We start from the raw sequence: 50012 nt of genomic DNA, 5'->3' as shown, positions 1-50012 counted from the left end.
TTTTTACTTCTTTTTTCGCGTCCTTGGGGGGGGGGGGCGTTCCACTCCACCCCACCCCCCAGCAGGACCCGGTCGCGGGGCCCGGCGCGGGGGGCGCCGCCCCCCCCCCCCCGGCCCTACTGTGAGGAATCGTGTCGGAACGTCGAACCCAGATCCTGGAAGCCGCCGTCCGCGTCATCGCTCAGGACGGCGTGCGCGGACTGCGGATCGAAAAGCTCGCTGCCGCGGCCGAAGTGTCAACGGCGCTGATCTACTACCACTTCAAGGACCGCGCCGGCGTCCTGCGCGCTGCCCTGGAACACATCAACCACCGCGCCCAGTCCTACACCGACTCGACCGCCACCGACCCCCGCGCCCGCGTCGAACAGATGCTCCTGCAAGAACTCCAGGACGCCCCCGAAGTCCGCGAAATCAGCATCGCCTGGGGCGAACTACGCGCGAGCGCCGCCTTCGACCCCGACCTCCGCGCCCCCCTGCGCACCACCACCGAAGCCTGGAATTCCGACGTCGAAACCCTGATCCGCCAGGCCACGGACTCCGGCACTGTAGCCGCCACCGTCGACCCCACCGCCAGCGCCGAACGCCTCACGACCCTGGTCGAAGGCCTCAGCGAACGCTGGCACAGCGGCTCCCTCGACCTCGACCGCGCCCGCGAACTCCTCACCGGCGCAATCGAACTCGAACTCCCCACCAAACGAGGCGACTCCTAGAGGTGGCGGGGCTCCGGCTACGGCACGATCAGCTCCTCGCGTGCACTGGCTCCGCCACGTCGCTGGCGCGCGCCGCGCAGCCAGTGCATCATCCGGTACATCAGCTGCGTGGCGCCCGGCATGAAACCCGAGCCGTGGTGGAAGGACGCGTCCATCGTGCTGACAACGACCTCCGCGGGGAACGTGCCCGCGTCGTAGTACATCAGGGTGTTGCTGTGTCCGGGAATGGCCCGGTACGCGTTGCCCCAGGGATCGTCGGGTGCCGTTTTCCCCTGGTCCAGTTCCTCGAGCCGAACCAGTGGCACGGCGGTCTCGGGGTGGGTGAGCACGCCGTGATAGTGCCAGTGCACCGCATCGTCGGCGAGGCCGTCCCAGAACGGGTGCTCCCGATTGACCGAGCGCCGTCCGACGTCCTCGCCGATCCGCCATGCCCAGAAGTTCGTGCCGCGCAGCGTCTCGGTGGTGCCGGGCAGCCAGTCGCCGACGGTGTTCTCGCCGTCGATGTACATCCGCGCGCCGGGTGTGTCGAGGAAGCCGACGAGAATCGGTGCGATGCGCGCGAGCACACCCGGGTGCAGCCTGGCCGCGACATAGACGGCGTCGAATCCGTCGAGTCCGCCCGGCCGCAGATCGGGTGCGTACACGTCGGTCAGATCCATCGCGCGGACGGCCGGATCGCGCAGATCCGAGAGGTGGAAGAAGCTACCGGTGTGGACGAAGGCGACGCGGGTCATCGTGCCACCGCCAGCGCGCCCTCGAGGTGGGCGAGCGTGCGCTCGCCCACCTCGGCGGCGGAAGTGCCTGGACGGGTGAACGCCGCCATGTCGTTGCCGAGATGCAGGATCACCTCGCCTGCTCCGAGCGGGTAGGCCACGTCCACCGGGAGGCGACCCGGACCGATCCCGGTGATCACGACGGTGTCCGCAGGCAGATCGACGAGATAGGCGTGCGAATAGAACCCCGCTACGCCGATGCGCTCGAGATCGGCGAACGAGTGCGTTCCGGGCACGCCGGTGTTGAAGAGCACGTCGCGGCGGTCGACGCCATCCCAGATCGGATGCGATCCCGTCTCGGTGAGCCACAGGTCGCGCGTCGTGTGGAAGTCGAGCTTGCGATGCTTCGGCATGCCATCGATGAACCGCTCCATCGGGTGTCCGTTGACGAGGATGCGCCCGCCCGCGCGCACCCAGGCCGACAGCCGATCGGCCCGTGCGGCGAGGAAGCGCTGATCGCAGGCACCGCTGACCGCGATACCCGCGAAGGCGTCGAGGTCGATCCCGTCGAGGTCGTACACGTCGCGGACGGCGACGCGAGGCGTGTCCTCCGCCCGTGCGGGACGTTGGACGAGTTGCAGGATCGGCGGCATCGAGACTCCTTGACCGGAGGCGGAAACGGAATAATTATGGTGAGGCTAACCTAAGACCAGAGCGGTCCACTCGGCGACCTCACAGCGCTGAAATCGGAGATGTGTACCCGATTTCCCCTTCATATTAGGTGAGGCTATCCTATGCTCCACCCGGGGCGTCCGAAGCTCTCCAGCCTCCCGCGCCACGTCTTGACTCCCGAATAGAGGCTCCATGACCAACCGTCCGAACCGCGCCTTGCCGACCGTCAGCGCGGCGATCGCCCTGGCTGTCGCCCTGAGCGCCTGTAGCGCAGATTCCAGCGACGCGAGCGCCGGCCCGAGCGGACCCGACACCGCAAGCGAACTCACCATCGCGCTGGACAAGGACTCCGGGCCCATCAACCTGTTCGCGGGGGCGAGCGATCAGCTCATCGAACTCGTCTACGACAAGCTGCTGGCGCCGTCGCCCTACGTCGACGACCCGCAGCCGTGGCTCGCCACCCAGGTTCGGCACATCGACCCGACCACCTGGGAAGCCGATCTGCGCACCGACGTCACCTGGCAGGACGGTGAGAAGTTCACACCGGCCGACGTCGTGTTCTCCTTCGAGTACATGCACAAGGCGCCTACCGGCCGCTACACACACCACGTCAACGACACCCCGTACGTCGATCGCGTGGCCCAGATCGACGCTGACACAGTGCGTTTCGAATGCCGTGACGCCTGCCCGTCGCTCGCCCGCGTCACCCTCGCGGATCTGCCGATCGTCGCCGAACACATCTGGGCCGGGGTCGACCCGACCAAGGCGAAAACCGTGCAGACGCTGCCGATCGGAACCGGGCCGTACCAGCTGACGGCCTACAGCCCCACCTCGGGATACACCTTCAGCGCGAACAAGAACTACTTCGCCGGAAAACCCACGGTCGATACCCTCACCATGCCGGTCATCACCGACCAGTCGGCGACGTTCACCGCCTTGCAGTCGGGCGAGATCGATGCCACCACCCGCACGGTCAGCCCCGAACTCGTCGCGCAGTTCGAGCAGTCGAAGAGCCTCGACTCGATCACGACACAGGCACTGAGCTTCCCCGAGATCAAAATGAACTTCGGCAAGGCGCCGCTGAATCAGCCGGAGTTCCGTCGCGCGCTCTCCGACGCCATCGACAAAGAGCAGATGCTCGACGTCGTCGCACTCGGCCAGGGACGCGCTGCTACCCAGGGCTACCCGCACCCCGACGCCCCGTTCGCGAACGCGAAGAACTCCACGCCGACCGACCGGAACGCGAGTGTCAGCGCGCTCGACAAGCTCGGCTACCGCGACACCGATAACAACGGCGTGCGTGAGATCGACGGCACACCGCTCACCCTCACCATGTTGGTGAATTCGGCTCTGCCGCAAGATGTTCGGGCCGCGGAACTGGCCGCCGAGGACCTCGGCAAGGTTGGCATCGAAGTCCAGCTGGAGGGGATGGACGCCGCGGCGCTCGCGGCACGCTCCACCGCGAAGACCTACGACCTCGCCGTGAGCTCGATCGGCGCGCACGGTGTCGCCGACCCCGACCAGTTCATCATGTCGCACCGCTCCGGGTACCTCTGGGCAACGAACGCCGCATGGCCCGAGTGGGACCAGAAGTACACCCAGTGGCTGGCACAAACCACCCATGAGAACCGCATCGCCGTGATGCAGGATTTGCAGACGATCCACAACGCGGCACCGACGACCGTGCCGCTGTTCTACCCGGAAGAGCATTGGGCCGTCTCGCACACCTACGGCGGCTGGATCGAGAGCCCCGGCTACGGCATCGTCCACAAGTGGTCGTTCCTCCCGGCAGACGTCGTGACCGCCGCGCACTCGAGCACGGTCAAGGCGATCGTCGAGCTCACCGGCACCGCACCGGCCACCGCGGTCACCGCACCACCGGCCTCGAAAGAGCACGGGCACTGACGACCTCAGGCCACCGGCCGTCACCACGGCTGGTGGCCTGCGCTCATCGAGAGGACACCGTAGATGAAGAGGCCGGACAGATCGTGGCCCTCGCGGCTCGGCCAGTACGCCGTGGTGCTGTGGGTGGCTGTCACCCTCAACTTCGCACTACCGCGGCTGGCACCGGGCGACCCCGCGCTGGTCATGTTCACCGGAGAGGGTGACCCCTCCCCCGAGGAACTCGCCGAACTCGGCGAACTGTACGGATTGAACGATCCTGTCCTCGTACAGTATCGGCGGTTCTGGACCGACCTGCTGCACGGCGACCTCGGCCTCTCCACCGGCCACAACCGGCCCGTGACCGACATCCTCATGGAACGGCTGCCGTGGTCACTGACGCTGGTCGTGCTCGGCCTCGTCGGTGCCGTCCTGGTAGGAACCCTGCTCGGGGCGTGGTCGGCGTGGCGGCGCGAGGCCGGTCGTCCCGGGCAGGACAAGGGCATGCTCGTCGGCGTGCTGACCGTCGACTCGATGCCGGGATTCTGGGTCGGCATGCTGCTGATCGCGGTGTTCTCCGCACAACTCGGTTGGCTGCCGTCGTACGCGTCGGCGCAACTGCCCGACGGGACGTTCGCCTGGTTGGCCGAATCCGGCCGCCGAATCATCATGCCGCTGTTGACGATGATGATCACCACGATCGGCACCTACTACATGCTCGCCCGAGCATCGATGACCTCTGTGCTCGGCGAACCCTTCATCCGCCTCGCCCGCGCCAAAGGTCTCCCCGAACGTCGCGTCGCCACCCGGCACGCGCTGCGCACCACACTGCTGCCCATCGCGACCAATGCCGCGATGGCGGCCGGGGCTCTCGTCTCCGGTGCCGTCGTGGTCGAGACCGTGTTCTCCTACCCCGGGCTCGGGAAGGTCATCGCCGACGCGGTCAGCGCGCGCGACTATCCGCTGCTACAGGGCGCGTTCCTGCTCGCCACGGTCGGCGTGATCCTGGCGAATATCCTCGCCGATCTGCTCTACCCGCTACTCGATCCGCGCGTGCGGCACGCCCGACAGGTGGTTGCCGCATGACGCGCTTTCTGGCCGGTTGGCGATCCCTGTCGGTGACGAGTCGCCTCGGTATCAGCATCGTGCTCACGCTGTGCGTCGTCGCGATCTTCGCCCCATGGTTCGCGCCATACGATCCCGACGAGCGTGTCACGCGGCCGTTCGCGGCGCCATCGCTCTCGCATCCGCTCGGTGCCGACGATGTCGGGCACGACCTCCTCAGTACCCTCATCTTCGGCGCGCGCCCCTCGCTGCTCGTGGGCATCATCGCCGCGATCGTGGCGACCCTGATCGGCATGCTCATCGGCATTACGTCGGGTTACCTGCGCGGGACCGTCGATACCGTGCTGATGCGCATGGTCGATGTCGTGCTGTCGATGCCCGTCGTACCGCTCACCCTGGTGATCGGTGTGTTGGCCGGGCCCGGGATCGGCACGCAGATCTTCGTCATCTCGATCGCGCTCTGGGCTCCGATGGCACGCGAACTGCGCGCACAGGTGCTGAGCGTGCGTGAGCGCGACCATATTCACGCGTTGCGCGCCATGGGCGCGCGCGATGGCTACGTCCTCACCCGGCACATCGTTCCCGCCATGGGCACGCTCGTCGCGCCGCAACTCGTGCTCGCGGTCAAGAGCGCGGTGCTGTTGGAGGCGACGCTGGGGTTCCTCGGGCTCGGCGATATCACCGCGATGAGCTGGGGAATGATGCTGAATGTCGCGAATGACCGCAGTGCGTTCCTCACCGACGCGTGGTTGTGGTGGGTGGTGCCGCCGGGGCTGCTGATCGGGCTGACCGTGCTGGGATTCGCGCTCGCCGGTGATGCTATGGAGCGCACCGCGGTCGGGCGGACGGTCCGAACCGGACGGACGCCTGGAGCTGGTCGGACACTCCGAAGGGGTTGGGCACTCCTGGCCGGGCGGCCCGCGAAGCCACGCCCTGCCGAGGCGGACGCTTCCACCGCACCCGATCTCGACGCCCCATTGCTTCGCATCGAAGGTCTCACCGTGCGCTACGGCGAGAGCGCGGCAGGCGGCTGCACCGACGTCGATCTGACGATCCCGCGTGGTCAGGTGCTCGGCCTCGTCGGCGAATCGGGGTCGGGCAAATCGACGGTCGCAGCGGCGATTGTCGGCCTCATGCCACCGGCGGCCCGGATCGTCTCGGGCCGCATCCTGCTCGGCGGCATCGACCTACTCGCTCTCGATGACAGCGAACGTCGCGCCCTGCTCGGCGCGCGCATCGGTCTCGTGCCACAGGAGGCGCAGTCCGCGCTGAACCCCGTGCACCGCATCGGCGACCAGATCCGCGAGGCGATCCTCATCCACAGCGACGCGTCGCGCGATCGAGCGAAGGAGCGCGCCCGCGAATTGCTGCGGATGGTCGGCCTGCCCGAGGAGAGATATCGCGCGTTCCCGCACGAACTTTCGGGCGGCCAACGTCAGCGCGTCGTCATCGCGATCGCACTGGCGAACGAACCCGAGTTGCTGGTCGCCGACGAGCCGACAAGCGGCCTCGATGTGCTGGTGCAGCAAGAGATTCTCGACCTCATGGACGACCTCCGCACCCGACTGTCGTTGACCATGGTGATCGTCACCCACGACCTGCCCATCGTGGCGCAAACCGCCGATCTCGTCGCCGTCATGCGAGCGGGTGCCGTCGTCGAACAGGGCGACGCGGTCGCGGTACTGACCGATCCGCAGCATCCGTACACCCGCGACCTGATGGGCTCGATGCCCGACATGACCGAGTTCGAGAGGGCCTTGTGACGATGGAGACCGTAGCGATTGCGGCCGCGGAGTCCGAGGATCTCGCCGGACGCGAGCCGGTACTCCGGGTCGCCGGGCTGACCGTGCGGTACGGCAATACCGTCACCGTGCGCGATGTGCACCTCGACCTTCACCCCGGCGAGACGGTGGCCCTCGTCGGGGGCTCGGGAGCGGGCAAGTCGACCGTCGCGAAAGCGATTGCCGGACTTGTCGTCCCGTCGGCAGGGTCCATCCTGCTCGATGTCTGCGCCGAGGGCGGCGAACTCGTCGACCTACTCGCGGCATCCGCGTCAGTCCGCCGCGCGGCCCGCCGCGCCGTGCACCTCGTGATGCAGGATCCGTACGCGTCCCTGCCGCCGCACCGCCGGGTCATCGATATCGTCGCCGAGCCCCTCGTCATCCACCGCATAGGCGGTGCGACGGAACGGGAAGAGGCCGGCCGGTCAGCACTTCTGGCTGTCGGCCTCGACCCCGCGCGCTACGCGCATCGACTTCCCCACGAACTCTCGGGTGGCGAACGCCAACGCGTCGCCTTCTCACGGGCGATCGTGACGCGACCCGCGGTGATCCTGGCAGACGAACCGACAGGCATGCTCGACGCCACCCTGCGCGCCGAGGTATCCCAGCTCATGGGCGATCTCGCCCGCGACAACGGCACAGCGATCCTGCACATCACCCACGACCTCGCCCTCGCCGCCCACACCTGCGACCGTGTCGTCGTCATGGCCGACGGCGCGGTCATCGAGCAGGGCCCCACCGCACAGGTACTCCACAACCCACAACACGCGACAACCGAACGCCTCCTGACCGCGGCCCTACGCGGGTCGCGCCGCGTCAGATCCGCATGACACGAACCGAGTTGCCGCAGAGCATGGTGCCGCCAAGATCACCTCAGGCGCAACGGATTACACGTTGAAGCGGAAGTCGCACGAATGCCGAAGCCGAACAACCTCTACCCACGAGCCCGCGATTGGGGCGTGCAATCCCTCTGGCAACCCGCGTTGCTAGAGATACCGTCGCGGTAATAATCACCGTCGGCTGATCGCAACGAGCGCATCGGTCAAAGGTCGGCGGTGCTGGCCGATGTCTCGAGAGCGTGCAGAGACACATACCGCTGTCGCTGGGTGAATGCGGATCCGCGGCCAACACCCCTGTGCGGCAATGGATCAACGAGCTGCCGGTGCACGGGGTCACCTACGCGCGTCAGTAGAAAGACCTGGTACGCGCCGCCAGTCCATCCGTCCGAACGAGACTCGTCGATCACACGAGCGATCTTTCGGTCCACAGGGTCGGCTGATGCCCGCAACCGATCCGCCGACGTCGGAGACCAATCGATATTGTCGCGACGATGCTGGATGCGAGGAATGTCGATCTGAATGTGGGAGTCGACGTAGAACGCGATACGGTCCACCGGCCGAAAGAAACGGCTGGGTTGGCACACGTATGCATAGCTCCGCCGATAAAGGGGCCATGCATCTTTCGCGGCGACGACAGCGGTGTCGGCAACGGCTATCGGACGCTGCGCGTACTGGTCCATCGCTGCGCTCACTTGCTGCAACCACTTGGCGGCCGATGTATCGATGAAACCTGCGACCTCGAGGACTCGCCGAATCTCGAACGGAACGTCGACGTTCAGCAAGCTGTCGTGATGAGCGAGCCGATTGCGAAACTTCCGCACGCCCTCGACAGCGACCGCCAGTTGCTTTCGCTGGCCGGTTGAGTTCGGGAACGCGCGGTGGAGGCAGTCACGCCACAGTTGCTCGTACTTCCGCCCCAGCAGACCTGACCAGAATCCGAAGCTGAGGCCGGCAACGATCTGATGTCGTGACTCGCGGTTCATCGGACGCAGACGTGTACGGACCGAGCAGGTCCCACACATCGGTCGCGCAATAGTCCCCGGGCATCCGAAGATGCTATCCTGTTCAAGAACGCCCCAGTGTCGCCTCTGAAGCAATTCATGCGCCTGGGGCTCCTTCAATTGGCCTCAGGCGCAACGGATTACACGTTGAAGCGGAAGTCGCAGACGTCGCCGTCGTGCATGACGTATTCCTTGCCTTCCATGCGGACCTTGCCCGCCGCCTTGGCCGCCGCCATGGAACCCGCTTCGACCAAATCGTCGAAAGCGACGAGTTCTACCTTGATGAAGCCGCGTTCGAAGTCGGTGTGGATGACGCCCGCGGCCTTGGGGGCGGTGTCGCCCTGGTGGATGGTCCAGGCTCGGGATTCCTTGGGGCCTGCGGTGAGGTAGGTCTGCAGGCCGAGGGTGTGGAAGCCGGCGCGGGCGAGGGCGTGCAGGCCCGGTTCGGTCTGGCCGATGGACTCGAGGAGTTCCAGGGCGGATTCGTCGTCGAGCTCGAGGAGTTCGGCTTCCACCTTGGCGTCGAGGAAGACGGCGTCGGCGGGGGCGACGGTCGCGCGCAGTTCGGCGAGCTTGGCCTCGTCGGTGAGGACGGATTCGTCGGCGTTGAAGACGTAGAGGAACGGCTTGATGGTGAGCAGGGAGAGCTCACGGAGCAGTTCGGCGTCGATCTTCTTCCCCGCGGCGAACAGGGTGGTGCCCTCGTTGAGGAACCCTTCGGCGGTCTTGGCCGCGTCGAGCAGGGGCTTGCGGTCCTTCTTGACCCTGGCTTCCTTCTCCAGGCGCGGGATGGCCTTCTCGAGGGTCTGCAGGTCGGCGAGGATGAGCTCGGTTTCGATGACCTCGATGTCGGCGGCGGCGTCGACCCGGCCGTCGACGTGGATCACGTCGTCGTCGGCGAACACGCGCACGACCTGGCAGATCGCGTCGGCCTCACGGATGTTGGCGAGAAACTTGTTGCCCAGGCCCGCGCCTTCGGAGGCGCCCTTCACGATGCCCGCGATGTCGACGAACGACACCACGGCGGGCACGATCTTCTCGGAACCGAAGATCTCGGCGAGCTTGTTCAGCCGCGGGTCGGGCAGCGGGACCACGCCGACGTTGGGCTCGATGGTCGCGAACGGGTAGTTCGCGGCCAGCACGTCGTTCTTGGTCAGCGCGTTGAACAGCGTCGACTTTCCGACGTTGGGCAGGCCGACGATTCCGAGGGTGAGGCTCACAAGGACCAGAGTCTACGGGTCCGCGACCGCGCCCGAACCACCGGAACCCGCCCCGTCGGCCGGGGCGGGTTCCAGCGGCGATCAGGGAACGAGGACGACCTTGCCCAGGTTGGCGCGCTGCTCGATCACCGCGTGTGCGGCGACCGCGTCGTCGAGCGCGAACTCGGCGTGCACGACCGGGTGCAGCAGACCGGAGGCGTAGTACTGCCAGACCTCCTGGCGCAGGTCCTCGTAGCGAGCCGGGTCGCGCTGGGCGAGACGGCCGATCCGGAAACCGGTGAGGGATTTGCCGCCCGCGAGGAGGTCTTCGGTGTCGATGAGGCCGCCACCGGTGCCGTAGGTGACCGCGCGCCCGCCTTCAGCGAGACCGGCGATGGCACCGCCGAGGCCGGTGCCGCCGACGCCGTCGAGGGCGTAGTCAGCCTGCTTGCCGCAGTGCAGCTGGTCGTAGGTGAACACCTCGTCGGCGCCGAGTTCGCGCACGAAATCGATCTTCGACTCGTCGGACACCGCGCCGACGACCCAGCTCGCCCCTCGCACCTTGGCCAACTGCACGGCGAGATGGCCGACACCACCGGCAGCGGCGGTGACCAGCGCGGTTTCGCCCTCGCGCGGGGTGGCGGTGTCGAGCGCGCCGAGGGCGACGAGCCCGCTGCGCATCAGCGCCACGGCGTCGACCGCCGAGGCGCCGTCCGGGATGGCCGAAACCTGGTCTATCGCGAGGATGACGTACTCGGCGTAGGCGTCAGCGGTACACAGGCCGACCACGCGGTATCCGGCGCTGTAGCCGTCGACCCCGTCACCGACCGCGACGACCTCACCGGCCACCTCCGCACGCACTTGCTCTGCTTCGCCACTGATCCGCCGAATCGCCGACAAGGTGACCCCGATCGCCTCGACCCGCACCAGCAGCTCGCCTGCACCGGGCACCGGCACCTCGGCCGCGACGACTTCGAGCGCCTCCGAACCACTGCCGCGCTCGTACTGAACCCGTCGCATGACACCTCCTACGTAATTGAGCGAAGCGCAAGATTAACCGGCTGACCTCGCGTTTCCACAGACCGTGCACCTAGGAGTGCGAAATCTCACCGCGTCCGCCGCGTTACGGAGAGGGGACCTTCCGATGCTGGATACCCCGCCTGGAGGTCGGGGACGCGTGGGTAACGCCACACCGCGGACGAATGGGTCGGCAAGCGCGTGTCGGCGCGGCGAACGATGTTCGGTGACCGACTGCGGCGTTCCGGCTCCCGGCTGGTCGAGTTCCGGCGCGGCGGCGAGGGAGTCCGCCCGCGCTACCCGAACGGATGACCTGGTCGCCACCAGCATTGTCGGCGTAACGTGGCGCGCATGGAGGCGACCACCGAGGTGGTGACCGCAGCCCCCGCGCCGGTGCTGGCCGCGTTCATCGACCGGTACGTGGGCTATCGACTCGCGGGTTTCGAGCCCGGCTTGCACCGCGGCCTCCCATCACGGCACATGACCTTCATCGTCGCCGTCGGCCCGCCGATCGATGTCGTCGAGCAGACCGACCCGCACCAAGCCCCCGGCAGCTACCGCTGCGTGCTGAGCGGCCTACAGGCGAGCCCAGCGATGATCGCGCACACCGGTTTTCAAGAAGGTGTGGCGATCGAGCTGACCCCGCTGGGTTGCCGGGTGCTGTTCGGCATGCCGGCGAGCGAGCTGTGGGATATCTCGATCGAATGTGCCCAAGCGCAAAGAACTCTCGGCGATCAACTCGCCGATGCTGTTCAATCGCACCAGGATTGGCCCCACCGATTCGCCGCGTGCGATCGCGCGCTCACCGCGGCGGCGCGCACCGAGTCCGTCGCCGGACCCGAACTCACCTGGGCGTGGCGCGCTCTCGTCGGCACCGGCGGCACCTGCTCGATCAACCCACTCGCCGATCGGATCGGCTGGACCCGCCAGCACCTGACCCGCAAGTTCACCGCCGAATTCGGCGCGAGCCCGAAACTGGCCGCGCGGATCATCCGGTTCGAGCGGGCAAGGCGCATGCTGAGCAGCACCCCCTCCTATATCTCCATCGCCCAGATCGCGACCGCCTGCGGCTACTACGACCAGGCCCACCTGAACCGCGACTTCGCCGAACTGGCAGGCATCGCTCCCACCGCCTGGCTCGCCGAGGAGATTCCATCCGTCCAAGACCCGAATGCCCTCGAAGCGCGAGGCTGAACACATGGACACTTCAACAGATACCCACACCAGCGTCTGGCCCTGCCTCGCCTTCGACGATGCCCGCGCCATGATCGGATTCCTCACCACCGCCTTCGGTTTCGAAGCAACCGCGGTCTACGCCAGGGAAGACGACGATTCCATCGTCGAACACGGCGAACTGCGCTGGCCGGGCGGCGGCGGCATCATGTTCGGCTCCACCGGCCGCGACGACTCCCCCTTCGGCACCCGCCCGCCGGGCGTCGCCAACCTCTACCTGGTCACCGACCAGCCCGACGCGCTCCGCGACCGAGCGAAGGCCGCGGGCGCGACGATCATCCGCGACCTGCGCGACGAGGACTACGGCTCCCGCGGCTTCAGCGCCGCCGACCCGGAAGGAAACCTCTGGAGCTTCGGGACGTACCGGGGCGAATGACCATCTGAACAAAACTTTCATTCTGCGCACGATCGTGTGCGAACCTCTCCGTCGCAGTTCGGCGATCGGCTACGTTGTCGATTGCTTCACCCGAGGCTCTGCGCGTTATACAGGAGAGTTGAGTCAATGGCGACCATCGAATATCTGCGGACCGATCCGGACTTGCCTCCGGTCGGTGTCGTCGATCGCACACCGATCACGCCCGCGAAGAAGGCTGTGTTCGCGGGGATCGCCGTACTCGGCGCCGTCGCGTGGACGATCATCGCGTTCGTGCGCGGCGAGTCCGTGAACGCGGTGTGGATCGTGATCGCGGCGGTCTGTACCTACATCATCGCCTACCGCTTCTACGCGCGGTTCATCGAGTGGAAGATCACCAAGCCACGCGACGACGTGGCCACGCCCGCCGAAATCTATGACAACGGCAAAGATTTCATGCCGATGGACCGGCGGGTGCTCTACGGGCACCACTTCGCCGCCATCGCGGGCGCCGGCCCGCTGGTCGGTCCGGTGCTGGCCGCGCAGATGGGTTATCTGCCCGGCACCATCTGGATCATCGTCGGCGTGGTGTTCGCCGGTGCGGTGCAGGACTACCTGGTGCTGTGGGCCTCGACCCGTCGACGCGGGCGCAGCCTCGGCCAGATGGCGCGTGACGAGCTCGGCGTGGTCGGCGGTGTCGCGGCGATCGTGGCGATTCTGGTGATCATGGCGATCCTGCTCGCGGTGCTCGCGCTGGTCGTGGTGAACGCGCTCGGCGAGAGCCCCTGGGGCGTGTTCTCCATCGCGATGACCATCCCGATCGCGCTGTTCATGGGTGTCTACCTGCGGTATCTGCGACCGGGTGCGGTCGGCGAGGTCTCCGCGATCGGCATCGTGCTGTTGCTGGCCGCGATCATCGGCGGCGGCTGGGTATCCGAAACCGAGTGGGGCGCGGACTGGTTCACGCTCTCCCGGACCACCATCGCGTGGTGCCTGATCGCCTACGGCTTCATCGCCTCGGTGCTGCCGGTGTGGCTGCTGCTCGCCCCGCGCGACTACCTGTCGACGTTCATGAAGGTCGGCACGATCGTGCTGCTCGCGGTCGGCATCCTGATCACGATGCCGGTGCTGAAGGCACCCGCCGTCTCCGAATTCGCCCACACCGGTGCCGGTCCCGCGTTCGCGGGCAGTCTGTTCCCGTTCCTCTTCATCACCATCGCCTGCGGTGCGCTCTCGGGTTTCCACGCACTGGTCTCCTCGGGCACAACGCCGAAACTGCTGGCCAAGGAATCCAATGCCAGGATGATCGGCTACGGCGGCATGCTGATGGAGTCGTTCGTCGCGGTGATGGCGATCATCACCGCCTCGATCATCGACCAGCACCTGTACTTCGGCATGAACGCCTCGGCCGGACTCACCGGTGGCACGGCGGAAGGCGCTGCCAAGTTCACGAACACGCTCGGCCTGTCCGGCCCGGCCGCGACGCCGGAATTGTTCTCCACCGCGGCCGCCGATGTGGGCGAGAATTCGATCGTCTCGCGCACCGGTGGCGCCCCGACCCTGGCGGTCGGCATCTCCGAGGTCTTCTCCGAATTCCTCGGCGGCTCGTCGATGAAGGCGTTCTGGTACCACTTCGCGATCATGTTCGAGGCGCTGTTCATCCTCACCACGATCGACGCGGGCACTCGGGTCGCGCGATTCCTGGTCTCGGACGCGCTGGGCAACTTCGGCGGCGGGTTCAAGAAGTTCCGTGATCCGTCATGGCGGATCGGCGCCTGGCTGTGCTCACTGATCGTGGTCGCGGGCTGGGGCGGGGTGCTGCTGATGGGCGTCAACGATCCGTTCGGTGGTATCAACGCGCTGTATCCGCTGTTCGGCATCGCCAACCAGCTGCTCGCCGCGATCGCGCTGACCGTGGTGCTGACGATCATCGTCAAGCGCGGACAGTGGAAGTGGGCGTGGATTCCCGGCATTCCGCTGGCGTGGGATCTGCTGGTCACAATGACCGCGTCCTGGCAGAAGATCTTCTCCGCCGATCCCAAACTCGGTTTCTGGAAGCAGCACAGCATGTGCCAGGCCGCCAAGGACGCCGGCAAGGCCTGCCTGACGGCGAAGACACCGGAGCAGGTCGACATCGCGATCCGCAATACCTTCATCCAGGGCACGCTCTCGATCGTGTTCGCGGTGCTGGTCCTGATCGTCACCGCCGTCGGTGTGATGGTGTGCGTGAAGGCGATCCGTACGGGCACGGTGTCCAGCACCGAATCCGAGGAGCAGCCGTCGAAGCTCTTCTCCCCCAGCGGTTTTATCGCGACTTCCGCGGAGAAGGACGTGCAGAAGGAATGGGATGTGCTGATCGCCGAGGGCAAGGTGAGCGCGCCGGGATCGGCGCACGTCTCTTGAGCGTGAGTGTGGTCAGGGACGCGGACGGCCGGTTCAGTGGATCGGCCGTCCGCGCTCCGGTGGCTGTGATCGGCCCACTCGGCACCGCCGGTCCCGTCGGTACCCCGCGAGGGCTGTTCCGGCGGGCCTTGGCGGCGGCTCGGGGGGTCGCCCGCTGGTACAGCGCGATCAACGGCGGCCAGGATTACGAGCGCTACGTCGACCATTTGCGCCGCAATCATCCGGGGGCTCCGGTGCCCTCCGTGCGCGACTACTGGCGCGAACGCTATGCCGAAGCCGAGCGAAATCCGACCAATCGCTGCTGCTGACCCGGGTTCGGCCACCTAGAGGATCGGTGGCCGATTTCCGCTAGCACCCCGCCGGGATGGGTGCCATTGTGGAACTCGTGACCATCACTGCTTTGGACTTCGAGGGCTGCTACCGGGCGGTCTCCACCCGCGACTCCCGCTTCGACGGGCAGTTCTTCACCGCGGTGCGCACGACCGGCATCTACTGCCGGCCGTCGTGCCCGGCGATCACGCCCAAGCGGGTGAATGTGTCGTTCCTGCCCACCGCGGCGGCCGCGCAGCAGGCCGGTTATCGCGCCTGCCGCCGGTGTCTGCCCGATGCCGCGCCCGGTTCACCGCTGTGGAATGTGCGGGCCGATCTGGCCGCGCGGGCCATGCGGTTGATCGGTGACGGGATGATCGAGCGTGGTGGGGTGCCCGGCCTGGCCGCCACCCTGGGCTATTCGCAGCGTCAGCTCACCCGGGTGCTCACCACCGAACTCGGGGCCGGTCCGCTCGCGCTGGCCAGGGCGCATCGCGCGCATACCGCGCGGCTGCTCATTCAGACCACCGAGATGCCGATGTCGGATATCGCGTTCGCGGCGGGGTTCGCCAGCATTCGGCAGTTCAACGACACCGTGCGCGAGGTATTCGCGGTGAGTCCGACGACGATGCGGACCGAATTGCGCCGATCCCCGCGCGCCGATGTGGTCGCGCCCGGCACGCCCGGCCTGCTGACCTTGCGATTGCCGTATCGCGAGCCGCTCGATACCGGCTGGCTGAGCTGGTTCCTCTCGGCGCACGCGGTGCCGGGGATGGAACTGTGGGAGGACGGCGTCTATACGCGCAGCCTGCGAACCCCGCACGGCCACGCGACTATTCGGCTGTCGTTTCAGCCGGGGCATGTGCGGGCCGAGTTGGCGCTGCGGGATATGCGCGACCTGGCGCCGACTGTGGCGCGGGTGCGGCATCTGCTCGATCTGGACGCGGATCCGATGGGGATCGATGGTGCGCTCGGCATCGGGCGGCCGGAGCGCGACCTCGGTTACCGCTCCGTCGACAGTACCGGTCACATCGGCAACGGTTCCGGCGATGCCACACCATATTCGGGCACCGCGGCGGTGGCGAGTACGAGCGCAGGGCTCGGTTTCACACCGGGAATCCGGGTACCTGGATGCCTCGAAGGCTCAGAATTGTTGCTGTGCACCATGATCGGGCAACAGATCTCGGTGCGTGCGGCGGGGACGCATATCGCACGGCTGGTGGATGCGCTCGGTGAGCGGATCGACGGGCCGGTGCCTCGGCTGTTTCCGACTGCCGAGGCGGTCGCCGAGCACGGTGCCGAGGTGTTGACCGGGCCCGCGCGCAGGGTAGCCGCCATCGCGTCCGCGGCACGGGCGATCGCCGACGGCGAGTTGGTCCTGCATTCCGGTCGCATCGCCGATGACCTGCGGCGCGACCTGCTCGCGCTGGACGGGGTCGGGCCGTGGACGGCCGATTACGTCACCATGCGGTCCCTGGCCGATCCCGACATTCTGCTCGCCACCGACCTGGTGGTCCGGCAAGGCGCCGCGCGGGCGGGGATCGACCTCGACAACACCACCCGCTGGGCGCCGTGGCGCTCCTATCTGTCCATGCACTTATGGAAGACCGCGCTCGAACATCGTGGCGCGCTTGTCCGTGAACCTGCTCTCCAGGAAGCGAAACACCATGACTGACACTGCTCTTCGTCGCGCCGATGTAGCCACCGTCCCGACGCCGATCGGCCCGTTCACCACCATCGCCGACAACGACGGCGCCGTGATCGCCTCGGGCTGGACCGGGGACGCGGCCACACTGACCGGCCTCATCCACGCCACATTGCGTCCGACCGAACTGCGGCAACGGGATTCGCTCGGTGCCATCACCCGGGCCGTGATCGACTATCACGCGGGCGACCTCACCGCGATCGACACGATTCCCGTGCGTCAGCAGTCGGGCGAATTTCTGGTCCATGCCTGGGAAGTCCTGCGCAAGGTCCCCGCAGGCGAGCCGGTTACCTATACCGAATTCGCCGGGCTCTCCGGGCGTCCAGCGGCCACGCGGGCCGCGGCCAACGCCTGCGCGCGCAACTCCGCCGCGCTGTTCGTGCCGTGCCATCGCGTGCTGCGGATCGGTGGAGCGCTCGGCGGGTTCCGGTGGGGGCTGGAGGCCAAGGCCTGGTTGCTCGCGCACGAGGGATGAGCGGGCGCCGGGACAGAACAGTCCAGTTATCTCAGATTGGCTCTTCTCTTCAGGTCCAGTAGGCCGGATTCTGGTACCCATGCTCACTCGTCGCCTGCTCGCGCTGTATATCGGTTTGTGGTTGTACGGCACATCGATGGCAGTGATGATCCGGGCGGGGCTCGGGCTCGACCCGTGGGATGTGTTCCATCAGGGGGTCGCCGCGCATGTGCCCTTGAGTTTCGGCGTGGTGACCGCGCTGACGGGAATTGCCGTGCTGCTCGCCTGGATTCCATTACGGCAGCGTCCGGGACTCGGGACCATCAGCAATGTGGTGGTGATCGCGATCGCGGTCGACGCCGGGTTGTGGTTGATCCCGGCCGTGGACGGACTGTGGTTGCGGATACTGGCCATGATCGCCGCGGTGGTGGTGAACGCCGCGGCGACGGTGCTCTATATCGGTGCGGGCATGGGCCCGGGACCGCGCGATGGACTGATGACTGGACTGGTAGCGCGGACCGGCTGGCCGGTCTGGTCTGTTCGGACCGGCATCGAGGTCACGGTGCTGGCCACCGGTTGGTTCCTCGGCGGCAGCGTGGGGATCGGCACCCTGGTCTACGCCTTCGGGATCGGACCGCTGGTCCAGCTGATGATCCCGCTCGTCGACGGCCGACTCCCCGGTTTCGCGCCGATTTCGCGCCAGGAAGCGGTGCTACCCGCGGAACGTCCGCAAGCCCCCACCGCGCCTTGCTGAGCCGTTCCGGGCAGAATACCGGCGAAATCGACAGCCGCCGTCACGATGCGCAGGTCGTCGGCTACGGGTGACTATGCGACCGTGGCCTCGAGATGCGAGCCTGCGCGACCGCGCACGACGTGCAGGCGCGTGGGGATACGCTGGCGCATTTCGTCGACGTGACTGACGACGCCGACCACGCGGCCGTTCGCGCGGAGTTCGTCGAGGACGCCCATGACGGCGTCGAGGGTGTCGGCGTCGAGGCTGCCGAAGCCTTCGTCGATGAACAGGGTGTCCAGGATCAGGCCACCGGATTCGGCGGCCACCACGTCGGCGAGGCCGAGCGCCAATGCCAGTGAGGCCATGAAGGTTTCGCCACCGGACAGGGTTTTCGCGGAGCGGACGACGCCGGTGTAGTCGTCGCGGACGTCGAGGCCGAGGCCGCCGCGTCGGCCCCGTGGGCCCGCCTTGTCCGAGTGGACGAATTCGTAACGGCCACCGGACATTCGGCGTAGACGCAGTGATCCCGCGACCGCGACCTCTTCGAGCCGAGCCGCGAGGACATAGGAGCGCAACGACATTCGTCTGTTGTTCTCGCCCCTGCCCGCGACCACTTCCGCCAATGCCGCCAACTCGTCGAATACACGCTGCTCGGGCGTGATCCGCTCGACCTCACCCCACAGCTGCGTCCCCAACTGCTCGAGCTGGGCGACCCGCTCGGTGGCCGCCGACTGGGCCGCCACCGCAGCGGTGAGCGCACTCTGCGCTTCGGTGAAGCGCTGCTCGAGCACGTTCAGGTCGCCAGGCGTCTGCTCGGCGACAGCCTGGATCCGCGGTTCGGCCAGCACCGTCTCGGCATGTGCGCGAGCCCGGTCCGCGGCGGTGAGTTCGGCTTCGATCTCGGCCTGCTGCCGTGCGGTTCGCGCCACGGCACCGACGAACTGGGCGTAGGCAGTCAGCAGGGCGATGTCATCGCGGCGCGGTGCTGGTTCGACCGCGGGAACCTCATGGACCGAATCCTCATCGACCGGCTCGTCGTCGAGGGAATCTTCATCGAACAGATCGAAAAGGCTCGGCATTTCGGCCTCGCTACGGATCGCTCGAGCTCGGCCCGTCCTCGCTTCTTCGCGGCCCGCACTCGCCTTCTCGTCAGTGCCGAGCTCGTCGCCGGCGGCCGTCTGGACGCCCGACTCCACGACAACACCCGTCTCGGACACAATGCCTGCGGCCGCGCCAGAACCCTCCTCGGCGACGACGCCCACCTCGGCGACAGCACCGGCCTCGGCGACGGTGCCCGCATTCACGACAGCACCCGTCTTGGCAGCGGCATCATCTGCCGCAGTTCGACTTGCGGTACGACTCGTCGATTCGTGTGCCGCTCGCTGCGCACTCTCCTCGTATCCCGCCGGCACGAGACCTGCTGTGCGGGCGAGGTTTTCCACGCGGGTGGCGATGGTGTGGACGGCGTCGCGGGCGGTGGTTTCGTCCATGCGGGCGGTACGGAGGGTGGTGGCGGCGGTGATGAGGGATTCGAGGCGGGTGGTGCGGGCGTCGACGGTGTTATCGGCGCCGGCGGCGGTGCGCAGACGGGCGGTGAGTTCGTCGAGGCGGGTGCGGGTGGTGGCGATGTTGGCGGTGACGGTGCCGAGGCGGGCGTCGAGGTCGCGGGACTGGTCGTGGAGGGCGGCTTCCTCGGTGCGCAGGGCCTCGAGGCGGCTGGTCAGAGCGGGCGTACGTTCGGCCGTTTCGGCGGTGTCGTCGAAGCGGTGGGTGGCGGTGCGGACGGCGTCGGCGAGGGCGACGGGGTCGGCGTCGCCACCGCGCGCGGTCAGCGCCTCGATTTCGCGTTCGATCGCGCTGATGCGTTCGGCGATGCGATCCCGCGCGGCCTCCGCGACCTGTTCGGCCGCCTGCGCGGCGTCCTCGGCGTCCTTGGACACCGCGTCGTCGGTGGGCTGGGCCGGCTCCGGGTGATGAGCGGACCCACAGACGGTGCACGGCGCACCCTCGCTGAGCGCGCCCGCGAGTTCGGCGGCCATGCCCGCGAGGCGGCGGGCGCGCAGGTCGAGGACGCGCTCCCTGGCATCGAGATGAGTGCGCCAGGCCGTGTCGTGTTCACTGCGCGCTGTGTCCAAAGCCGGTCGGCGACGGGCAATCTGGACAGCGGCCGCCGCCGAGTCCTGCCACTTGGCCAATTCGTTACGAACCCCGGGCAATGCGGCGGCCGCGTCGGTGGCCTCACGGAGCTGTTCCTGAACAGAACTGATCGCCGTCGGCAGTTCGACCCGCCGCTGCGCCAACTCCACCGCACGCCGCGTGAGCCGGGCAGATTCGCTCTCGTGAGCGGCGAGATCGTCGGCGAGCCCGCGGGCGATCACCGCGTCCGCGCGCACCTCGCCGAGCACACCGAGCAGCGCGTTCCACTGGCTGATCGCCGCATCGAGATCACCTTGGACATCCACGGTGCCTGACCCCGAATACAGGCGGCGTGCCTCGAGATCATCACCACGATCCGATCCACGGCGAGGTTGTCCGTCGGACGCGGGTTCCCGTCGACCCGCTCGCGTGCCGAGTCCGTCGGCACCGGCCAGCTGGTCTGGCATGCCACGATCCGGTGCCGCGACGCCATCTCGGGCGCCGCCGTTCGGGCCGATCGGCTCGTCCATCACGACGGTCAGCAGGCCCACGCCCGCGATATCGGCTGCCGCCGGGGCACCCAGCCGGTCGGCCAACTCAGTTGCGGCGCCGCGAGCGGCGCCTTCCGAGCGGCGCAGGCCGCGGACCGCGGAGCGCGCTTCGTCGATGGCTCGGACGACAGGTTCAGCCAGGCGGGCCCGGTCGAGTTCGCGTTCGAGTTCGGCGCGGCGAGAAGCGGCGGCGGTGTAGGTGGCCAGTTCGGTGCGGGCCGCGGCCATGCGGTTATGCAGCTCGGCGACGCGGCGTTGCTCTTCGGCTTCGGTGCGGGCTTCGGCCGATTCCTTGTGGCGCAGTTCGGCATTCGTGGTTGCCTCGGCGAGTACGGTGCGTGCGGTCGCCAGCAGTTCCTGGGACCACGTCACCGCGTCGAGGACGCCGACCGATTCCGCGCCGCCGTAGCCTCCGGCCATGCCGACCTTGGTGATCAGGCGGTCGATGCCCTGTTTGCGGGATTCCAGCTCGGCCGCGGCGGCGCGGCGGCGATCGGAGAGCCAGTGCTCGGCCGTGCCGAACCGCTGGGTGTCGAAGAGCTTTTCGAGCAGTTTCTCGCGGTCTTCGTTCTCGGCTCGCAGGAACTTGGCGAAGTCGCCCTGCGGGAGCAGCACCACCTGGAAGAACTGGTCGGCGCTCATGCCGAGCAGGCGCAGGACCTCGTCACCGATATCGGTGATGCGCGAGAGGTTCTCGCCGCTGCCGTCGAGCCAGGTGAGCGTGGCTTGGGGTTGCAGGAGCCTGGTTCCGCTGCCGTTCTTCTTCGGGCGCTCGAATTCGGGCGACCTGGTCAGTCGCAGGAGGCGGCCGCCGAGGGTGGCCTCCAGCACGACGCTCGGTGGTGTCTGCGGATCGGCGTGGTCGGAGTGCAGCCGCTTGCTCTCGCCGCGCGCGCCGGGCACCTTGCCGTAGAGGGCGAAGGCGATAGCGTCGAGGATGGTCGTCTTGCCCGCACCCGTGTGCCCGTGGAGCAGGAACAGCCCGTCGGCGCCGAGCGCGTCGAAATCGACGACGGTGGTCTCGGCGAACGGGCCGAACGCGGTGAGTTCGAGCCGGTGCAGCCTCACGCGACGCCACCGGCCGCGAACACGAGGCTCACGCAGTCAGCTCCGACGCGACCGGCTCGTGGCCGGATTCGGCACGGCACGAATCGTTTTCGCTCACCGCGGCCGCCAGCGCACGCTCCACCCATGCCATCTCCCCCTTGCTCGGTGTGCCACGCACGTCGGTCAGGAAGCTCGCCGCGACCTCCGCGTCGCGACGACCGTGCACCCGCTCGCGGTAGTGCAGCTCCGGATTACCTTCCGGGCGCGCCCATTCCACGTGCACCGCGTGCGGGAACCGCCCGCGCAGCTTACGCATCGGGTCCACCGGGCGGGTGGTGTCGGTGAGCGTGGCCGACACGTAATGCTCTTCGGCCGCGGCGAATTCGGCGTCGGTGAGCAGGGATTCGATGGTGCCGGTGAGCCTGCTGAGCCCGCGTACCAGCGGCAGATCGTGGCGATGCACCGCGGCGAGCCCCCCGGCGTCGAGGTCGACGATCCACACCGCCTTGCGATGGGAACTCTCACCGAACGAATACGGCAGCGGAGATCCGCTGTAGCGCACCGACTCCGACAGCGTCTGCGGTGAATGCAGGTGCCCCAGCGCCACATAGTCGATGCCGTCGAAGGCCGACATCGACACCGTCTCCACACCGCCCACCGAGATGGACCGTTCCGAACCCGTCGCCTCCCCGCCGATCACGAACGCGTGCGCGAGCACCACCGTGCGCGGGCCGGACCTGGCGGCGATATCGGCACGAATCCGCGCCATCGCGGCATCGAGGATCTCCGCGTGCGAATGCGCCTGTGGCACACCCAGTTCGGCGCGGGTGATCTCCGGCTCCAGATACGGGATGCCGTAGAACGCCACCGCACCGTCACCATCGGCGAGCACGATCGGCCGGTGCGCGTCGGCGACTCTCGTGCACAGGTGCAAGCCACCGGCGGCGGCGAAGCTGGCACCCGCGCCGAGCCGGGCAGGCGAATCGTGATTGCCCGAGGTGGCGATGATCGTCGCCCCCGCTGCCCGGATCGCCTCGAATCCACGATTGCAGACCCCGATGGCATCGGCATTGGGGATCGAGCGGTCATAGATATCGCCGGGCACCACCACCACGTCGACCGATTCGGCCGCGACCAGCTCCGCGACGGCCGCCAGCACCCGCGCCTGATCGGCCAGCAGGTCGACACCGTGAAAGGTGCGCCCGATGTGCCAGTCGGAGGTGTGCAGGATCCGCATGTCGCGAACCGTAGGGCACACCCCCGACAGAATTCAATCGACCCACCACACGCGTGTAATTCACCGGCGTGGCGCCCAGCATGGCGCACGATGTCCGGCCCGCCGCGACCATGCCCGGTTTGCCGGGGAATTGCGAACTTGTCGGTGGCCTCGGGCAGTATCGCCTCTCATGACCGCTTCGATGCTCGTCGCGCTCGTCTTCGTTTTCGCCGCAGGCTTCGGTCTCGGCTGGTTGGGGCATTCCGCCCGTGGTGGGCAACGCGCCGCCACCGCGGAGGCCCGGCTCGCCGCGGCCGGGGACAATCAACGGTTGCTGCAGCAATCGCTGCACTCGGCCAATGAGGACGCGGCGCGCAGGCATTCGGCCGCGATCGGCGCGATGGTCGATCCGCTCCGCGACGCGGTCGGCGCGCTGGAACAGCAGATCCGACAGGTCGAGCACCATCGGATCGACGCCTATTCGGGCTTGCGTGAGCAGGTCGCCGGCATGCAACGCACCTCGCATCGGCTCTCCGATCAGACCGGTCAGCTGGTCGCCGCGTTGCGTGCGCCGCAGGTGCGCGGACGGTGGGGCGAGATCCAGCTGGAACGGGTCGTCGAACTGGCCGGGATGACCAGGCACTGCGATTTCGACACCCAGGTGAGCCGGCCCGGCGGCGACGATCGAGGCTCGGTTCGGCCCGACATGGTGGTGCGGCTGGCCGGTGGCAGGCACATCGTTGTCGACGCGAAGGTGCCGTTCTCGGCGTATCTGGACGCGGCGACCACCGACGATCCCAGCGCACGCACCCAATTTCTGGCCCGCCACGCCAAGCACCTGCGCGCCCACGTCGACCAACTGGCCGACAAGGCCTACTGGGCTGCCTTCGATCCGGCACCGGAGTTCGTCGTGCTGTTCGTACCGGGCGACCCGTTCCTCGACGCCGCGCTCACCACCGATGCCGATCTCTTGGAGTACGCGTTCGGCCGGAACGTGATTCTGGCAACCCCCACTACCTTGATCGCACTGCTACGTACGGTGGCATTCAGCTGGCGGCAGGAAGCGCTCTCGCGCGATATGGCAACGGTGCAGCAACTGGGTAAGGAGCTCTACACCCGGCTGGGCAAGGTCGCCGAGCATCTGGACAATCTGGGCGTGAATCTCGGTAAGGCCGTAGCGGCTTTCAACGCGACAGTGGGCTCGGTGGAGTCGCGGGTACTGGTCACCGCGCGCCGGATGCACGATCTCGGCGTGGGCGATCAGGAGCTCCCGGCAATCCGGCTGACGGAGACCCGACCACGCGTCGTCGCGTTCGCCGACGCCGAGGATCGTGTCTGAGATCCCCGTGCCGTAGCGCCTACAGGGCCGATGTGCAGTTAGTGTCATAGTGTGGCTGCTTCCCAACGTGCGCGACCCCGGGTGCCCGCGCCGCAACGTTCGATCGTGCCCTCGGTACCCGGCATCCCCGCCTGGGCCGCGATTCTGCTCGCCGCGGGTGCGACGGGTCTCGGGTTCCTGATCGACGGACTCGGCGGCGAAACCTATCCGACCGGCACGTTCTCGGCGCTGTATGTGCTCGGCTGCGTGCTCGCCGTGTGCGCGGTGCGCTTCCGCGGTCTGTTCTCCACCATGGTGATGCCGCCGCTGCTGCTGTTCGTCGCAGTGCCGGTGGCCTGCCAGATGCTGGGTGGGCGTGCCACCACCTCGATCAAAGACGTTCTGATGAACCTGGTCATCCCGCTGGTGGAGCGCTTCCCGACGATGGCGCTGGCGACCGTGCTGGTACTGGCCATCGGTGGAGCCCGGATCGCGATCGCCAAGCGCGCGTCCCAGACCGCTCGCCCCACGCCGGACCGCCGGACCGCACGCACCCCGGTCAAGCGCCGCCGCCCCGAGCCGACCCCCGACCTCGCCACCGCCGCGCGCAAGCGGCCCCGCCGCGCCACCGCCGTCCTGGACGACCCCGATCCCGACACCGAGGTCGATATGGCGAGCCCGGCCCGCCGACCCGCCAGGCCCACCGAACCGAAACGAGCGCCCGCCGCCGCCAGACAACGCGAGCCCCGTGCCGCCCGCGGCGGTGAAGCCCGCCCCACGCGCGCTGCCACCGCGCCGCGCGAAGCCGAGCCTGCCCGCGTCCCACGCCGCCGCGGCGAAGCACCCCCGCACCCACAACCGAACGTGCGCTACCGCGACCGCGCCGACTCCACCCGAACCGAACGCCGCCGCCCGGACAACGGGTAAGAAACGAACGAAGATCCCCGCCTAGACGGCGGGGATCTTCTTCTTTGTGCGCCCACTGATCTCGCACGAACATGGGTAACTCACCGGGTACGGGCTAGCTGAGCCACCACCACTGTCTGGCCGCCAACGCGAATCTCCCCGCACCCCAGATCTGGCTTGAAGTCACGGGGAGGCGGGGGAGCGGGGGGGCCGTAGTTCGCGTGGCAACGAGAAGACCAGCGTCTCGTTGGCCGTGGTCACCGGCTGTACCTCGCCGAAGCCGTGCTCGGCCAGCAGGTCGAGCACCCCGGTCACCAGGATCTCCGGCACCGAGGCGCCGGAGGTGATGCCGATGGTCTGCACACCCTCGAGCCAGGCCAGGTCGACCTCGCGCGCGTAGTCGACCAGATAGGACGCCTTCGCACCCGCGCCGAGCGCCACTTCGACCAGTCGCACCGAGTTCGACGAGTTGCGTGAACCGACCACGATCACCAGATCGCATTCGGGCGCCATCGCCTTGACCGCGGTCTGGCGGTTGGAGGTGGCGTAGCAGATGTCGTCGCTCGGCGGGTCCTGCAGCGTCGGGAAGCGTTCGCGCAGCCGCTCGACGGTCTCCATGGTCTCGTCGACCGAGAGCGTGGTCTGCGACAGCCAGATCACCTTCGACGGGTCGCGCACGGTCACCTTGTCCACCGAGTCGGGCCCGTCCACCAGCTGCACGTGCTGGGGTGCCTCACCGGCGGTGCCTTCGACTTCCTCGTGGCCTTCGTGGCCGATCAGCAGGATGTCGAAGTCGTCGCGGGCGAAACGCTTGGCTTCCTGGTGCACCTTGGTGACCAGCGGGCAGGTGGCGTCGATGGTGCGCAGGTTCCGTTCGGCGGCGGTCTCGTGCACGATCGGCGCGACACCGTGCGCGGAGAACACGACCAGCGCGCCCTCTGGCACCTCGTCGGTCTCGTCGACGAAGATCACGCCCTGCTCGCGTAGCGTTTCCACCACGTGGCGGTTGTGCACGATCTCCTTGCGCACATAGATCGGGGCGCCGTGTTTCTCGAGCGCCTTCTCCACGGTCTCGACGGCGCGGTCGACGCCTGCGCAGTAGCCGCGCGGCTCGGCCAGCAGCACGCGCTTGCCACCGGCAGCGTTCGCGCCCGCGGAGCGCGTGATACCGACGTTCAAGGGGATTGCCGAGGTCATATTCCACAGCTTACGTGCGTGCGACGGGCCCGATCAGGTCGGATCAAGGGGCGAAAGTCACATAACAGGGGTGTGGACCTTTGCATCACACCCGGTTTGCGGCAGGCTGGGGGCATGTTTCGACCTCCGTTCCTGGCCAGGGTGGCCGCCGGCGCCGCCGTGTATGCCTTAGAAGAGACCCGGCGACTGCCTGTCGCCGCGGTCAATTTCCCGATCACCGCGCTCAGCCGTGTGCTGCAGACCACCATGCATGTGCAGCAGTTCGTCACCAGCCTCGCGCTCAAGGGTGACGGTGTGTTCGAGCGGCTCGGTTCGGTTCCGGCCGAGCAGCCCGAATGGGCCACTTTCGACGAGGACATCGAGCCCGCGCCTGCCACCAACGGCCACACCAGCCGCTTCGATCTGTTCGAGGAGGCCGACGCCACGCCGACCAACGGCAAGGTCGTGCCCGCGTCACTGCTGCTGCTCGAGACCGAGCAAGAGGTCATCGAGCCCGCCGAGGAGCCCGCCGCGGCGGAGGTCGTCGCCCCCGAGGTCGCGATCCGCTACGACTACCCCGCGATGACGCTGGCCCAGCTGCGCGCCCGGCTGCGGATGCTGACCGTCGAGGAGCTGGCCCAGCTGCTGGCCTTCGAACAGCAGACCCGCGCCCGCGCTCCCTTCGTCACGATGCTTACCAACCGCATCGCCACCGTCCAGGCGCAGTAAAGCAGAAGTCCAGGCGGCCGTATCCCCTCCAGGGATGCGGTCGCCTTTCGGTTGCAGTGCATCGCGTAGAACTGACCTATGACTCAGGACGGCGTCGCGCAGACCGGCGCTCCGGCGAATTCGGCGGAGCAGCCGTATCCGGTGCGTTCGGTCGCGGTGAAGGTCGCCCAGTGGATCGAGCGGCTCGGCAGCATCTGGGTGGAGGGGCAAGTCACCCAGATCAATCTGCGCCCCGGCACCCGCACCGCGTTCCTGGTGTTGCGCGATGCCTCGGTGGACATGTCGCTGTCGCTGACCTGCGATCCCGAGCTGTTGCGCAGGCTGCCGGTGCCGTTGACCGAGGGCAGCCGCGTGGTCGTCTACGGCAAACTGCACTTCTTCACCGGCCGCGGCACCGTCTCGTTGCGGGTCACCGAGATTCGCGCGGTCGGCATCGGTGAGCTGCTGGCGCGGATCGAACGATTGAAAGCCCTATTGACGGCCGAGGGGCTGTTCGATGCCCGGCTCAAGCGGCCGTTGCCGTTCCTGCCCGCGACGGTCGGGCTGATCACCGGGCGGGCGAGCGCGGCCGAACGTGACGTCGTATCCGTGGCCCAGAACCGTTGGCCCGCAGTACGTTTCGTCCTCCGCAATACCGCGGTTCAGGGCCCGACCGCGGTCCCGCAGATGCTCGAAGCCCTGGCCGAACTGGATCGCGACCCCGACGTCGAGGTGATCGTGCTGGCACGCGGCGGTGGCAGCGTCGAAGATCTGCTCGCCTTCTCCGACGAGGCACTGTGCCGGGCGGTCGCCGCCGCCCGCACCCCGGTCGTCAGCGCCATCGGCCACGAACCCGACAACCCCCTGCTCGACCTGGTCGCCGACCTGCGCGCGGCCACCCCCACCGATGCCGCCAAACGCATCGTCCCCGACGCCGCCGCCGAACTCGCCGGGGTTCGCGAGATGCGCGCGCGCTCGGCGGCCGCGTTGCGCGGCTGGGTCCAGCGCGAGGCACACACCATCACACAGTTGCGATCGCGCCCCGTCCTCGCCGATCCGCTGCGCGAACTGACCCACCGCCATGACGAGCTGGAACGACTGCGCACCGCCGCGCGACGCAATGTCGAACAGCTACTGCGCGGCGAGTCGACGACCACCCTGCATCTGCGCGAGAAGCTCACCGCGGTGGGTCCGGCCGCCACACTGGCCCGTGGCTACGCTGTCGTGCAGCGCGTCGCCGGTCCCGAACGGCATGTCGTCCGTTCGATCGATGACTCCCCCGCGGGCAGCCAGCTGCGCATCAGGGTCGCCGACGGAGCCGTCACCGCCGCGGCACTCGGCACCAAGCGACTGACGCCAGAGACCACCGACGAGAAGAGGAAGTGACCGTGGCCGACGCCGGTTCCGAGAACACCGCTGCCGACACCCTGGCCGAGATCGCGACCTTCGGCTACGAACGCGCCCGCGACGAACTCATCAACGTGGTGAAGATGCTCGAACAGGGCGGCCTCGACCTCGACGACTCGCTGGTGCTGTGGGAACGCGGCGAAGCCCTGGCCACCCGCTGCGAACAGCATCTCGCCGGCGCCCGCCGGCGCGTGGAGGACGCACTGTCCCGCGCGGATCTGGACACCTCCGACTGAGCTCGCGTCCGACATTCCACTTTTACCGCCGCGAAACACCGGCCGGGCACGCTGGTCCTCGGTCGGTCCGACGATGGATCGCCCGTCCGGGCGGCGCGCGGAGGAGTTCGAACCATGACGGAGTACGGCCGATGTCACCCACTGATTCCCTGACGAGCCTGCGCGTCGATCTGGGTCCCATCGCCTATTCCACCGATACCCGCAAGCTCCGTACCAAGAGCCGCGACCGGTTCGCCCAGAGCCCGGTCCTGCGAGACCTGTTGCGCGGGCGCAATGCCGAGATCTTCATCGCGCCCCGCGACAAGGACGAGTTGCGCACGGCGGTGGCCGCTTGCGCCCGCCATCGCATCCCGATCACCGTGCGCGGTGCGGGTTCCGGACAGTTCGGTCAGGGCGTGCCGCTGCGCGGTGGCGCGGTCATCGATGTCACCGCTATCGCCGGCGTCATCGACTGGCACGGTGAACCAGGCAGGCGCCTGCCGACCACGGTGCGCGCGCTCACCGGGACTGTCGTCGCCGATATCGACGCCGCGATCCGCCCGTCCGGCTGGGAGCTGCGGATGCACCCATCGACCGCGCATCAAGCCACTGTCGGCGGTTACATCGCGGGCGGGCACGCGGGAATCGGCAGCTGCCGGTGGGGCATCCTGCGCGACCCCGGCAACATCACCGCGCTGGAGGTGATGACGGTGGAAGAACGCCCGCGGTTGATCGAGCTGCGTGGGCGCGATGTGAACACCGTGCACCATGCCTACGGCGCCAACGGCATCATCACCGAGGTCGAACTGCCGGTCGCTCCGGCCTGGGAGTGGCACGAACTGGTCATCGCGTTCCCAGATTTCGAGCAGGCGTCCCGCTTCTCGGTCGACATCTGCTGTAGCGACGGCATACTCACCAAAGTCGTGTCACCGCACGCACATCCACTGCCGCGGTACTTCCCCGAGCTGGCCGGATTGATCCCCGACGGCGAGTCGATGGTGCTTGTGATGGCCGCGGTCCAGTCGGTGCCGAATGTGGAGGATCTGGTGCATGCCAACGGCGGCCGGATCCGCTACCGCTGCCTGGAGGGCAAGGGCGCCTACGGTGCGCCACTGTACGAGTTCACCTGGGGCCATTCGATGCTGCGCTACCAGCGCCACAACGACAAGCTCACCGGGTTGATGGCACTGTTCCCGCAGGAGAATCTGTACGAGTCGATGGTCGCCGTCCACCGCGATTTCGCCGAGCTGGGCCCGCTGCACGTGGAAATGAAGCGGATCGACGGCGGCCTGTCCTGCCAGGGCTCACCGGTCTTCGAGTTCGAGAGCCAGCAGCGATTGGCCGCGATCACCGAGCGTTTGCAGCAGGCGGGGTTGTTCATCGCGAACTCCCACACCCCCGTACTCGGCGCGGGCGGCATGAAGCCATGGGGACCGAGAGAGGCAGCCGTCAAACGCGAATTCGACCCCTATGGCCTGCTAGCCCAGGGCAAAGCCGACGACGCCGTGGTCGAGGACACCATCGCGGTGTCGACCGCGCTACCCAACAGCGGCTGGTCCTACCGACTGAGCACGTAAGCGCGGTCGGCTCACTTGGCCAGTGGCTGGGCGGTGGTGATGGCCTGCGCCAGCGTGGTGAACGCGGCTTCATTGCCCGCGCCGGTGATCAGGATCCGCACACCGCCGAGGTCGGCGATCCAGCCGGTTTCTTCGGTCGGTTCGGAGTAGACGACCCACGTCTGCCCGGCCACGTCCTGCGTCCCGGTCGGATAGCGCGAGCCGAGCGCCTGCCGTGACAAGGCTTCCTCGGTGGCGTCGGTCTGCGAGTACCGCATGTAGGTGCCCTGCGGGGTGATGTAGCCGACCGTGCTCACCGCGCCGCCGCCGGCGGTGGCGATGGTGTCGCGGCTGCCCGAGTTCGACGTCCAGCCCTGCGGCAACGCCGGCTTGCGGATCGGGAACGACAGCGTCTTCGCGTCGGATGTCAGCGCGGCGTCGGCATCGAAGAAGGGGATCTGCCCCTGCGTCGGGCCGTTCGTCGCCACCGTGCACTGGCTCGCCACGCCCGCCAGCACGACCGCGGCCAGCACCAACGGGATCAACGACCAGAACAGATCGCGGTAGTCGTTGAAAATGCGGTGCTTCTTCTGGGACACGGCTACCAGTATCCACTCGAGCCCTGACCAGGCCGCCCAGGGGGCATCGCAGGAGGTCGTGCACGAGCGTGCCGTTTCGAAATGCGACAATGCCCCCGTAACACCAACGCCAAGGAGGCACTCCGCAATGACGGCATCTTCGCCCGCCCCCAGCCGCCGCGAGGCACCTGATCGCAACCTCGCGCTCGAGCTGGTCCGCGTCACCGAGGCAGGCGCGATGGCGAGTGGCCGTTGGGTCGGCCGTGGCGACAAGGAAGGTGGCGACGGCGCGGCCGTCGACGCCATGCGTCAACTCGTCAGCTCGGTGTCCATGAAGGGCATCGTCGTGATCGGCGAAGGCGAGAAAGACGAAGCGCCGATGCTCTACAACGGTGAGCTCGTCGGCGACGGCACCGGCCCCGAGGTCGACTTCGCCGTCGACCCGGTCGACGGCACCACCCTGATGTCGAAGGGCTCCCCCGGCGCCATCTCGGTGCTCGCGGTCGCCGAGCGCGGCGCCATGTTCGACCCGTCCGCGGTGTTCTACATGCACAAGATCGCCGTCGGCCCCGACGCCGCGGGCTCGATCGACATCACCGCCCCGATCGGCGAGAACATCCGCCGCGTGGCCAAGGCCAAGCGACTGTCGGTCTCCGATCTGACCGTCTGCATCCTGGACCGCCCCCGCCACGCGGAGCTCATCCAGCAGACCCGCGACGCGGGCGCCCGCATCCGCCTCATCTCCGACGGTGATGTCGCGGGCGCGATCGCCGCCGCGCGTCCCGAGTCCGGCGTCGACATCCTGGTCGGCATCGGCGGTACCCCCGAGGGCATCATCGCCGCTGCCGCGCTGCGCTGTCTCGGCGGCGAACTGCAGGGCATGCTCGCCCCCAAGGACGACGACGAGCGCCAGAAGGCGATCGACGCGGGCCACGATCTGGACCGCGTGCTCTCGACCACCGACCTGGTCTCCGGCGACAACGTCTTCTTCTGCGCCACCGGCGTCACCGACGGCGATCTGCTGCGCGGCGTGCGCTACTACCCGGGCGGCGCCTCGACCCAGTCGATCGTGATGCGTTCCAAGTCGGGCACCGTCCGCATGATCGACGCCTACCACCGCCTGACGAAGCTGCGCGAGTACTCCTCGGTCGACTTCGACGGCGACGACAGCGCGAACCCGCCGCTGCCGTGATGTGACATCGGATGCCCCCTCGCGCTGCCTCGGCAGCGCGAGGGGGCATTTTCACGCCCACCGATTCGCCCGACGCTTGCACCGGCACTATTCCTGGTCCGGGTGTGGGATTTCGCGCTGGCGTGGGGGCACCATTCGGGCGGTTCGCGTCCTAGGGTCGAGGTATGGCTGACGACGACGCGCAGTACCGCATCGAGCACGACACCATGGGCGAGGTTCGCGTCCCGATCGACGCCCTGTGGCGGGCGCAGACCCAGCGCGCCGTGGAGAACTTCCCGATCAGCGGGCGGGGGCTGGAGCGGGCGCAGATCCGGGCGCTCGGTCTGCTGAAAGCCGCCTGCGCGCAGGTGAACAAGGATCTGGGCCTGCTCGATCCGGCCAAGGCCGACGCGATCATCGCGGCGGCGGGCGAGATCGCGAACGGCGAACACGACGACCAGTTCCCGATCGACGTGTTCCAGACCGGTTCCGGCACCAGCTCGAACATGAACGCCAACGAGGTGATCGCCTCGATCGCCGCACGCGACGGAGTCACCGTCCACCCCAACGATGACGTGAACATGTCACAGTCGTCCAACGACACCTTCCCCACCGCGACGCACCTGGCCGCCACCGAGGCCGTCATCACCGAACTGGTTCCCGCACTGGATCATCTGCGCCTGGCGTTGCAGGACAAGTCGCAGCAGTGGCGCACCGTGGTGAAGTCGGGACGCACCCACCTGATGGACGCGGTACCGGTGACGCTCGGCCAGGAATTCGGCGGCTACACCCGCCAGATCGCCGCGGGCATCGAGCGTGCGATGGCCACCCTGCCGCGCCTTGGCGAGTTGCCGATCGGCGGCACCGCGGTGGGGACCGGACTCAACGCGCCCGCCGGATTCGGCACGAAGGTCGTCGCGGAACTGGTGCGCACCACGGGAATCGACGCGCTGCGCGAAGCCCATGATCACTTCGAAGCCCAGGCCGCGCGCGACGGGCTCGTCGAGGCCTCCGGCGCGCTGCGCACCATCGCGGTCAGCCTGACCAAGATCGCCAACGATATCCGCTGGATGGGGTCGGGCCCGCTGACCGGACTCGGCGAATTGCAGCTGCCGGACTTGCAGCCGGGTAGCTCGATCATGCCGGGCAAGGTGAATCCCGTTCTGCCCGAAGCGGTTACGCAGGTGGCGGTACAGGTGATCGGCAACGACGCGGCGATCGCGTTCGGCGGGGCCAGTGGGGCGTTCGAGCTCAACGTCTACATCCCGGTGATGGCTCGCAATCTGCTCGAGTCGATTCGCCTGCTGGCCAACGTTTCTCGGCTGTTCGCCGACAAGTGCGTGATCGGGCTGGTCGCCAACGAGGAGCACCTGCGGACCCTCGCCGAATCGTCGCCGTCGATCGTCACCCCACTCAACTCGGCCATCGGCTACGAGGAAGCGGCCGCCGTCGCCAAACAGGCGCTGCGCGAGAAGAAGACGATCCGCCAGACCGTGATCGATCGCGGGCTCGTCCCCGACAAGCTCTCGCTCGAAGAGCTCGACCGCAAGCTCGACGTGCTGGCCATGGCCGACGTAGACCGCTGAGACACCGAACGGCCGTCACCTCACAGGAGGTGACGGCCGTTCGTGGAAAAACTCAGGCCAGGTGCGCGAGTTCGGCGCGGGCCTTCTCGCCCGCTTCGCTGAAATCGGTGCGGGAGAAGATGTTCCAGCGCCGCAGCAGCGGCTTGAACACCAGCTCATCCTCTTTCGCGCGGTCGTAGATGCCCGCCTCGGCCAGCGCCTCGTCGCTGGATCCACCACCGGGCAGATCCACGTGCGGCACCCGGAAGTCGGCGACCCGATCGGCGATCGCGCGCACAGCCTGGTCGGGAACCAGGTCGAGGGCGGCGGCGACGAGCACGGCGAAGAACTCGGCCTGCAGTTCGTCGTCGGCGGCCAGCTTCTCGGCCATCCCGGTGACGATCGGGTTCTCGCCGAGCGCGGCGGTGTTGCGATGCCGGATCGCGGCGGCGACCTCTTCGAACGCGCAGGTGGCCAGCACGTCGATCAGGTGCATCGGGGGCCGGTTGAAACCGTCGGTCATGTGCTGCATGCGGGCCCGCTCGAGCGCGACCGGGTCCACCGCACGCGTGAGCATGAGGTAGTTGCGGATCATGATCTCGTGGCGGTTCTCCTCCGCCGTCCACCGGCCGACCCAGCGCCACCAGGGACCGGTGCGCAGGTGCTTACCGAGCTCACGGTGGTAGGACGGCAGATTGTCGGCGACCAGGACACTCACGGTCAGCGCGAGCCGGGCGGTGTCGCTGAGCTCGGACTGTTCCGGGGTCCAGTCGGTGCCGCCGAGGAAGGCGAAGTTCCGCCCGTCCGACCACGGCACCTGTTCGTGCGGCTGCCAGCCGTCGGCCAACTCGATGTGGCGACGCAGGTTGATTTCCACCTCGTCCGCGAGCGAATCCAGCAGCTCGCGGTCGGTCAAAGTTTTCTGCACCCCGACAACCTAGTACCTCCTGCGCAAGCGCGGGGACCCACGGGGTGAACCGGGCCCCCGCGCTGGGGCTGAGCGCAACGCTCTTACTTGGGCGTCACCGTGGTCTCACCGTTGACCCAGGTGATGGTGCCGCCGGTGAAGTCGCTCTGCTTGCCACCGGTGATGTCCTTCTCGTCGCTGGTCGGGTAGCCCAGCGTGCCGTTGGCACCGCCGTTCTCCTCCCACGCCTCGCGAATCTCGCCCCACACGATGTGGGCGCCGGAATCCTTGCTCCAGTAGATGGTGCCGCCGGTGAAGTCCTGGTACTCGCCACCGTCGGGGCCGGATTCCTGGGCTTCTTCCGGTGCGCCGAGCGGGCTGGCCGCGGCGCCGGCCGCCACGTACTTCTTGTACACCTCGCCGGAAATGGTGATGTCACCGTTCGGGGTGGAGATGGTGGTCGATTCGCCTGCCGCCCCGCCCGTGGTGGCCGCGCCGGAGGTGGTCTCGGCACCGGTGGTGGTTTCCGCACCGGGGGTGGTGGTCATCGCGTCCATGTCGTGCTCGGTGGTGGCGCTCGCCCCTGGGGCGCCGACGGCGGAGGTCACCGAAGCGACGGCGTCTTTGGCCTTGTCCTTGTTTTCGTCGGTGCAACCGGCAGCGAGCAGCAGACCCGCCGCGGCCAGGACCGCGGCGCTCCCGGCAGCAGTACGTCGAGCGAAGTGGTTCATATCCATCCTCTCGCGAGTGGCCCCACGGGGGTGCCCCCGGAATGGAGCCCGGCCGATAATCCAGCAACGGCCCGGCGGAACAGTGTTCGCCGAGCCGTTGCTGGATTGGTGTCCTCGCGGATATTACCCACCATTTGCGGTAATCAAACGGATTCTGGCCGTGACGCGGCCTGATTGCCGATGATTACGCGTTAGGTCCGTACTCCTCGAGCATCTCGGTCACCAGTGCCGCGATCGGCGAGCGCTCGCTGCGAGTGAGCGTGATGTGCGCGAAAAGCGGGTGGCCCTTGAGCTTTTCGATCACCGCCGCCACACCGTCGTGCCTACCCACCCGCAGATTGTCGCGCTGGGCGACATCGTGGGTGAGCACCACTCGCGAACCCGTGCCAAGGCGGCTCAACACCGTGAGCAACACATTGCGTTCGAGCGACTGCGCCTCGTCGACGATCACGAACGAATCGTGCAGCGACCGGCCGCGAATGTGGGTCAGCGGCAACACTTCGAGCATGTCGCGGCTGAGCACCTCCTCGAGCACCTCGCGGCTGGCCAGTCCGTCGAGGGTGTCGAAGACGGCCTGTGCCCACGGGCCCATCTTCTCGCTCTCCGACCCCGGCAGGTAGCCCAGTTCCTGCCCGCCCACCGCGTACAGCGGCCGGAACACGACCACCTTGCGCTGCGTGCGCCGCTCCAGCACCGCCTCGAGCCCGGCGGTCAACGCCAGCGCCGACTTACCGGTACCGGCGCGCCCACCCATCGACACGATCCCGATGCTCTCGTCGAGCAGCAGATCGAGTGCGATGCGCTGTTCGGCCGAACGTCCGTGCAGCCCGAATGCCTCCCGCTCCCTGACCAGTTGAATCCGCTTGTCGGCGGTGACCCGGCCCAGCGCGCTCGAGCTGCTGCCCAGCAACCGAACGCCGGTGTGGCACGGCAACTCTCGCGCAACGTCGAGGTCGATCACCGAATCGGTGTAGAGCTGATCGATCTGGGAGCCCGCCACGTCGAGTTCCACCATCCCGCTCCAGCCGGAGGTCACCACGTCCTGTGCGTGGTACTCGTCGGCCGACAAGCCGACCGCGCTGGCCTTGACCCGTAGCGGGATGTCCTTGGACACCAGCACCACGTCCTCACCCTCGGCCGAGAAGTTCAGCGCGCAGGCCAGGATGCGGGAATCGTTGGTGTCGGAACGGAATCCGGCGGGCAGCACCGACGAATCGGTGTGGTTGAGCTCCACCTGCAGGGTGCCGCCGTCGGTGCCGATGGGCAGCGCCTGGTCGAGCCTGCCGTGCTGCACACGCAGGTCATCGAGCATGCGCAGAGCCTCGCGGGCGAACCAGCCGAGCTCGTGGTGGTGTCGTTTCGCCTCCAGCTCACTGATCACGACCAGGGGTAGGACCACACTGTGTTCCCCGAACCGGGTGACAGCCCATGGATCCGACAGGAGTACTGAGGTGTCGACTACGAATGTCTTGCGACCGGAACGTGAGGGGCGAGCCCCTTTCTTCGAGGCCGAGGCCGAGGCCGTGTGCTTCGCGGAAGCGGAAACGGAGCGTGCAGCAGTCACGGTGGGCTCCTTATGTGTTCGCACGGCACCCGCGCGAACGATCTCGCTGGACCGGTCCGTCCTGTGGGCGTTTGACGCTGAGTCAACCGCCCCGAGGGCCAGGTGCCGGCCCTCTCGCACTGAGTAGCTCAGTCACGGTCAGGACCTCCCGTACGAATCACACCGACGCGACTCGCATCTCCGACGCTACCGCCGAATTCGTAGCCGCGCTGCTGGACCGGCGCACGCGTGGCGTGAATTTGTCGTTAACCCGCACTGTCGCGCCGGATCCGGCACGTGTGCGTCGCCGAGCGCTAGAGTCGATGGCATGGCCGATGACCAGGATCTGGAGAAGCTGTCGTCGAAGGAACTGCACGATCGCGCGGTGAAGACGGCCGTGCGACGCGGTGACGTGAAGTTCCTGTGGGAACTGCTCAAGTCGATTCCGGCGGCCCAGGCCGAGGCGGGCGACCTCGGCGAGAGCTCGGCCGACATCAAATACGTGCTGCCGATGCTCGACGACTACTTCCACGCGGGCGACGGCAAATTGGCCGACGTGCTGCGACCGACCTATCTGGCGTATCTACGCAAGCACAAGTAGTCAGCGCCCGGTGATCGCCTTCGCCACGCCGACGATGGTGCCGCGCAGGGCATTGCCCTTACTGAAGTGGTCGTCCCACAGCACGATTCGGCCTTCGCGCAGCTCGAAGGTGCCGCTCACCCAGAAGCCGATCCGCACCGGGCCGACGTGCAGGTAGTCGGTGCGGTCGGTGAGCACGATGTCGCCGTCGGCGGCGATGTGGTGGATCTCCGCGGAGAACCCGAGCTTGGGACGATCCAGGCCGCGCAACACCGCGGCCACCCGCTTCTTGCCGCGCACGGAAGGCAGTGAGGCGTTCTTCCAGACGATCGTGGGATCGAGGAGATCGAGCGCCTCGTCGACCGCGCTGAGCTCGAGCGCGGCGAAGAATTCGCGAACGATGGTGACAGCGGGCTCCGGCAGTTCCGGCTCGTCGGTCATGGGAAGAGCCTAGGGCGACGACCGCGGCGGGGCCAGGGGACTGCTGAAGTTTCGCTGATCGATCAGCGCGGCGAGTCCGTCGAGAATGCGGTCGACACCGAAACGCAGGGCGTCGTTCGGTCCGCCGCTGCCCGCCGGGACGGCGGCTTCCTCGGCGAAGGCCGCGAGCACCTCGGGATAACGGCCCGCGGCGGCGGTCATCATCTCGGTGAACTGCTCGGTGAACTGCAGCTCGCCACTACCGCTCATCGACGCGACCTGCTGGGCCAGATTGCGGGTGTGACCGTTGAGCAGGACGATCGTGTCGAGCTTTTCCGAGCCGGTGAGGCCGGTCCCCGCCAGCGCGGTGAGCGCGGCTTCGGTCCACCCCATCTCGTTCGGACCGAAGGGCCGCACGCCGAGGGTGAGCTCGATCGTCCACGGGTGTGCGAGGTAGCGCGCGAAGATCGCCTCGCCCCACTCCCGCAGACCGGTACGCCAATTCTGTGGTGAGCCCTCGGTATTCGGCGGCTCCCCCATCGCCGCGTCGAGCATCAGCGCGGTCAGCTGCTCCTTGCCCGGCACATACCGGTACAGCGACATCTTGGTGAAGCCGAGGCGTTCGGCCAGCCGCTGCATCGACAGCGCGGACAGCCCTTCGGCATCCACGAGCGCGATGGCCTCGGCGACGATCCCGTCGAGGGTGAGGGCGGGTTTGGGCCCGCGCTTGGGGCGCTGCGTGGTCCCCCACAACAGCTCGACCGTGGTCGGCATCTGCCCATCCTCTCGAAAAACATCTTGACGCGAAACTGTGTCTACCATACTCTTATCTGCATCCACCGGATACAGATTCCATCGGACACAGATCTTCTAGGAGTTCACCATGCGTACCGTCCTCATCTCCGGCGCCAGCGTCGCAGGCCCCGCCCTGGCCTACTGGCTGCACCGATACGGCTTTTCCGTCACCGTCGTCGAGCGCGCACCCGCACTGCGGGCCGGCGGTCAGGCGGTCGATTTCAAGGGCAAGACCCACCTGACGGTGCTCGAGCGGATGGGCATCCTCGACGAGGTTCGCGCCCGGCGCACCGGCACCACCGACATGATTTTCGTCGACGAGGACGGGCGCGAACTCGGCGTGATGTCGGGCGAATTCACCGGCGGCGACCTGGAGATCCTGCGCGGCGACCTGGCCGAGATCATGTACGACAAAACCGCCGACACCGTCGAATACCTCTTCGGCGACACCATCACCGAACTGCGCGACACCGGCGACGGGGTGGCCGTGCGGTTCGAGAACAACCCGCCCCGAACCTTCGACCTCGTACTGGGAGCCGACGGAATCCATTCGCGGGTAAGGAAATTGGCGTTCGGCCCCGAATCCGATTACGTCGCGCACCTGAGCTATTACTACTGCGTGGCAGGCGCGAGCCGCTGGAGCGACGCAGCCACTCCCCGCGACAAAGCGGCAGGCTACGCCCACAACACCCCGGGCAAACTCGCCATCGACGGCGGCCCGAAAGCTCAGCAGATGTACATGTTCGCCGCCCCCGAACTCGACTACCCCCGCAACGACCCTGCCGCCCAACGCCACATCATCGAAGAGACCTTCGCCGACATGGCCTGGCATGCCCCCCGCATGCTCACCGACCTGGCCGACTTCGACGACATCTACCTCGATTCGATCAGCCAGGTCCGCATGAACGGCACCTACACCCGCGGCCGCATCGCCCTCATCGGCGACGCCGCCTACGGAAACACCCTGGCAGGCTTCGGAACCGGCCTCGCCATCGTCGGCGCCTACGTTCTCGCAGGCGAACTAGCCTCCGCCGCAGGCGATCACGCGACGGCCTTCGCGAACTACGACCGAATCATGAAGCGCTACGCCAAAATCGCGGGCAACAGCAACGCGGGCCCGTTCCTCGCCCCGAAAACCGCCCGCGGCATCAAGGCCCGCAACTGGTTCCTCGGCTCCCGCCTGTTCAACCTCATGCTGAAATACGGCGACAAGGCCGCCAACGACATCGACCTGCTCGACTACCCGGAGCTGATCGGGTCCGCAACCCCGCGCCCCGCGTGAGCTCGGCGCCGTCCACAAACCCGGCAGCCAGCGCCAAGGTTATGGTGGAGGTACCATAACCTTATGGCACTCAAGAAGACGACCGTCATGGTCGACGAGAGCGACCTCGAGCTGATCAAGCAGGCTGCTGCCCGCGAAGGACGTCCGGAGTCGGAGTACTTCCGGGAGGCGTTCCACCTTGCGGCGATCCGAACACGCAGATGGGATGACGAATGGGACATCCCGGTCCTGGACTTCGGCGGGCCGATCGACGCCGATCAGATCCACGCGACTGTGCATGAGGCAATAGTCGACAGCACCCAGCGATGATCCTGGTCGGCGATACGTCCGGATTGGTGGCTGCGTTCAACTCCAAGGATCCAGAGCATGTTACGGCCCGGGCCGCGTTGCAACGGGCCGCACTGACCCTCGTGTCGCCGCTCGTGATGCTCGAGATCGAACACGTGATCACGCGAAACCAGAATCGCGACCTGGCCTATGGGGTAAACGATTGGCTTCTTGCCCAGGAAACCAAGGGGCGGGTGAAAATCCCCGAGGTTTCCAGCGCGATGCTTCGGACAGGTCGGCGTGTACAGAACCGCTATCTCGGATTGCGCTTGGACTTGACCGATGCGACCAATGTAGCCCTCGCCGAAAGGTACGAAACCGCCGATATCCTCACCCTGGATCGCCGGGATTTTCGAGCGATCAAGCCATTGACGAACCATGACGCGTTTCGGGTGCTACCCGACGACCTGTAAACCCCCTGGTCGGGCGAAATCCGCTTCCTGGGCGAACCGCGCGGCCGAAGACGTCCGACGAGATCCCTGACGCCCTCGGCAACGGGATCATCGAATCCTGAGCCTCTGACCCGAACTGCGCGGCCTTGACTTGGAGTGCACTCCAAGTCTTATCGTCGACCCCATGAGCATTCGACTCGGTTACCAGATGCCCAACTTCAGCAATACCGCTTCGGTGCGTGAGCTGTTTCCCGCGGTGATCGCGCAGGCCAGGGAGGCGGAGGATGCGGGGTTCGATGCCGCTTTCGTGATGGATCACTTCTACCAGTTGCCGTTGATCGGCGAGCCCGCGGAGCCGATGCTGGAGGCCTATTCGGCGCTGTCCGGGCTCGCTACCGCGACCGAGCGAATTCAGTTGTCGGCCTTGGTGACCGGCAATACCTACCGGAATCCGGCGCTGCTGGCCAAGACCGTCACCACGCTCGATGTGGTGAGTGGTGGGCGGGCGGTGCTCGGGATCGGGGCGGGGTGGTTCGAGCTGGAGCATCAGCAGTACGGGTTCGAGTTCGGCACGTTCACCGAGCGATTCGAGCGGCTCGACGAGGCGCTGCGGATCATCACGCCGATGCTGCGCGGACAGCGCTCCACCCTCGACGGCAAGTGGTATCGCACCGAGCAGGCGATGAACGAGCCTCGCATCCGCGACGACCTGCCGATTCTGCTCGGCGGTGGCGGCGAGAAGAAGACCTTCGGCATGGCCGCCCGCTTCGCCGACCATCTCAATATCATCTGCAACGCCTCCGAACTGCCACGCAAACTCGACGCCCTGCGTCAGCGCTGCGACGAAGCAGGCCGCGACCCCGCCACCCTCGAGACCAGTTTCCTCGCCATGACCATCGTCGACGAAGACGGCGACCGCGCCCGGAAGACCCAGTCCGACATGCTGTCCCGCCTCGGCATCGACCTGTCCACCATGACCGAAGCCGAACGCCGAGCCACCGTGGCCGACCGCCAATTCGCCGGCACCCCGGACGAAGTGGCCGAACAGATCCAAACCCGCGTCCTCGACCACGGCATCGACGGCGTCATCGTCAACCTGATCGCCAACGGCCACGAACCCGGCGTCATCAACCAGATCGGCCGCACCCTGCACCCGCTGGTGAACTGAGCGTCATCAACGCCGGTTGATGACGTAAGGCTCCGCGCACTACACCCCTAGTCATAGACTAAGTTGGACTAAGTCCAGTAGACTCAGTGAATGACGACAGTCAATATCCACGAAGCGAAGACACACCTGTCGAGGCTGCTCGAGCGGGTATCCAAGGGCGAGCGGATCGTGATCTCCAAAGCGGGCCAGCCCATCGCCGACCTCGTGCCGCACCGAAGCGCCCCGGTTACCATCGGTGGCCTGAAAGGCCAACTCACCTACGATGACTCGACATTCGACGTCGACGTAGACATTCAGCGGATGTTCTACGGAGACGACGCCGATGCTCCTGCTTGACAGCCAAACCGCATTGTGGACTCTGGATGACAATCCTCGTCTGGGAGCCGTCGCTCGTCAGTCGATTTCCACAACCGCGGAGGTCTATGTCTCTGCGGCATCCGTGTGGGAGCTGACGATCAAGTCGGTGCTCGGCAAACTCAGCATTCCGGCTGCCTTCACCGAATTGTTGACCGCTCAGGGCTTGAGCGTTCTCGACGTCACCGGCGAGCACGCCGAAGGCCTACGCGAGTTCCCCGAACTGGCCAAGCACGACCCCTTCGACCGGTTGATCGTTTCTCAAGCCAGCTGTGAAGGGCTACAACTCCTGACCGCCGACCACGTCCTACTCGACCTGAATCGCGACTTCATCGCGGACTCGAGAAAGTAGCGAGCGGTCGGCTTTCACCACGACGCGAAGTGGTCTTCTCCTCGTTGGCGGATCTGCTGGCGGCGGCGGAAGAAGACCTCTTCGGGGGTGACGGTGGTCAGCGCGTTGGTGATGCGGCTCAGGCGAGTGTCGTAGCGGTTTTCGTGGATGTGGCGTTCGATGCCCGCTTGCCATTCGGGGGGAAGGCGCGACCAGATCGCGGCGACTCGGGATTGGGCGGCCGGTTCGGATTCGGCGAGCAATTGCAGGAGGGCCGGCCAGTAGGTGGCGTCGGTGGCGTGGGCGGGCAGGGCGGCTACCGAGGTTTCGTCCAGTTCGGCCAGGGTGGCGGCGATGTGGCGGCGGGCCGGTTCGCTCAGGCGGGCGGAGAGTGCGAAAAGGCCGCGCCACGGGTCGGCTTCGTCCTTGCCGTCCAGCGAGCGGACCAGTGCTCCGAGCACGTCGGTGTCGGCGAATTGCGGGTTCGTCGACAGTGCCCACAGGGCAACCGGATTGAGTCGGCCGATGACAGTGAGCAGGGCGGGAGAGGCGTTTCGGTTGACCGCGGTGAGCAGGAATCGACCGACCTCGTGCGTGGTACCGCGGCCGAAGAAGATGTCGCCGAGGGTGGCCGCGACATCGGGGGCGACCTTGCAGAAGAACGCGAGCATCGCGTGATGCAGGGCGGGGGGACCGGCCAGCACCGTCTGGAGCATGCCGGGTACCCGCCCGCGCGGGCCTGCGAGCAATTGCCGGACTATCCGGCTCAGCGTGTGCGCGGGGTAGGCGTAGGCGGCGGTGAAGATCAGACCGGCATCGTCGAGAACGGTCTGCTCCAAAGCCGCGACCAGCGGTTCGTTCACCACCGAGAGAAACCGCGCCGCTGTCACGTAGTCGCGACGCCGCAGTAGCTCGTTGATGATGAGGGTGATCGGCTCCGGCCTGCCGTATCGCATCAGCTGTTCGAAGACGTCGGGGTCGAGAAACGGTGCGCCGTCGGCCGCGTAGATGGCGTCGACCATGCACAACGCCTGCGCGCACTTCTCGGGATACTTGACGCCGACCGCCCCGAGGAATCTGGCCGCGACCACCGGCGGCACCACCCGCTCGAACAGCTTGACACCGAGCGCGACCGGGAAGATCGGTACGACCGGGCCGATCCGCCGGAACATGTCCGCGTGCTCGGCGTGCAGCGCGCGCAGGATCTGCTGCTGCATCGCCGAAAGATGCACCGCGCCGAGCCGGGCCAGCGGTGCGAGATGCTGCGGCGGCACCTGCAGAGTGCGGGCGAGCACCACGAGTTGAGTCTGAGCTTCCAGTTCGGTCTCGATCATCGGTTCAGCGACCGAAAATGATCTTGCGGGTGACCGTGCGCAGCGGGCCGGGCATCGCGGTGAGCGCGGCATCGATGGCCCGGCGCAGTGCCCGCACCTCGTTGGCTCGCGCGGCCCGGAACAGTTCGATCAGCTCCCTGGCCTCGGCCTCGGAGAGCAACTCGAACGCATGCACCTCCCCGCCGACCTCGCGCGCAAGCTCACGTCGATATTTCATCGGACTGACCATGCCGTATTTCATTAGCCACGTTGGCAATTCGCGCGAAATTTGTGCGTTCCGACAATCGATGCCGACCATCCCCTGTCACGACAACGCCCCCGTCGTCCGAAAGTATCGGTCGACGAGGGCGTTTCGTGTTGGGGGTTCGGCTCAGCCGAGCAGGCGCCAGTCTTCGAGGCCCTGGTACAGCGGGACGCTCTGAGCCAGGCGCGAGACACGACCACGCAGGGTGTCGACGTCGGAGGTGCCGGCCAGGGCGGCGGCGATGATGTCGGCCACCTCGGTGAATTCGGTGTCGCCGAAGCCGCGGGTGGCCAGGGCCGCCGTACCGATGCGCAGGCCCGAGGTGACCATCGGGGGGCGAGGGTCGAAGGGGACGGCGTTGCGGTTGACGGTGATGCCAACCTCGTGGAGCACGTCTTCGGCCTGCTGACCGTCGAGCTCGGAGTTACGCAGGTCGACCAGGACCAGGTGCACGTCGGTGCCGCCGGTGAGGACAGAAACGCCCTTGTCCTTGACGTCGGCGCCGGTCAGACGCTCGGCGAGGATGCGGGCACCGGACAGGGTGCGGACCTGGCGGTCGGCGAACTCCTCGGTGGCGGCGATCTTGAACGCGGCGGCCTTGGCGGCGATCACGTGCATGAGCGGGCCGCCCTGCTGGCCGGGGAACACCGCGGAGTTGAGCTTCTTGGCGAATTCCTGCTTGGCCAGGATCAGGCCGGAGCGGGGGCCGCCGAGGGTCTTGTGCACGGTGGACGACACCACGTCGGCGTACGGCACGGGCGAGGGGTGCAGACCGGCGGCGACCAGGCCGGCGAAGTGGGCCATGTCGACCCACAGGTAGGCACCGACCTCGTCGGCGATCTCACGGAAGCGAGCGAAATCCTGGTGACGCGGGTAGGCCGACCAACCGGCGACGATCACCTTCGGCTTGGCCTCGAGCGCGATGTCACGCACCTCGTCCATGTCGATGCGGTGGTCTTCCTTGCTCACGCCGTAGGAGTGGACGTCGTAGAGCTTGCCCGAGAAGTTCAGGCGCATGCCGTGGGTGAGGTGACCGCCGTGCGCGAGGTCGAGGCCGAGCAGGGTCTCGCCCGGGTTCATCAGCGCCATCAGCACCGCGGCGTTGGCCTGCGCGCCCGAGTGGGGCTGCACGTTGGCGAACTCGGCGCCGAACAGCTCCTTGGCACGGTCGCGGGCCAGGGTCTCCACCACGTCGACGGCCTCGCAGCCACCGTAGTAGCGGCGGCCCGGGTAACCCTCGGCGTACTTGTTCGTGAGTACGGAGCCCTGCGCCTGCAGGACCGCCCGCGGCACGAAGTTCTCCGAAGCGATCATCTCGAGGGTGTCGCGTTCGCGGGCGAGCTCGCCCGCCATCGCGGCGGCCAACTCGGGATCGAGCTCACCGAGAGACTGGGTATTCACCGAAGCGGTCGTCTGCGTCACGCATGCGAGTCTATTGCCGACCGTGTGCGAGCCGAGCACGGGGATACCGCAACACCGTCCGAGCCGCCACCCGAGAGACCAGCGTCACAGCACGCCTGACCAGGTTCGATAGCCATCGAACACGGCGAACACGGCGTAACGACCCGTCCGGCGGTGACCGATGACACAGCAGTTCGACCCCGGCGGCTGCGCCATCATCCAGTAACGCTCATCCGCCGGATCGCCCCCGGTGTCAGCGGCTCGTCGAGCAGACGCCCGAACCGCTCGACCCGATCCTGGGCACCGGCCGCACCGTCGAGCCACCCACCGAGCAGCCGGTAACCCTCGACATAGGTGCTGATGTAGGCCCGCCACAGCGGTGAGGACAGAAACCGCAGCGACTGCCGCGCCCGTTCCGGCGTCGCCAGAATCCACCGCTGCAGGAACTGCGCCACCTCGTCCTCGCCGCGATGCTGATCGTGCAGCAGCAGCGCGGCGTCCTGGCGCACGTTCAGCAATTTCGCCGACGCGATCGAGAAACGTTCGGCCCGTTCACCGTCGAAGCGAAGGCCGAGGTCGGCGTAGATCTCCTGGGCCCACATGCCCCAGCCGGGTCCGACGATCGACTGCAGGGCCAGGTCGGCAAGGCCCTCGGCCATCAGGCACTGCGGGGTGTTGACCAGGAACAGTGTCTGCTCGTCCTCGCCCGCCGCGACCAGTCCGGCTTCCTTACGGCAGTGCTCGGTGTGATGGCCGGGGTAGGCCTCGTGCGCGATCAGCGCGGGGAGGTTGCCCATGTGCTGTTTGAGGTCGGAGTTGATCGCGACCGTCGAGGCGAAATTGCCCAGGTAATAGTTGAAGCCGGACCAGGGCTTGTCGCCGACCACCTCATAGGTGACGTGCTCGTGGTCGGGCAGCGGATACCGATCGCGCACCCGCTCGCGCAACGCGCTGGAGAACGCTTCGACACAGACCGCGAGCTTCTCCGGCGGGATCTCGTCGCCGCGGCGGTAGGTGGCGGCCCGTTCGGCGAGCGGACCGTCGCCACCGAGCACCTCGTCCATCTGCCGGTGCGCTTCGCGGTAGTCGTCGGGGTCGCCGGGTGCGATGTCGACGTCGAAGTAGGCGCGGACCTCCTCGACGAAGCCGATCTGCTCACCGGCGAACTTGCGGCCTGAGCACTCCATCGCCACCAGGTGGGCATCGAGGAATTCGGTGCGCTGGGCCGAGAGCCCGGCATCGGGCAGTGCCGCCCGCAGCTCGACGGCGCGCCGGGCCAGCGCGGCGGGTTCCGGGACCGCGGCGTTCTCGACATCGCGACGCAGCTGCGGATCGCCGGTGTAGGCGTCGACGAACCCCTCTTCGAGGCGATCGAAAGCCAAACCGAGGCGCAGGTATTCAGTGACAAGTGGATGTGACCCCATCCGCCCGACATTACGTGGTCCATCCGAAAATGGCGCCGTACCTCGGGGTTGTTACTAGTTACCGACTGGTAGCCAAACCCCCTGTTGCGCGCCGGTGGCGAGCACGGAGCACAATCTCGCTATGCGGTCAGAGTTATCCCGGATCTCACCAGACGGGCAGCCAAGCTGTGCGGATGCGCCCGGACGGGGGGTCGGGTAGGTGGCACGGATGAGCGAACCGAGCCCCTATGTGGAGTTCGATCGAAGCCAGTGGCGCACTCTGCGCAAATCGACTCCCCTGGTACTGACCGAGGACGAACTGACCGGCCTACGCGGTCTCGGCGAGCAGATCGATCTCGAAGAAGTCGCCGAGGTCTACCTGCCACTGGCCAGGTTGATCCATCTCCAGGTCGCGGCGCGGCAGCGGTTGTTCGCCGCCACCGCCACCTTCCTCGGGGAGAAGCATCCCGACAAGCAGGTGCCGTTCGTGATCGGTGTCGCGGGCAGTGTCGCGGTCGGCAAGTCGACCACCGCGCGCGTGCTGCAGGCGCTCTTGGCGCGCTGGGATCACCATCCGCGGGTCGACCTGGTGACCACCGACGGATTCCTCTATCCCACCGCCGAACTCATCCGCCGCGGCATCATGCACCGCAAGGGTTTCCCGGACAGTTATGACCGGCGCAAGCTGCTCCGGTTCGTCACCGAGGTGAAGTCGGGCGCCGAAGTGGTGTGCGCGCCGGTGTATTCGCACAAGTCCTACGACATCGTGCCCGACGAGAAGCACTGTGTCCGTCAGCCCGACATTCTCATCGTCGAGGGCCTGAACGTGCTGCAGACCGGTCCGCGACTGATGGTGTCGGACCTGTTCGACTTCTCCATCTATGTCGACGCCCGCATCGAGGACATCGAGAACTGGTATGTGCAGCGCTTTCTGGCGTTGCGCAAGACCGGCTTCGCCGACCCCGACGCGCACTTCCACCACTATGCGGCGTTCAGCGACGAGCAGGCCACCGCGGCCGCGCGCGATATCTGGAACTCCACCAACCGGCCCAACCTGGTGGAGAACATCCTGCCGACCCGTCCGCGCGCGACCCTGGTGCTGCGCAAGGACTCCGACCACACGATCAACAGATTGCGGCTGCGCAAGCTCTGATCAGCCTGCGCGGCAACAGGTTCCGCGAACAAAATCAGTCGGTCGTGGCGGTCGGCGCACCCAGCGAAATGACCTGCTGCGCCAATTCCTCACGGGCGTCGCCCTTGTGGACAACCAACACCCCGTGCGGTGTGCCGCGCGCATCGGTCGGCTCACCGGCGACCACCTCGATCATCGACTCCTGCGCCCGCGGGAGCATGTCGACCACCGGGTACTCCCCGACCGGTGCCCACCCCTGCGCCGCCGACTGCAGCCGGTCGACCGTGCTCGGCGCGCCCGCTAGGTCGGCCCATTTACGAGTGGCGATCGTGATCGAGCCGTCGGTGCTCCAGCGGGGGCTGTAGGCCGCCGAGCACTCGCCCGGCAGCGTCGGCAGCGCCCGGACGCCGTTGGTGGCGGCGTCGATGGTCGCCACATTGCCGCTGCCACAGGTGGCGCTGCGCGCGGTCGCGCCTGCCAGCACGAAGGTGTGCCCGTCTGGTCCGGCGGCGGCCGAGAGTCCGGCGTCTATGCCGGGCACGCGGCCCAGCGGCAGGATGGCGTCGGCGCCGATGGCGTAGAGGTGGCTCTTCTCCCACCACAGTCCACGCGATTCGACGCGAGCCAGCAGGACGAATTCGTCGGTGGCCGCCACGAGCTTGGCGCCGTCCCACCCGCCGCCGGTCAGTGGACTCGGCGAATCCGGCAGGACGATCTCCCGTTCGGGTCCGGCGGGCTCGGTACCGGCCAGATCCATGCTCATGATCTGTCCCGGCTCCCGCCACCAGCCGACGACCGACCCACGCAACGCGACCGCGTCGGTGCAGTCGCACGGTATGCGCGTCACCGACCGGTCCCGCACACCCAGCGCGACCAGTGTCTTGCTGCTCGTCTCCACCGCGAACGCGTACTGCCCGTCCCTGGTGAACGAGACCGCGGCCGACGAATAGCCGAAACTGCCCGGCGCCCTGACGGTTTCGGCGCCGCGCACCACCGCCAGCTCGGCGTCGGTGCGATAGGCGAACACCGGGCCCTTCGCGGCCTGCTCCTCGGCGGGCGTCAGTCGTGGCGGCGCGGGCTGGTCGACCCCGCCGCAGCCCGCGACGACCAACGCGGCACCGAGCACCGCGATCCGCGCACGCCATCCGCTCGCCTTCGTCGCAACTCCCACAGCTCACACCCCTGCAATGTGTCGTCGGGCCCGGTCTCGTGCGGCAGCCTAATGGACACAGCCGGCGCAGCCGCCCAAAGACGTGCCCACAGCCGGAGCGAATGCGGAGGTATGCCTAGCCGGGGGACGTCCAGGATCGGGCGCGTACTCCACTACAACTTCCAGGCCCCGTCGAGCCTGGTCGCCAGGTCGATGTCGCGGACAGCCGCGATTTCGGGCTTGCGGATCTCCTGGGCGATACCCGGAATCGCGAGGGCTACGACATCACACGCCGAAACGACGGTGGCGCGCGGCGTAATCCCTTAGTGCGCGCAGGAAGTCGACGCGCCGGAATTCCGGCCAGTACGCCTCGGTGAACCAGATCTCCGAATAGGCGCTCTGCCACAACAGGAAACCCGAAAGTCGCTGCTCACCAGAGGTTCTGATCACCAGATCCGGGTCGGGCTGGCCGGAGGTGTAGAGATGCTGGCCGATCGCGTCGACCGTAATCGACTGCACCAGATCCTCACCCGACTCCCCCGACGCGATCTCCTGGCGCACCAGCGACCGCACCGCGTCGGTGATCTCCTGACGCCCGCCGTACCCCACCGCGACGTTCACATGCACGCCATCGCGCCCGCTCGTGCGCTCGGCGGCCACCCGAAGGCGCTTGGCGATCAGCTCGGGAAAACCCTCGAGCGACCCGACGATCCGCACGCTCCAGTTCTGCTCCGGGGCGGACAGTTCCTCGACGACATCGGTGATCACTTCGAACAGCGTCTCGAGCTCATCGGCATCGCGGCGCAGGTTCTCGGTCGAGAGCAGATAGACGGTGACCATCTCGATGCCCTGGTCGGAACACCAGCCCACGAGCTCGGCGATCTTCAGCGCGCCGACCCGA

48 protein-coding genes (1 of these 48 running past the window's edge) are annotated in these 50012 nt (G+C 67.4%); 28 read left to right on the top strand and 20 right to left on the bottom strand.

The genetic code is table 11. The features are described 5' to 3' along the window. Positions 1 to 131 precede the first annotated feature (131 nt). Positions 132 to 710 (top strand): TetR/AcrR family transcriptional regulator, encoded by a 579-nt coding sequence (locus ACFXKN_RS25235; RefSeq protein ID WP_378940585.1) that lies wholly within the window; start codon positions 132 to 134, stop codon positions 708 to 710. Positions 711 to 727: 17 nt separating this feature from the next. Here the strand turns inward: ACFXKN_RS25235 and ACFXKN_RS25230 are convergent, their stop codons facing one another. Together ACFXKN_RS25230 and ACFXKN_RS25225 are read right to left on the bottom strand one after the other, a co-directional pair. After that, positions 728 to 1444, bottom strand: a complete 717-nt coding sequence (locus ACFXKN_RS25230; protein WP_378940586.1) for a hypothetical protein — start codon at positions 1442 to 1444, stop codon at positions 728 to 730. Further along, on the bottom strand, positions 1441 to 2076 hold the full coding sequence (locus tag ACFXKN_RS25225; protein WP_378940587.1) for a hypothetical protein: 636 nt from the start codon (positions 2074 to 2076) through the stop codon (positions 1441 to 1443). Before ACFXKN_RS25225 ends, ACFXKN_RS25230 begins: the two co-directional genes overlap by 4 nt. A gap of 211 nt (positions 2077 to 2287) precedes the next feature. Here ACFXKN_RS25225 and ACFXKN_RS25220 point away from each other — a divergent pair, with 211 nt between their 5' ends. From ACFXKN_RS25220 to ACFXKN_RS25205, 4 genes are all read left to right on the top strand, one after another. Beyond that, the gene (locus tag ACFXKN_RS25220; RefSeq protein ID WP_378940588.1) at positions 2288 to 4000 is read left to right on the top strand and encodes an ABC transporter substrate-binding protein; all 1713 of its coding nucleotides are present in this window, start codon (positions 2288 to 2290) and stop codon (positions 3998 to 4000) included. A gap of 63 nt (positions 4001 to 4063) precedes the next feature. Next, on the top strand, positions 4064 to 5062 hold the full coding sequence (locus tag ACFXKN_RS25215) for an ABC transporter permease (RefSeq protein ID WP_378940589.1): 999 nt from the start codon (positions 4064 to 4066) through the stop codon (positions 5060 to 5062). Beyond that, positions 5059 to 6804, top strand: a complete 1746-nt coding sequence (locus ACFXKN_RS25210; protein ID WP_378940590.1) for a dipeptide/oligopeptide/nickel ABC transporter permease/ATP-binding protein — start codon at positions 5059 to 5061, stop codon at positions 6802 to 6804. The genes ACFXKN_RS25215 and ACFXKN_RS25210 overlap by 4 nt, the downstream gene beginning before the upstream one ends. A gap of 2 nt (positions 6805 to 6806) precedes the next feature. Continuing rightward, complete coding sequence (locus ACFXKN_RS25205) at positions 6807 to 7652, top strand: ABC transporter ATP-binding protein (protein ID WP_378940591.1); 846 nt, start codon at positions 6807 to 6809, stop codon at positions 7650 to 7652. 212 nt (positions 7653 to 7864) lie between these two features. Here the strand turns inward: ACFXKN_RS25205 and ACFXKN_RS25200 are convergent, their stop codons facing one another. The 3 genes from ACFXKN_RS25200 to ACFXKN_RS25190 all read right to left on the bottom strand — a co-directional run bounded on the left by ACFXKN_RS25200 (position 7865) and on the right by ACFXKN_RS25190 (position 10881). Further along, entirely contained in the window at positions 7865 to 8644 is a 780-nt protein-coding gene (locus ACFXKN_RS25200) for a hypothetical protein (RefSeq protein WP_378940592.1), read from the bottom strand. Positions 8645 to 8802: 158 nt separating this feature from the next. Next, positions 8803 to 9882, bottom strand: coding sequence for a redox-regulated ATPase YchF (ychF, locus tag ACFXKN_RS25195; protein ID WP_379433976.1), 1080 nt, complete (start codon positions 9880 to 9882; stop codon positions 8803 to 8805). Positions 9883 to 9963: 81 nt separating this feature from the next. Next, on the bottom strand, positions 9964 to 10881 hold the full coding sequence (locus ACFXKN_RS25190) for a zinc-binding alcohol dehydrogenase family protein (RefSeq protein WP_379433975.1): 918 nt from the start codon (positions 10879 to 10881) through the stop codon (positions 9964 to 9966). A 348-nt stretch (positions 10882 to 11229) separates the two neighbouring features. Between ACFXKN_RS25190 and ACFXKN_RS25185 the strand changes: the two genes are divergently transcribed. The 7 genes from ACFXKN_RS25185 to ACFXKN_RS25155 all read left to right on the top strand — a co-directional run bounded on the left by ACFXKN_RS25185 (position 11230) and on the right by ACFXKN_RS25155 (position 18088). Further along, positions 11230 to 12072: a helix-turn-helix domain-containing protein gene (locus tag ACFXKN_RS25185; protein ID WP_379433974.1), complete on the top strand. Its 843-nt coding sequence runs from the start codon at positions 11230 to 11232 to the stop codon at positions 12070 to 12072. A 4-nt stretch (positions 12073 to 12076) separates the two neighbouring features. Further along, complete coding sequence (locus ACFXKN_RS25180; protein WP_379433973.1) at positions 12077 to 12487, top strand: VOC family protein; 411 nt, start codon at positions 12077 to 12079, stop codon at positions 12485 to 12487. A gap of 126 nt (positions 12488 to 12613) precedes the next feature. Continuing rightward, the gene (locus ACFXKN_RS25175; protein ID WP_379433972.1) at positions 12614 to 14866 is read left to right on the top strand and encodes a carbon starvation CstA family protein; all 2253 of its coding nucleotides are present in this window, start codon (positions 12614 to 12616) and stop codon (positions 14864 to 14866) included. After that, the gene (locus ACFXKN_RS25170) at positions 14806 to 15174 is read left to right on the top strand and encodes a YbdD/YjiX family protein (protein WP_379433971.1); all 369 of its coding nucleotides are present in this window, start codon (positions 14806 to 14808) and stop codon (positions 15172 to 15174) included. Before ACFXKN_RS25175 ends, ACFXKN_RS25170 begins: the two co-directional genes overlap by 61 nt. 56 nt (positions 15175 to 15230) lie before the next feature. Continuing rightward, entirely contained in the window at positions 15231 to 16850 is a 1620-nt protein-coding gene (locus ACFXKN_RS25165; protein WP_379433970.1) for a DNA-3-methyladenine glycosylase 2 family protein, read from the top strand. Then, positions 16843 to 17355, top strand: a complete 513-nt coding sequence (locus ACFXKN_RS25160) for a methylated-DNA--[protein]-cysteine S-methyltransferase (RefSeq protein ID WP_378940599.1) — start codon at positions 16843 to 16845, stop codon at positions 17353 to 17355. The genes ACFXKN_RS25165 and ACFXKN_RS25160 overlap by 8 nt, the downstream gene beginning before the upstream one ends. Positions 17356 to 17434: 79 nt before the next feature. Continuing rightward, positions 17435 to 18088: a YitT family protein gene (locus ACFXKN_RS25155; protein WP_378940600.1), complete on the top strand. Its 654-nt coding sequence runs from the start codon at positions 17435 to 17437 to the stop codon at positions 18086 to 18088. A 71-nt stretch (positions 18089 to 18159) separates the two neighbouring features. Here the strand turns inward: ACFXKN_RS25155 and ACFXKN_RS25150 are convergent, their stop codons facing one another. Next, positions 18160 to 21822 (bottom strand): AAA family ATPase, encoded by a 3663-nt coding sequence (locus ACFXKN_RS25150; RefSeq protein WP_378940601.1) that lies wholly within the window; start codon positions 21820 to 21822, stop codon positions 18160 to 18162. A gap of 28 nt (positions 21823 to 21850) precedes the next feature. Then, on the bottom strand, positions 21851 to 23038 hold the full coding sequence (locus ACFXKN_RS25145; RefSeq protein WP_378940602.1) for an exonuclease SbcCD subunit D: 1188 nt from the start codon (positions 23036 to 23038) through the stop codon (positions 21851 to 21853). Positions 23039 to 23207: 169 nt separating this feature from the next. Here ACFXKN_RS25145 and ACFXKN_RS25140 point away from each other — a divergent pair, with 169 nt between their 5' ends. Both ACFXKN_RS25140 and ACFXKN_RS25135 read left to right on the top strand, forming a co-directional pair. Beyond that, the gene (locus ACFXKN_RS25140) at positions 23208 to 24356 is read left to right on the top strand and encodes a DNA recombination protein RmuC (protein ID WP_379433969.1); all 1149 of its coding nucleotides are present in this window, start codon (positions 23208 to 23210) and stop codon (positions 24354 to 24356) included. 51 nt (positions 24357 to 24407) lie between these two features. Continuing rightward, the gene (locus tag ACFXKN_RS25135; protein WP_379433968.1) at positions 24408 to 25262 is read left to right on the top strand and encodes a DUF6542 domain-containing protein; all 855 of its coding nucleotides are present in this window, start codon (positions 24408 to 24410) and stop codon (positions 25260 to 25262) included. A gap of 162 nt (positions 25263 to 25424) precedes the next feature. Here the strand turns inward: ACFXKN_RS25135 and ACFXKN_RS25130 are convergent, their stop codons facing one another. Beyond that, positions 25425 to 26438, bottom strand: coding sequence for a 4-hydroxy-3-methylbut-2-enyl diphosphate reductase (locus ACFXKN_RS25130; RefSeq protein ID WP_379433967.1), 1014 nt, complete (start codon positions 26436 to 26438; stop codon positions 25425 to 25427). A 114-nt stretch (positions 26439 to 26552) separates the two neighbouring features. Here ACFXKN_RS25130 and ACFXKN_RS25125 point away from each other — a divergent pair, with 114 nt between their 5' ends. The 4 genes from ACFXKN_RS25125 to ACFXKN_RS25110 all read left to right on the top strand — a co-directional run bounded on the left by ACFXKN_RS25125 (position 26553) and on the right by ACFXKN_RS25110 (position 30324). Continuing rightward, positions 26553 to 27146: a lipid droplet-associated protein gene (locus tag ACFXKN_RS25125; protein WP_379433966.1), complete on the top strand. Its 594-nt coding sequence runs from the start codon at positions 26553 to 26555 to the stop codon at positions 27144 to 27146. 78 nt (positions 27147 to 27224) lie between these two features. Beyond that, positions 27225 to 28511 (top strand): exodeoxyribonuclease VII large subunit, encoded by a 1287-nt coding sequence (gene xseA, locus ACFXKN_RS25120; protein WP_379433965.1) that lies wholly within the window; start codon positions 27225 to 27227, stop codon positions 28509 to 28511. Next, on the top strand, positions 28508 to 28768 hold the full coding sequence (locus ACFXKN_RS25115; RefSeq protein ID WP_378940608.1) for an exodeoxyribonuclease VII small subunit: 261 nt from the start codon (positions 28508 to 28510) through the stop codon (positions 28766 to 28768). The genes xseA and ACFXKN_RS25115 overlap by 4 nt, the downstream gene beginning before the upstream one ends. Before the next feature lie 131 nt (positions 28769 to 28899). Further along, a complete protein-coding gene (locus ACFXKN_RS25110) occupies positions 28900 to 30324 on the top strand; it encodes an FAD-binding oxidoreductase (protein ID WP_379433964.1) in 1425 nt (474 codons plus the stop codon). Positions 30325 to 30335: 11 nt separating this feature from the next. On the opposite strand, the gene ACFXKN_RS25105 is transcribed toward ACFXKN_RS25110, so the two are convergent. After that, positions 30336 to 30902 carry a DUF4245 domain-containing protein gene (locus ACFXKN_RS25105; RefSeq protein WP_378940610.1) on the bottom strand — a complete coding sequence of 189 codons (567 nt, stop codon included), beginning with the start codon at positions 30900 to 30902 and terminating at the stop codon, positions 30336 to 30338. A 127-nt stretch (positions 30903 to 31029) separates the two neighbouring features. Here ACFXKN_RS25105 and glpX point away from each other — a divergent pair, with 127 nt between their 5' ends. Together glpX and ACFXKN_RS25095 are read left to right on the top strand one after the other, a co-directional pair. After that, entirely contained in the window at positions 31030 to 32073 is a 1044-nt protein-coding gene (glpX, locus tag ACFXKN_RS25100; protein ID WP_378940611.1) for a class II fructose-bisphosphatase, read from the top strand. A 164-nt stretch (positions 32074 to 32237) separates the two neighbouring features. Beyond that, a complete protein-coding gene (locus ACFXKN_RS25095) occupies positions 32238 to 33638 on the top strand; it encodes a class II fumarate hydratase (RefSeq protein ID WP_379433963.1) in 1401 nt (466 codons plus the stop codon). A 52-nt stretch (positions 33639 to 33690) separates the two neighbouring features. Here the strand turns inward: ACFXKN_RS25095 and ACFXKN_RS25090 are convergent, their stop codons facing one another. From ACFXKN_RS25090 to ACFXKN_RS25080, 3 genes are all read right to left on the bottom strand, one after another. Further along, complete coding sequence (locus ACFXKN_RS25090) at positions 33691 to 34545, bottom strand: acyl-ACP desaturase (protein WP_379433962.1); 855 nt, start codon at positions 34543 to 34545, stop codon at positions 33691 to 33693. Positions 34546 to 34628: 83 nt separating this feature from the next. Next, positions 34629 to 35255: an LGFP repeat-containing protein gene (locus ACFXKN_RS25085; RefSeq protein ID WP_379433961.1), complete on the bottom strand. Its 627-nt coding sequence runs from the start codon at positions 35253 to 35255 to the stop codon at positions 34629 to 34631. A 184-nt stretch (positions 35256 to 35439) separates the two neighbouring features. Beyond that, positions 35440 to 36819, bottom strand: coding sequence for a PhoH family protein (locus ACFXKN_RS25080; protein ID WP_379433960.1), 1380 nt, complete (start codon positions 36817 to 36819; stop codon positions 35440 to 35442). 307 nt (positions 36820 to 37126) lie between these two features. Here ACFXKN_RS25080 and ACFXKN_RS25075 point away from each other — a divergent pair, with 307 nt between their 5' ends. Continuing rightward, the gene (locus tag ACFXKN_RS25075) at positions 37127 to 37399 is read left to right on the top strand and encodes a hypothetical protein (protein ID WP_378940616.1); all 273 of its coding nucleotides are present in this window, start codon (positions 37127 to 37129) and stop codon (positions 37397 to 37399) included. Here the strand turns inward: ACFXKN_RS25075 and ACFXKN_RS25070 are convergent, their stop codons facing one another. Both ACFXKN_RS25070 and ACFXKN_RS25065 read right to left on the bottom strand, forming a co-directional pair. After that, complete coding sequence (locus ACFXKN_RS25070; RefSeq protein ID WP_378940617.1) at positions 37400 to 37819, bottom strand: limonene-1,2-epoxide hydrolase family protein; 420 nt, start codon at positions 37817 to 37819, stop codon at positions 37400 to 37402. It lies immediately after the preceding gene. Between the two features lie 9 nt (positions 37820 to 37828). Then, positions 37829 to 38572 (bottom strand): TetR/AcrR family transcriptional regulator, encoded by a 744-nt coding sequence (locus ACFXKN_RS25065; protein ID WP_379433959.1) that lies wholly within the window; start codon positions 38570 to 38572, stop codon positions 37829 to 37831. 109 nt (positions 38573 to 38681) lie between these two features. On the opposite strand from ACFXKN_RS25065, the gene ACFXKN_RS25060 reads away from it, so the two are divergent. The 6 genes from ACFXKN_RS25060 (at position 38682) to ACFXKN_RS25035 (ending at position 42468) form a co-directional block, all read left to right on the top strand. Further along, complete coding sequence (locus tag ACFXKN_RS25060; protein WP_379433958.1) at positions 38682 to 39875, top strand: FAD-dependent monooxygenase; 1194 nt, start codon at positions 38682 to 38684, stop codon at positions 39873 to 39875. 63 nt (positions 39876 to 39938) lie between these two features. Next, positions 39939 to 40184, top strand: a complete 246-nt coding sequence (locus ACFXKN_RS25055; RefSeq protein WP_378940620.1) for a ribbon-helix-helix protein, CopG family — start codon at positions 39939 to 39941, stop codon at positions 40182 to 40184. Continuing rightward, positions 40181 to 40615: a PIN domain-containing protein gene (locus tag ACFXKN_RS25050; RefSeq protein WP_378940621.1), complete on the top strand. Its 435-nt coding sequence runs from the start codon at positions 40181 to 40183 to the stop codon at positions 40613 to 40615. The genes ACFXKN_RS25055 and ACFXKN_RS25050 overlap by 4 nt, the downstream gene beginning before the upstream one ends. A 163-nt stretch (positions 40616 to 40778) precedes the next feature. Next, entirely contained in the window at positions 40779 to 41762 is a 984-nt protein-coding gene (locus ACFXKN_RS25045; protein ID WP_379433957.1) for an LLM class F420-dependent oxidoreductase, read from the top strand. A gap of 90 nt (positions 41763 to 41852) precedes the next feature. After that, positions 41853 to 42098: a type II toxin-antitoxin system Phd/YefM family antitoxin gene (locus ACFXKN_RS25040; protein WP_379433956.1), complete on the top strand. Its 246-nt coding sequence runs from the start codon at positions 41853 to 41855 to the stop codon at positions 42096 to 42098. After that, positions 42085 to 42468 (top strand): type II toxin-antitoxin system VapC family toxin, encoded by a 384-nt coding sequence (locus ACFXKN_RS25035; protein ID WP_379433955.1) that lies wholly within the window; start codon positions 42085 to 42087, stop codon positions 42466 to 42468. The genes ACFXKN_RS25040 and ACFXKN_RS25035 overlap by 14 nt, the downstream gene beginning before the upstream one ends. A gap of 14 nt (positions 42469 to 42482) precedes the next feature. Here ACFXKN_RS25035 and ACFXKN_RS25030 read toward each other — a convergent pair whose 3' ends face one another. From ACFXKN_RS25030 to ACFXKN_RS25015, 4 genes are all read right to left on the bottom strand, one after another. Further along, the gene (locus ACFXKN_RS25030; protein ID WP_379433954.1) at positions 42483 to 43781 is read right to left on the bottom strand and encodes a hypothetical protein; all 1299 of its coding nucleotides are present in this window, start codon (positions 43779 to 43781) and stop codon (positions 42483 to 42485) included. A gap of 4 nt (positions 43782 to 43785) precedes the next feature. Beyond that, positions 43786 to 43998, bottom strand: a complete 213-nt coding sequence (locus ACFXKN_RS25025) for a hypothetical protein (RefSeq protein WP_379433953.1) — start codon at positions 43996 to 43998, stop codon at positions 43786 to 43788. Positions 43999 to 44151: 153 nt separating this feature from the next. Beyond that, a complete protein-coding gene (gene glyA, locus ACFXKN_RS25020) occupies positions 44152 to 45447 on the bottom strand; it encodes a serine hydroxymethyltransferase (protein WP_379433952.1) in 1296 nt (431 codons plus the stop codon). A 194-nt stretch (positions 45448 to 45641) separates the two neighbouring features. Next, entirely contained in the window at positions 45642 to 46850 is a 1209-nt protein-coding gene (locus ACFXKN_RS25015) for a DUF885 domain-containing protein (protein ID WP_379433951.1), read from the bottom strand. A gap of 199 nt (positions 46851 to 47049) precedes the next feature. Between ACFXKN_RS25015 and coaA the strand changes: the two genes are divergently transcribed. Continuing rightward, entirely contained in the window at positions 47050 to 47982 is a 933-nt protein-coding gene (coaA, locus tag ACFXKN_RS25010; protein WP_379433950.1) for a type I pantothenate kinase, read from the top strand. A 34-nt stretch (positions 47983 to 48016) separates the two neighbouring features. Here the strand turns inward: coaA and ACFXKN_RS25005 are convergent, their stop codons facing one another. Both ACFXKN_RS25005 and ACFXKN_RS25000 read right to left on the bottom strand, forming a co-directional pair. Then, the gene (locus ACFXKN_RS25005) at positions 48017 to 49132 is read right to left on the bottom strand and encodes a hypothetical protein (RefSeq protein WP_379433949.1); all 1116 of its coding nucleotides are present in this window, start codon (positions 49130 to 49132) and stop codon (positions 48017 to 48019) included. Between the two features lie 264 nt (positions 49133 to 49396). After that, on the bottom strand, positions 49397 to 50012 hold the 3' portion of the coding sequence (locus ACFXKN_RS25000; RefSeq protein WP_378940631.1) for an isoprenyl transferase. Its footprint extends 167 nt past the window's final position; 616 of the gene's 783 nt are visible here — the last part of the coding sequence; its start codon lies off the right edge, out of view; the stop codon is at positions 49397 to 49399.

Source organism: Nocardia sp. NPDC059195, assembly GCF_042754695.1.
Taxonomy (GTDB): Bacteria; Actinomycetota; Actinomycetes; order Mycobacteriales; family Mycobacteriaceae; genus Nocardia.
The sequence above is the reverse complement of the archived record's forward strand: the minus strand, read 5'-3'. Positions and strand labels throughout refer to the sequence as shown.

What these genes read in the sequence shown, in the direction of transcription:
- ACFXKN_RS25230 (WP_378940586.1), bottom strand. Translation starts at nt 1,444, where the DNA reads ATGACCCGCGTCGCCTTCGTCCACACCGGTAGCTTCTTCCACCTCTCG.
- ACFXKN_RS25225 (WP_378940587.1), bottom strand. Translation starts at nt 2,076, where the DNA reads ATGCCGCCGATCCTGCAACTCGTCCAACGTCCCGCACGGGCGGAGGAC.
- ACFXKN_RS25220 (WP_378940588.1), top strand. Translation starts at nt 2,288, where the DNA reads ATGACCAACCGTCCGAACCGCGCCTTGCCGACCGTCAGCGCGGCGATC.
- ACFXKN_RS25215 (WP_378940589.1), top strand. Translation starts at nt 4,064, where the DNA reads ATGAAGAGGCCGGACAGATCGTGGCCCTCGCGGCTCGGCCAGTACGCC.
- ACFXKN_RS25210 (WP_378940590.1), top strand. Translation starts at nt 5,059, where the DNA reads ATGACGCGCTTTCTGGCCGGTTGGCGATCCCTGTCGGTGACGAGTCGC.
- ACFXKN_RS25205 (WP_378940591.1), top strand. Translation starts at nt 6,807, where the DNA reads ATGGAGACCGTAGCGATTGCGGCCGCGGAGTCCGAGGATCTCGCCGGA.
- ACFXKN_RS25200 (WP_378940592.1), bottom strand. Translation starts at nt 8,644, where the DNA reads ATGAACCGCGAGTCACGACATCAGATCGTTGCCGGCCTCAGCTTCGGA.
- ACFXKN_RS25190 (WP_379433975.1), bottom strand. Translation starts at nt 10,881, where the DNA reads ATGCGACGGGTTCAGTACGAGCGCGGCAGTGGTTCGGAGGCGCTCGAA.
- ACFXKN_RS25185 (WP_379433974.1), top strand. Translation starts at nt 11,230, where the DNA reads ATGGAGGCGACCACCGAGGTGGTGACCGCAGCCCCCGCGCCGGTGCTG.
- ACFXKN_RS25180 (WP_379433973.1), top strand. Translation starts at nt 12,077, where the DNA reads ATGGACACTTCAACAGATACCCACACCAGCGTCTGGCCCTGCCTCGCC.
- ACFXKN_RS25175 (WP_379433972.1), top strand. Translation starts at nt 12,614, where the DNA reads ATGGCGACCATCGAATATCTGCGGACCGATCCGGACTTGCCTCCGGTC.
- ACFXKN_RS25170 (WP_379433971.1), top strand. Translation starts at nt 14,806, where the DNA reads ATGGGATGTGCTGATCGCCGAGGGCAAGGTGAGCGCGCCGGGATCGGC.
- ACFXKN_RS25165 (WP_379433970.1), top strand. Translation starts at nt 15,231, where the DNA reads ATGGGTGCCATTGTGGAACTCGTGACCATCACTGCTTTGGACTTCGAG.
- ACFXKN_RS25160 (WP_378940599.1), top strand. Translation starts at nt 16,843, where the DNA reads ATGACTGACACTGCTCTTCGTCGCGCCGATGTAGCCACCGTCCCGACG.
- ACFXKN_RS25155 (WP_378940600.1), top strand. Translation starts at nt 17,435, where the DNA reads ATGCTCACTCGTCGCCTGCTCGCGCTGTATATCGGTTTGTGGTTGTAC.
- ACFXKN_RS25145 (WP_378940602.1), bottom strand. Translation starts at nt 23,038, where the DNA reads ATGCGGATCCTGCACACCTCCGACTGGCACATCGGGCGCACCTTTCAC.
- ACFXKN_RS25140 (WP_379433969.1), top strand. Translation starts at nt 23,208, where the DNA reads ATGACCGCTTCGATGCTCGTCGCGCTCGTCTTCGTTTTCGCCGCAGGC.
- ACFXKN_RS25130 (WP_379433967.1), bottom strand. Translation starts at nt 26,438, where the DNA reads ATGACCTCGGCAATCCCCTTGAACGTCGGTATCACGCGCTCCGCGGGC.
- ACFXKN_RS25125 (WP_379433966.1), top strand. Translation starts at nt 26,553, where the DNA reads ATGTTTCGACCTCCGTTCCTGGCCAGGGTGGCCGCCGGCGCCGCCGTG.
- xseA (WP_379433965.1), top strand. Translation starts at nt 27,225, where the DNA reads ATGACTCAGGACGGCGTCGCGCAGACCGGCGCTCCGGCGAATTCGGCG.
- ACFXKN_RS25110 (WP_379433964.1), top strand. Translation starts at nt 28,900, where the DNA reads ATGTCACCCACTGATTCCCTGACGAGCCTGCGCGTCGATCTGGGTCCC.
- glpX (WP_378940611.1), top strand. Translation starts at nt 31,030, where the DNA reads ATGACGGCATCTTCGCCCGCCCCCAGCCGCCGCGAGGCACCTGATCGC.
- ACFXKN_RS25095 (WP_379433963.1), top strand. Translation starts at nt 32,238, where the DNA reads ATGGCTGACGACGACGCGCAGTACCGCATCGAGCACGACACCATGGGC.
- ACFXKN_RS25085 (WP_379433961.1), bottom strand. Translation starts at nt 35,255, where the DNA reads ATGAACCACTTCGCTCGACGTACTGCTGCCGGGAGCGCCGCGGTCCTG.
- ACFXKN_RS25075 (WP_378940616.1), top strand. Translation starts at nt 37,127, where the DNA reads ATGGCCGATGACCAGGATCTGGAGAAGCTGTCGTCGAAGGAACTGCAC.
- ACFXKN_RS25070 (WP_378940617.1), bottom strand. Translation starts at nt 37,819, where the DNA reads ATGACCGACGAGCCGGAACTGCCGGAGCCCGCTGTCACCATCGTTCGC.
- ACFXKN_RS25065 (WP_379433959.1), bottom strand. Translation starts at nt 38,572, where the DNA reads ATGCCGACCACGGTCGAGCTGTTGTGGGGGACCACGCAGCGCCCCAAG.
- ACFXKN_RS25060 (WP_379433958.1), top strand. Translation starts at nt 38,682, where the DNA reads ATGCGTACCGTCCTCATCTCCGGCGCCAGCGTCGCAGGCCCCGCCCTG.
- ACFXKN_RS25055 (WP_378940620.1), top strand. Translation starts at nt 39,939, where the DNA reads ATGGCACTCAAGAAGACGACCGTCATGGTCGACGAGAGCGACCTCGAG.
- ACFXKN_RS25050 (WP_378940621.1), top strand. Translation starts at nt 40,181, where the DNA reads ATGATCCTGGTCGGCGATACGTCCGGATTGGTGGCTGCGTTCAACTCC.
- ACFXKN_RS25045 (WP_379433957.1), top strand. Translation starts at nt 40,779, where the DNA reads ATGAGCATTCGACTCGGTTACCAGATGCCCAACTTCAGCAATACCGCT.
- ACFXKN_RS25040 (WP_379433956.1), top strand. Translation starts at nt 41,853, where the DNA reads ATGACGACAGTCAATATCCACGAAGCGAAGACACACCTGTCGAGGCTG.
- ACFXKN_RS25035 (WP_379433955.1), top strand. Translation starts at nt 42,085, where the DNA reads ATGCTCCTGCTTGACAGCCAAACCGCATTGTGGACTCTGGATGACAAT.
- ACFXKN_RS25030 (WP_379433954.1), bottom strand. Translation starts at nt 43,781, where the DNA reads ATGATCGAGACCGAACTGGAAGCTCAGACTCAACTCGTGGTGCTCGCC.
- ACFXKN_RS25025 (WP_379433953.1), bottom strand. Translation starts at nt 43,998, where the DNA reads ATGAAATATCGACGTGAGCTTGCGCGCGAGGTCGGCGGGGAGGTGCAT.
- ACFXKN_RS25015 (WP_379433951.1), bottom strand. Translation starts at nt 46,850, where the DNA reads ATGGGGTCACATCCACTTGTCACTGAATACCTGCGCCTCGGTTTGGCT.